At 70.1% G+C, this 47,958-nt stretch carries 38 protein-coding genes and 5 pseudogenes; 23 read left to right on the top strand and 20 right to left on the bottom strand.

Annotation, left to right across the window (positions count from 1 at the left end):
• Window positions 1–176: 176 nt before the first annotated feature.
• Window positions 177–2,387, bottom strand: a complete 2,211-nt coding sequence (locus AC5P09_RS39220; RefSeq protein WP_493878471.1) for an MMPL family transporter — start codon at window positions 2,385–2,387, stop codon at window positions 177–179.
• 124 nt (window positions 2,388–2,511) lie between these two features.
• Between AC5P09_RS39220 and AC5P09_RS39215 the strand changes: the two genes are divergently transcribed.
• Together AC5P09_RS39215 and AC5P09_RS39210 are read left to right on the top strand one after the other, a co-directional pair.
• Window positions 2,512–3,204 carry a TetR/AcrR family transcriptional regulator gene (locus AC5P09_RS39215; protein WP_493878470.1) on the top strand — a complete coding sequence of 231 codons (693 nt, stop codon included), beginning with the start codon at window positions 2,512–2,514 and terminating at the stop codon, window positions 3,202–3,204.
• Between the two features lie 110 nt (window positions 3,205–3,314).
• The gene (locus AC5P09_RS39210; protein WP_266439334.1) at window positions 3,315–3,554 is read left to right on the top strand and encodes a heavy-metal-associated domain-containing protein; all 240 of its coding nucleotides are present in this window, start codon (window positions 3,315–3,317) and stop codon (window positions 3,552–3,554) included.
• A gap of 987 nt (window positions 3,555–4,541) precedes the next feature.
• Here the strand turns inward: AC5P09_RS39210 and AC5P09_RS39205 are convergent.
• The 3 genes from AC5P09_RS39205 to AC5P09_RS39195 all read right to left on the bottom strand — a co-directional run bounded on the left by AC5P09_RS39205 (window position 4,542) and on the right by AC5P09_RS39195 (window position 8,711).
• Window positions 4,542–5,840, bottom strand: a complete 1,299-nt coding sequence (locus AC5P09_RS39205; RefSeq protein WP_493878469.1) for a citrate synthase — start codon at window positions 5,838–5,840, stop codon at window positions 4,542–4,544.
• Window positions 5,841–6,052: 212 nt separating this feature from the next.
• Window positions 6,053–8,296: an SF1B family DNA helicase RecD2 gene (gene recD2, locus AC5P09_RS39200; RefSeq protein WP_493878468.1), complete on the bottom strand. Its 2,244-nt coding sequence runs from the start codon at window positions 8,294–8,296 to the stop codon at window positions 6,053–6,055.
• Between the two features lie 49 nt (window positions 8,297–8,345).
• On the bottom strand, window positions 8,346–8,711 hold the full coding sequence (locus tag AC5P09_RS39195; RefSeq protein WP_493878467.1) for a cupin domain-containing protein: 366 nt from the start codon (window positions 8,709–8,711) through the stop codon (window positions 8,346–8,348).
• Window positions 8,712–8,910: 199 nt separating this feature from the next.
• Between AC5P09_RS39195 and AC5P09_RS39190 the strand changes: the two genes are divergently transcribed.
• The 13 genes and pseudogenes from AC5P09_RS39190 (at window position 8,911) to AC5P09_RS39130 (ending at window position 21,153) form a co-directional block, all read left to right on the top strand.
• Window positions 8,911–9,981 carry a LacI family DNA-binding transcriptional regulator gene (locus tag AC5P09_RS39190; protein ID WP_493878466.1) on the top strand — a complete coding sequence of 357 codons (1,071 nt, stop codon included), beginning with the start codon at window positions 8,911–8,913 and terminating at the stop codon, window positions 9,979–9,981.
• A pseudogene (locus AC5P09_RS39185) lies at window positions 9,978–11,249 on the top strand (sugar ABC transporter ATP-binding protein); the annotation flags it as partial. The gene AC5P09_RS39190 and the pseudogene AC5P09_RS39185, both read left to right, overlap by 4 nt.
• A pseudogene (locus tag AC5P09_RS39180) lies at window positions 11,171–11,539 on the top strand (substrate-binding domain-containing protein); the annotation flags it as partial. The pseudogenes AC5P09_RS39185 and AC5P09_RS39180, both read left to right, overlap by 79 nt.
• 77 nt (window positions 11,540–11,616) lie before the next feature.
• On the top strand, window positions 11,617–12,519 hold the full coding sequence (locus tag AC5P09_RS39175; protein WP_493878465.1) for a ribokinase: 903 nt from the start codon (window positions 11,617–11,619) through the stop codon (window positions 12,517–12,519).
• Window positions 12,516–12,905: a D-ribose pyranase gene (gene rbsD, locus AC5P09_RS39170; RefSeq protein WP_493878464.1), complete on the top strand. Its 390-nt coding sequence runs from the start codon at window positions 12,516–12,518 to the stop codon at window positions 12,903–12,905. The genes AC5P09_RS39175 and rbsD overlap by 4 nt, the downstream gene beginning before the upstream one ends.
• Before the next feature lie 685 nt (window positions 12,906–13,590).
• A complete protein-coding gene (locus tag AC5P09_RS39165) occupies window positions 13,591–13,716 on the top strand; it encodes a hypothetical protein (RefSeq protein WP_493878463.1) in 126 nt (41 codons plus the stop codon).
• A gap of 624 nt (window positions 13,717–14,340) precedes the next feature.
• The gene (gene cas5, locus AC5P09_RS39160) at window positions 14,341–14,412 is read left to right on the top strand and encodes a CRISPR-associated protein Cas5 (RefSeq protein ID WP_493878473.1); all 72 of its coding nucleotides are present in this window, start codon (window positions 14,341–14,343) and stop codon (window positions 14,410–14,412) included.
• Between the two features lie 389 nt (window positions 14,413–14,801).
• Entirely contained in the window at window positions 14,802–15,626 is an 825-nt protein-coding gene (locus tag AC5P09_RS39155; protein WP_493878462.1) for a helix-turn-helix domain-containing protein, read from the top strand.
• Window positions 15,613–15,837, top strand: a complete 225-nt coding sequence (locus AC5P09_RS39150) for a DUF397 domain-containing protein (RefSeq protein WP_493878461.1) — start codon at window positions 15,613–15,615, stop codon at window positions 15,835–15,837. The genes AC5P09_RS39155 and AC5P09_RS39150 overlap by 14 nt, the downstream gene beginning before the upstream one ends.
• A gap of 108 nt (window positions 15,838–15,945) precedes the next feature.
• On the top strand, window positions 15,946–16,341 hold the full coding sequence (locus AC5P09_RS39145; RefSeq protein ID WP_493878460.1) for a DUF6507 family protein: 396 nt from the start codon (window positions 15,946–15,948) through the stop codon (window positions 16,339–16,341).
• Window positions 16,338–18,863, top strand: a complete 2,526-nt coding sequence (locus AC5P09_RS39140; protein WP_493878459.1) for a hypothetical protein — start codon at window positions 16,338–16,340, stop codon at window positions 18,861–18,863. The genes AC5P09_RS39145 and AC5P09_RS39140 overlap by 4 nt, the downstream gene beginning before the upstream one ends.
• A gap of 11 nt (window positions 18,864–18,874) precedes the next feature.
• Window positions 18,875–19,744, top strand: coding sequence for an immunity 49 family protein (locus tag AC5P09_RS39135; RefSeq protein ID WP_493878458.1), 870 nt, complete (start codon window positions 18,875–18,877; stop codon window positions 19,742–19,744).
• Entirely contained in the window at window positions 19,741–21,153 is a 1,413-nt protein-coding gene (locus AC5P09_RS39130; RefSeq protein ID WP_493878457.1) for a DUF6177 family protein, read from the top strand. The genes AC5P09_RS39135 and AC5P09_RS39130 overlap by 4 nt, the downstream gene beginning before the upstream one ends.
• A 107-nt stretch (window positions 21,154–21,260) precedes the next feature.
• On the opposite strand, the gene AC5P09_RS39125 is transcribed toward AC5P09_RS39130, so the two are convergent.
• From AC5P09_RS39125 to AC5P09_RS39110, 4 genes are all read right to left on the bottom strand, one after another.
• The gene (locus AC5P09_RS39125; protein ID WP_493878456.1) at window positions 21,261–22,343 is read right to left on the bottom strand and encodes a hypothetical protein; all 1,083 of its coding nucleotides are present in this window, start codon (window positions 22,341–22,343) and stop codon (window positions 21,261–21,263) included.
• Window positions 22,344–22,520: 177 nt separating this feature from the next.
• Complete coding sequence (locus tag AC5P09_RS39120) at window positions 22,521–23,321, bottom strand: sugar phosphate isomerase/epimerase family protein (RefSeq protein ID WP_493878472.1); 801 nt, start codon at window positions 23,319–23,321, stop codon at window positions 22,521–22,523.
• A gap of 35 nt (window positions 23,322–23,356) precedes the next feature.
• Window positions 23,357–24,508 carry a dihydrodipicolinate synthase family protein gene (locus tag AC5P09_RS39115; RefSeq protein WP_493878455.1) on the bottom strand — a complete coding sequence of 384 codons (1,152 nt, stop codon included), beginning with the start codon at window positions 24,506–24,508 and terminating at the stop codon, window positions 23,357–23,359.
• Window positions 24,505–25,656, bottom strand: coding sequence for a Gfo/Idh/MocA family protein (locus AC5P09_RS39110; protein ID WP_493878454.1), 1,152 nt, complete (start codon window positions 25,654–25,656; stop codon window positions 24,505–24,507). Before AC5P09_RS39110 ends, AC5P09_RS39115 begins: the two co-directional genes overlap by 4 nt.
• A 337-nt stretch (window positions 25,657–25,993) precedes the next feature.
• Here AC5P09_RS39110 and AC5P09_RS39105 point away from each other — a divergent pair, with 337 nt between their 5' ends.
• The 4 genes and pseudogenes from AC5P09_RS39105 to AC5P09_RS39090 all read left to right on the top strand — a co-directional run bounded on the left by AC5P09_RS39105 (window position 25,994) and on the right by AC5P09_RS39090 (window position 29,373).
• Entirely contained in the window at window positions 25,994–27,040 is a 1,047-nt protein-coding gene (locus tag AC5P09_RS39105) for a LacI family DNA-binding transcriptional regulator (protein ID WP_493878453.1), read from the top strand.
• A gap of 130 nt (window positions 27,041–27,170) precedes the next feature.
• A pseudogene (locus tag AC5P09_RS39100) lies at window positions 27,171–27,422 on the top strand (dihydrofolate reductase family protein); the annotation flags it as partial.
• A 200-nt stretch (window positions 27,423–27,622) separates the two neighbouring features.
• Window positions 27,623–28,561 (top strand): bifunctional helix-turn-helix transcriptional regulator/GNAT family N-acetyltransferase, encoded by a 939-nt coding sequence (locus AC5P09_RS39095; RefSeq protein WP_493878452.1) that lies wholly within the window; start codon window positions 27,623–27,625, stop codon window positions 28,559–28,561.
• Between the two features lie 11 nt (window positions 28,562–28,572).
• Window positions 28,573–29,373, top strand: a complete 801-nt coding sequence (locus AC5P09_RS39090; protein WP_493878451.1) for a sugar phosphate isomerase/epimerase family protein — start codon at window positions 28,573–28,575, stop codon at window positions 29,371–29,373.
• A 1-nt stretch (window position 29,374) separates the two neighbouring features.
• On the opposite strand, the gene AC5P09_RS39085 is transcribed toward AC5P09_RS39090, so the two are convergent.
• Entirely contained in the window at window positions 29,375–29,980 is a 606-nt protein-coding gene (locus AC5P09_RS39085) for an RBBP9/YdeN family alpha/beta hydrolase (protein ID WP_493878450.1), read from the bottom strand.
• 50 nt (window positions 29,981–30,030) lie between these two features.
• Between AC5P09_RS39085 and AC5P09_RS39080 the strand changes: the two genes are divergently transcribed.
• Complete coding sequence (locus AC5P09_RS39080) at window positions 30,031–30,966, top strand: LysR family transcriptional regulator (RefSeq protein ID WP_493878449.1); 936 nt, start codon at window positions 30,031–30,033, stop codon at window positions 30,964–30,966.
• A gap of 31 nt (window positions 30,967–30,997) precedes the next feature.
• Here the strand turns inward: AC5P09_RS39080 and AC5P09_RS39075 are convergent, their stop codons facing one another.
• The 4 genes from AC5P09_RS39075 to AC5P09_RS39060 form a co-directional block, all read right to left on the bottom strand.
• Entirely contained in the window at window positions 30,998–31,393 is a 396-nt protein-coding gene (locus tag AC5P09_RS39075) for a hypothetical protein (protein ID WP_493878448.1), read from the bottom strand.
• A gap of 462 nt (window positions 31,394–31,855) precedes the next feature.
• A complete protein-coding gene (locus tag AC5P09_RS39070; protein ID WP_493878447.1) occupies window positions 31,856–32,485 on the bottom strand; it encodes a GNAT family N-acetyltransferase in 630 nt (209 codons plus the stop codon).
• A 12-nt stretch (window positions 32,486–32,497) separates the two neighbouring features.
• Window positions 32,498–33,739: a 3-phosphoshikimate 1-carboxyvinyltransferase gene (aroA, locus tag AC5P09_RS39065; RefSeq protein ID WP_493878446.1), complete on the bottom strand. Its 1,242-nt coding sequence runs from the start codon at window positions 33,737–33,739 to the stop codon at window positions 32,498–32,500.
• 93 nt (window positions 33,740–33,832) lie between these two features.
• Entirely contained in the window at window positions 33,833–34,768 is a 936-nt protein-coding gene (locus tag AC5P09_RS39060) for a peptidoglycan-binding protein (RefSeq protein WP_493878445.1), read from the bottom strand.
• A gap of 466 nt (window positions 34,769–35,234) precedes the next feature.
• On the opposite strand from AC5P09_RS39060, the gene AC5P09_RS39055 reads away from it, so the two are divergent.
• Both AC5P09_RS39055 and AC5P09_RS39050 read left to right on the top strand, forming a co-directional pair.
• The gene (locus tag AC5P09_RS39055; RefSeq protein ID WP_493878444.1) at window positions 35,235–37,142 is read left to right on the top strand and encodes a glycoside hydrolase family 3 protein; all 1,908 of its coding nucleotides are present in this window, start codon (window positions 35,235–35,237) and stop codon (window positions 37,140–37,142) included.
• A 160-nt stretch (window positions 37,143–37,302) separates the two neighbouring features.
• Window positions 37,303–37,947, top strand: coding sequence for a hypothetical protein (locus AC5P09_RS39050; protein ID WP_493878443.1), 645 nt, complete (start codon window positions 37,303–37,305; stop codon window positions 37,945–37,947).
• Window positions 37,948–37,984: 37 nt separating this feature from the next.
• Here AC5P09_RS39050 and AC5P09_RS39045 read toward each other — a convergent pair whose 3' ends face one another.
• From AC5P09_RS39045 to AC5P09_RS39015, 7 genes and pseudogenes are all read right to left on the bottom strand, one after another.
• A complete protein-coding gene (locus AC5P09_RS39045; protein WP_493878442.1) occupies window positions 37,985–39,445 on the bottom strand; it encodes a S28 family serine protease in 1,461 nt (486 codons plus the stop codon).
• A gap of 110 nt (window positions 39,446–39,555) precedes the next feature.
• The gene (locus AC5P09_RS39040) at window positions 39,556–39,930 is read right to left on the bottom strand and encodes a hypothetical protein (RefSeq protein WP_493878441.1); all 375 of its coding nucleotides are present in this window, start codon (window positions 39,928–39,930) and stop codon (window positions 39,556–39,558) included.
• Between the two features lie 119 nt (window positions 39,931–40,049).
• Window positions 40,050–43,766, bottom strand: a complete 3,717-nt coding sequence (locus AC5P09_RS39035) for an ABC transporter ATP-binding protein (protein ID WP_493878440.1) — start codon at window positions 43,764–43,766, stop codon at window positions 40,050–40,052.
• A gap of 119 nt (window positions 43,767–43,885) precedes the next feature.
• Window positions 43,886–44,575 (bottom strand): annotated as a pseudogene (locus AC5P09_RS39030) (esterase-like activity of phytase family protein); the annotation flags it as partial.
• 91 nt (window positions 44,576–44,666) lie between these two features.
• Window positions 44,667–45,524, bottom strand: a complete 858-nt coding sequence (locus AC5P09_RS39025; RefSeq protein ID WP_493878439.1) for a serine hydrolase — start codon at window positions 45,522–45,524, stop codon at window positions 44,667–44,669.
• Window positions 45,525–45,802: 278 nt separating this feature from the next.
• Window positions 45,803–46,219, bottom strand: coding sequence for a hypothetical protein (locus AC5P09_RS39020; RefSeq protein WP_493878438.1), 417 nt, complete (start codon window positions 46,217–46,219; stop codon window positions 45,803–45,805).
• A gap of 164 nt (window positions 46,220–46,383) precedes the next feature.
• Window positions 46,384–46,633, bottom strand: a pseudogene (locus tag AC5P09_RS39015) (transposase); the annotation flags it as partial.
• 208 nt (window positions 46,634–46,841) lie between these two features.
• On the opposite strand from AC5P09_RS39015, the gene AC5P09_RS39010 reads away from it, so the two are divergent.
• Window positions 46,842–47,678: an SDR family oxidoreductase gene (locus AC5P09_RS39010; RefSeq protein WP_493878437.1), complete on the top strand. Its 837-nt coding sequence runs from the start codon at window positions 46,842–46,844 to the stop codon at window positions 47,676–47,678.
• Window positions 47,679–47,958 lie beyond the last annotated feature (280 nt).

Below are 47,958 nucleotides of genomic sequence, written 5' to 3'. Positions count from 1 at the left end.
CCGATCTGCGGCGTTGTCGTCGGTTGCCGATTCCCCCACTCTCGACTTCGCTCGAGCGGGGGGACCCCCATCGCATCAACGCCCTCCTCCGCCTTGCAGCTCGACGCACCAAGCCCCGCTCACCCGCGTCAATGAGGCGCCGTCGATTTCCTGCGTCCTGATCCGCCGGACAGACCCTAGCCGCGCGCCGCCACCTTGTCCCGGTCCTGTTCCATGGCCGACGCGGATCCCGCGCCAGCCTCGCTCAGTCCGAACCGCTCGTGGAACCGCCTGAGCGGCCTCGGGGCCCACCAGGTCGCCCGGCCGGTGAGGCGCATGACCGCCGGGACCAGAAGGCTGCGGACGATCATCGCGTCCATCAGGACCGCCAGGGCGATGCCCAGGCCGAGCATCTTGGTGTTGGTCACCCTGGACGTGCCGATCGCGACCATCACCACGGCGAGGATGACCGCGGCCGCCGTGATCAGCCCGCCCGTGCGCTGCAGCCCGTGCCGGACCGCCTCGTCGTGGTCGCCCGTCTTGTCGTACTCCTCCTTGATGCGGGAGAGCAGGAAGACGCCGTAGTCCATCGACAGTCCGAAGGCCACGCAGAACATCAGGACCGGCAGGGTCGTCTCTATGGAGCCAGGGCTGGTGAAGCCGAGCAGGCCGGACAGATGGCCGTCCTGGAAGACCCAGACCACCGCGCCGAACATCGCCGTCAGGCTGAGCGCGTTGAGCACGACCGCCTGGATCGGTATCAGCACGCTGCCTGTCAGCAGGAACACCAGGAGCAGGGTGACGATCACGATGAAGGCGCCCGCGAGGGGCAGTTGCTCGGCTATCGCGTCCTTGGAGTCGACCAGGACGGCGGCCGTGCCGGTCACCTCGGTGTCGAAGGGGGCGCCCGTGGCCCGCAGTTCGTCCACCAGGCGCTGGGCCGGGTCGTCGACCGCCTCGCCCTTCGGCAGCACCGTGAAGTACGCCGAGTCGCCCTTGACGAGCGGGCCGTCGACCCGCTGCACCTCGGACAGGTCGGCGATCCGCTCCTTGTACGCGGCGTACTGCGCCTCGGTCGCCCGCCCTTCGGCGAGGACTTCGAGGCCGCCGCCGGGGCTGCCGGGGAAGCCGTCCCTGATGTGCTGCTGCACGACGTGGGACTCGGCGCTGGAGGGCAGTTGGCGGTCGTCGGCGGTGCCGAACTTCACGCCCAGGAAGGGCTGTCCGAGCAGGACGAGCACGGCCGTGGTGCCCAGGGCGAAGAAGGGGGCGCGGCGCATGACGAGGCTCGCGGTACGCGCCCAGGCGCCGCTCCCCTCCGCGGCCGCTCGCGGCTGCCTGCCGCGCCGGAACACGCGCCTCAGGTCCAGCGAGTTGACCCGGTGGCCCAGCAGGACCAGGGCCGCCGGCAGCAGGATCAGCGCGGCCGCCGCGGCCAGCAGGACGACCGCGATACCGGCGTACGCGAAGGACCGCAGGAAGTACTGCGGGAAGAGCATCATCGCCGCCAGTGAGACGGCGACCGTGAGCGCGGAGAAGAGCACGGTGCGGCCGGCCGTGCGCAGGGTTGTGCCGACCGCTGTCAACGGCTCGGCGCCGGCGGACAGTTCCTCGCGGAAGCGGCGGACGATGAAGAGGGCGTAGTCGATGGCGAGGCCGAGGCCCAGGGCCGTGGTGAGGTTCAGTGCGAAGACGGAGACGTCGGTGACCTCGGTGAGGCCGCGCAGCACCGCGTTCGTGCCGAGGATCGCGACGATGCCGATGCCGAGGGGCAGCAGGGCGGCGACCGCGCTGCCGAAGACCATCACCAGCAGTACCAGCGTGACCGGCAGGGCGATCATCTCGGCGCGGGTCAGGTCCTCCTGGATGATCGTCTGCATCTCGTGCCGCACGGCGACCGGGCCGCCGACCTTCACCTCCACCGGGCCGTGCGCCCCCCGGTAGGAGGGGGCGATGCGGTCCAGGGTCTCGCCCATCTCCTTCTCGTCGCCCGTGATCCGGGCGGCGATCAGCGCCTCGCGGCCGTCCTTCGCGCGCAGGGCGGGTGCGGCGCCGGCCTGCCAGTAGGAGCTGACGCCTATGACGCCCTGCTCCCCGGCCAGTCGCTCGGCGAGCCGCTCGGCCTCGGCGGCGACCGCCGGGTCGTCGACCGAGGATGCGCCCGAGTCCACCAGGAGCAGGAAGTTGGGCTGGGAGTCGGGGAACTCGCGCTCCAGGGCCTTGGTCGCATACGTCGACTCGGCGTCCGGGTCCTCCCAGCCGCCGGCGCCCAGGCGGTCGGCGACCCCGCTGCCCGCCAGCACGGCGAGCACGGTGAGCACCAGGGCCGCGAGCAGCGACAACCGGGGGCGGGCGGTCACGAATCGGGTCCAGCCTCCGACGCGCGGCGGGCCGTTGACTTCGGTCATCGTGCGGTGTCCCCTTCACCGTGGAACGCATAAACTGGCAAACACGAGAGATCGCTCGCGTTCCATCAGAATGCGAGCGACCGCTCGCGTTTGTCAACCACGTGCGGAGAGTTGGGGAAAACCCGTGCCCGACAGCCCGGAGAAGCAGGCGCCCGAAAGCCAGGGACAGGATGAACAGCAGGAGCAGCCGCCCCGCCGCCAGGCCCGCGGCGAGCGCCGCATCACCCAGCTCCTCGAAGCCGCCGCCACCGTCTTCAGTACCACCGGTTACACGGCTGCCAGCACCAACGCCATCGCCCGCGAGGCGGGCGTCTCGCCGGGCACGCTGTACCAGTTCTTCCCGAACAAGGAAGCGATCGCGATCGAGCTGGGCGACCGGCTCATGCACGAGATGCGGGACACCTACGGCGAGGCGCTCGCACCGATCGACCCCGTGACCCCGCTGGAGGAGGCCGTCGGCGCGGCCGTCGAGCGGTTCATCGACTTCAACTGCCAGCACCCGGTGTTCTTCGCACTGATGCACGGCCCCGACGTCCCCGGCCGGATCACCGAGGCGCACGACGCGCTGCACGCCACCCTGCACTCCCGCATCGAGGGCCTGCTCTCCTCGTTCCTGCCGGATGCGTCCCCGGCCGACCTCACGCGTACCGCGCACATGTGCCTGGGCATGTACAAGGCCGGCCTCGAACTGGTCCTCGCCCACGAGGGCGCCGAGCGCGAGGCCTACGTCCAGGAACTGAAGAACGCCCTGGTCCGCTACCTCGACCCGCTGGTCGGGGAGAGACTCGGCCGGCCCGACGCCACCACGACCGCCTGACCGCCTGACCGCGGCGAAGGCACGGGGCACGCATCTTTGATGGATACCCCCTGGGGGTATAGTGTGGCTGTGGAAAGCAGAATTCCACTCGCCCCGACGAGGAGAACGACATGAGCGCCCAGACCGACACCCCGGGTTCCGTCACCGCCGTCTACAAGGTGACCGGCATGAGCTGCGGACACTGCGAGGGCTCCGTCTCGAGCGAGATCTCCGAGCTCCCCGGCGTCAGCTCGGTGAAGGCCGTCGCCTCGACCGGTGAGGTCACCGTCGTGTCCGCGACGCCGCTCGACGAGGAGTCGGTACGCGCCGCCGTCGACGAGGCCGGCTTCGAGCTCACCGGCAAGGCCTGAGACCGGCCGCCCGCCCCGGACCGTACCGACCGACCGTCCGATACCGGTCGCGTACGGTCGCGTACGGTCCGGGGTGCCCTGTGGGGTACGGACACGTCCGGCACGCACGTTTCTCGCGGGGGCCACGCGGGCCCGTGGAGGGCCCCGAGGTGACCTCAGGACGCCTCTCCCTGGACCTGCCGCACAAGTTGGCCCGCGCCGGCGACGAGGGCGGCCATGACGCTCGTACAGCCGTCGCGGTCCGCCGGGACGGATGTGCACGCGCCGTATCGGCCGTCGGACGCGATCAAGGGACCAGCGCCGAGGCCGTGCGCGGCGCGCGACCCACGCCGGTGCGCGGGAGCCTGCGGGTGGCCGCTGACGCGATCCAGATGCCACGCAGAACGCCGTCCCGTCCGCGTTCGCTGTGACGAACAGCCTTCGACCGCGGGCATTCGGATGCCGGACCCCCCTGGAGTCCGGCGCCAGCCTCACATAAGCTCTTCACAAGGCTCGCGCATCATCCTTACGCTTGGGTCCCGTTCGCAGTACCCGGCTCTTGCGTACCTAACGGACATATGCAAGAGACGCAGATCACAGTGATGCGAACGTAACCATCGAAGGGGTTCGAAGGTCTAAGTTGACGATGTCAGAAAGCGTCTTGGGGGGCGCTGACTGGCATCTGGGGATGTCTTGGGGGACTTCCTCAGAGATGCGTTGCCGGGGCACGCACACCGGGGAGCTTTGAGCGGCCCTCCCGTCCGTGCGCTGTCCCGGCAGATCGCACACAGCAGTAGTACGACGAGTTCTGCTCGTTTTGCTCAACCGAGCTTCGGCTCACAGCGATTCAGGCGCTGTTTTCTCACAGACGCCCGGCCGGATCCCGTGGGGGGAATCCGCACCGGGACATGGGAAGGCGCCCTGTACGCCGGCCCGTGGGGGGACCGGCGGCAGGGCGCCTTCCGTCATTTCGCTAGGCGGAGTCTCCGCGCTGGGCGCCTGCGGCGATCAGCGCTCCTCGACGGGAACGAAGTCGCGCTCGACGACGCCCGTGTAGATCTGGCGCGGGCGGCCGATGCGGGATCCCGGCTCCTTGATCATCTCGTGCCACTGGGCGATCCAGCCCGGGAGGCGGCCGAGGGCGAACAGGACCGTGAACATCTCGGTCGGGAAGCCCATGGCGCGGTAGATCAGGCCGGTGTAGAAGTCGACGTTCGGGTAGAGGTTGCGCGAGACGAAGTAGTCGTCGGAGAGCGCGTGCTCCTCCAGCTTGAGCGCGATGTCCAGCAGCTCGTCGGACTTGCCGAGGGCGGACAGCACGTCGTGCGCGGCGGCCTTGATGATCTTCGCGCGCGGGTCGAAGGACTTGTACACCCGGTGGCCGAAGCCCATCAGGCGGACGCCGTCCTCCTTGTTCTTCACCTTGCGGATGAAGGAGTCGACATCGCCGCCGTTGGCCTGGATGCCCTCCAGCATCTCCAGGACGGACTGGTTGGCGCCGCCGTGCAGCGGGCCCCACAGGGCGTTGATGCCGGCCGAGATCGACGCGAACATGTTCGCCTGCGAGGAGCCGACCAGGCGGACCGTGGACGTCGAACAGTTCTGCTCGTGGTCCGCGTGCAGGATCAGCAGCTTGTCGAGCGCGGAGACGACGACCGGGTCGAGGTCGTACTCCTGGGCCGGCACCGAGAAGGTCATGCGCAGGAAGTTCTCGACGTAGCCGAGGTCGTTGCGCGGGTAGACGAACGGGTGGCCGATCGACTTCTTGTACGCGTACGCCGCGATCGTCGGAAGCTTGGCGAGCAGCCGGATCGTCGAGAGGTTGCGCTGCTTCTCGTCGAACGGGTTGTGGCTGTCCTGGTAGAACGTCGACAGCGCGGAGACGACCGACGACAGCATGGCCATCGGGTGGGCGTCGCGCGGGAAGCCGCGGTAGAAGTTCTTGACGTCCTCGTGCAGCAGGGTGTGCTGCGTGATGTCGTTCCGGAAGACGGTGAGCTCGTCGACGGTGGGCAGCTCACCGTTGATCAGCAGGTAGGCGACCTCCAGGAAGGAGGAGCGCTCGGCCAGCTGCTCGATCGGGTAGCCGCGGTACCGGAGGATGCCCTGTTCACCGTCGAGGTAGGTGATGGCGGATTTATAGGCGGCGGTGTTGCCGTAACCGCTGTCCAGAGTCACCAGACCGGTCTGGGCGCGGAGCTTGCCGATGTCGAAGCCCTTGTCGCCGACGGTGCTGTCGATCACCGGGTAGGTGTACTCGCCGTCGCCGTACCGCAGTACTACAGCGTTGTTGGTGTGCTCGCTCACGTCATCCCTCACCGACGTTGTGCCTCTTCTTCGAGGTTGCCCTGACTGTCTCTACCATCCCCCATTTGGCGCATGAGAGTGCACTCGGGGTCGACCATTAGGCTTGTCGGCGGCACTGAGTGCCGCCAACTCGCCCATCCTGCCCCTCCTCAACCCGCTTCCGGAAGAGCTCTGTGACCCACATGACTCATTTGATCGATCATTTTTTGCGGTCACAGTCCCGAGAGCCGGAAGTCGAGTGCCGTGCAGCGGCGTCCCGCGGACACCGTGCGCACCGCCTGGCCGATCGCTTTGCGTGAACCGACGAGGACGACCAGCTTCTTGGCCCGGGTGACCGCCGTGTACAGCAGGTTCCGCTGGAGCATCATCCAGGCACTGGTGGTGACCGGGATCACCACGGCCGGATACTCGCTCCCCTGGGAACGGTGGATGGTCACCGCGTACGCGTGGGCCAGTTCGTCCAGTTCGTCGAATTCGTACGGCACCTCCTCGTCCTCGTCGGTCAGCACCGTGAGGCGCTGGTCGACCGGGTCGAGCGAGGTGACCACGCCCACGGTGCCGTTGAAGACACCGTTGGTGCCCTTCTCGTAATTGTTGCGAATCTGGGTGACCTTGTCGCCGACCCGGAAGACCCTGCCGCCGAACCTCTTCTCCGGCAGTTCGGGGCGGCCCGGGGTGATGGCCTGCTGGAGCAGGCCGTTGAGGTTGCCCGCGCCGGCGGGTCCCCGGTGCATGGGCGCGAGGACCTGGATGTCCCGGCGGGGGTCGAGGCCGAACTTGGCCGGAATCCGCCGTGCCGCCACGTCCACGGTGAGCCGGCCGACCTGCTCCGTGTCGTCCTCGACGAACAGGAAGAAGTCCTTCATGCCGTCGGTGACGGGGTGCTGCCCGGAGTTGATCCGGTGCGCGTTGGTCACCACGCCGGACTGCTGGGCCTGGCGGAACACCCGCGTGAGGCGCACGGCCGGGATCGGGCCGCCCTCGGCGAGCAGGTCGCGCAGCACCTCGCCGGCGCCGACGCTGGGCAGCTGGTCGACGTCCCCGACGAAGAGGAGATGGGCGCCCGGGGGCACCGCCTTCACCAGTTTGTTCGCGAGCAGCAGGTCGAGCATCGAGGCCTCGTCGACCACCACCAGGTCCGCGTCCAGCGGGCGGTCCTTGTCGTAGGCCGCGTCGCCGCCGGGCTTCAGCTCCAGCAGGCGGTGGACGGTGGAGGCGTCGGCGCCGGTGAGCTCCGCGAGGCGCTTGGCGGCGCGGCCGGTGGGGGCGGCGAGCACGACCTTGGCCTTCTTGGCGCGGGCCAGCTCCACGATCGAGCGGACCGTGAAGGACTTGCCGCAGCCGGGGCCGCCGGTGAGGACGGCGACCTTCTTGCTGAGCGCCAGCCTGACGGCGGCCTCCTGCTCGGGGGCGAGCTCGGTCCCGGTGCGCGAGGCGAGCCAGCCCATCGCCTTGTCCCAGGCCACGTCCTGGAAGCCGGGCATCCGGTCCTGGTCGGTACGCAGGAGGCGCAACAGCTGGGCGGAGAGGGAGAGTTCGGCGCGGTGGAAGGGGACGAGGTAGATCGCGGTGACGGGGGCGCCGTCCGGACCGGGCACCTTCTCCCGTACGACTCCTGGATCCTCGCCCTCCTCCGGGGGCGCCGCGAGCTCGGCGAGGCACTCGATGACCAGGCCGGTGTCGACCTGGAGGAGCTTGACCGCGTCGGCTATCAGCTGTTCCTCGGGGAGGAAGCAGTGGCCCTGGTCGGTGGACTGCGAAAGGGCGTACTGGAGGCCCGCCTTGACGCGCTCCGGGCTGTCGTGCGGGATGCCGACGGACTGGGCGATCTTGTCGGCCGTGAGGAAACCGATGCCCCAGACGTCGGAGGCCAGCCGGTAGGGCTGGTTCTTCACCACGGAGATGGAGGCGTCGCCGTACTTCTTGTAGATGCGGACCGCGATGGACGTGGACACCTCGACGGTCTGGAGGAAGAGCATGACCTCCTTGATCGCCTTCTGCTCCTCCCAGGCGTCGGCGATCTTCTTGGTGCGCTTGGGGCCCAGGCCCGGGACCTCGATGAGCCGCTTTGGCTCCTCCTCGATGACCTGGAGGGTGTCCAGGCCGAAGTGCTGGGTGATGCGGTCGGCGAAGACCGGGCCGATGCCCTTGACCAGACCCGAGCCGAGGTAGCGGCGGATGCCCTGGACGGTGGCCGGGAGGACGGTCGTGTAGTTCTCGACGGTGAACTGCTTGCCGTACTGCGGATGCGAGCCCCAACGCCCCTCCATCCGCAGGGACTCGCCGACCTGGGCACCGAGCAGCGCACCGACGACCGTCAGGAGGTCGCCGGCGCCTTTGCCGGTGTCGACCCGCGCGACCGTGTAGCCGTTCTCCTCGTTGGCGTACGTGATGCGCTCCAGTACGCCTTCGAGCACGGCAAGCCGCCGCTCCCCGCTCCCCGTTTCCTGAGCCATGATCCGACGGTACCGCCCGGCACCGACAAGACCGTCCGGCACCGACAAGTCACCCGGCCTGCGCGACCACGTGGTCGATGACCTTCTGGAAGTCCTCGGTCGGGGAGAACTCCACGAACTCGCAGTCCTCCAGGGCCACCGGGACATGGCCGGGGCCCCAGTAGTACGCCTGACCCGCCTCGTACTCCTCCTCGCCGGCGGCCGTGAGCATCTTCAGCCGCCCCTTCAACAGGTAGCCCCAGTGGGGGCACTGGCACGCGTCGCCGGGCATGCCCTTGAGGGCCGGACCCATGTCCGTGCCCTGCGGAAGGCTGACGTAGCCGACCGACATGCCGCCCCCGATCGGCTTGATGCGCAGTTCCACTCCGTCGCCTTCGAGCGCGAGGGGAACGTCGTTCCGAGTCGCCGACGTCATGGGTCCTCCGTTCCGGCCCACCGGGGCCCTTGAGGAAACGACTCCGCACCTCCAGCCTGAACCGCCCCGGAACACCCCGCGACATCACGATCCGATCTCGGGGTCTTGTTTCCTCCCGTGTAATCGATTCCAATCCTTTCTACGCAGGGATGTAATCGATTCCATGCGCCCATGAGGTCCACAAGGAGGTGGAGCCGCGATGGCGAGCATCAAGGACGTCGCCGGCCAGGCCGACGTGTCCGTCGCCACGGTGTCGCGTGTCCTGAACGACCATCCGTCGGTCAGCGCGGACGCACGCGCACGCGTGCTGGCCGCCGTCGAGCTGCTGGGCTACCGCCGCAACGCCGTCGCCCGGTCGCTGCGCACCGACCAGACCCACACCCTCGGCCTGGTCATCAGCGACGTGATGAACCCGTACTTCACCGAGCTGGCCCGCTCCGTGGAGGAGGAGGCCCGCGCGCTGGGCTACAGCGTCATCATCGGCAACGCCGACGAGCGGCCGGACCTCCAGGACCACCACGTACGGAACCTGCTGGACCGCCGTATCGACGGCCTCCTCGTGTCCCCCACCGACGGCGGCTCGCCGCTGATGCTCGGCGCCGCGCGCGGGGGGACGCCGATGGTCTTCGTGGACCGGTGGATTCCGGGTGTGGACGTGCCGGTCGTCCGTGCGGACGGGCTGGAGGCCGTGCGCGACCTCGTCGCCCATCTGCACGGCCTCGGTCACCGGCGGCTCGCGATCATCGCGGGGCCGGCGGCGACCACGACCGGCCAGGAGCGTGTGACGGCCTTCAGGGAGGCGCTGCACGCGTACGGTCTCGATCTCCCCGAGGTCTACATCGGCCAGGGCGACTTCCAGGCCGCCAGCGGGCGGCGGGTCACCGAGGGCTTCCTCGACCTGCCCGAGCCGCCCGAGGCCGTCTTCGCCGCGGACAACCTGATGGCCCTGGGCGCGCTGGACGCGATCCGCGCGCGCGGGCTGCGGGTTCCCGAGGACATCGCGCTGGCCGCGTTCGACGACATCCCCTGGTTCGTGCACACCGATCCGCCGATCACCGCGATCGCCCAGCCCACGGGCGAGCTGGGGCGAGCCGCCGTGCGCGCGCTGGTCGACCGCATCGAGGGGCGGACCCCCGAGTCCGTCACCCTCCCCGCCCGTCTCGTCGTACGCCGCTCCTGCGGCGAACCGGCAGAGCCGCCGGCTTCCCCGGAGCCGCACCCCGCACAGTCCCCCGCTGTGCGGTCCCCCGTAAGAAGGAGCCAGCCGTGAGCAACCAGGACGAGTTGCTGCGCATCGAGGGCATACGGAAGACCTTCCCCGGCGTGGTCGCGCTCGACGGCGTCGACTTCGACCTGCGCCGGGGCGAGGTGCACGTACTCCTCGGTGAGAACGGCGCGGGCAAGAGCACGCTCATCAAGATGCTCTCCGGCGCCTACACGCCCGATGGCGGGCGGATCCTGGCCGGCGGCGAGGAGGTGCGCATCCACGGTGCGCAGGACTCCGAGCGCCTCGGGATCGCCACCATCTACCAGGAGTTCAACCTCGTACCCGATCTGACGGTCGCCGAGAACATCTTCCTGGGGCGGCAGCCGCGCCGCCTGGGGATGATCGACCGGAAGAGGATGGAGGCGGATGCCGCCGTCCTCCTGGAGCGCGTCGGTGTGAACGTGTCCCCCCGCGCGCGGGTGCGTGAACTCGGTATCGCGCGCCTTCAGATGGTCGAGATCGCGAAGGCGCTGAGCCTGAACGCCCGCGTGCTCATCATGGACGAGCCGACCGCCGTCCTCACCTCCGAGGAGGTGGAGAAGCTCTTCTCCATCGTGCGCGCGCTGCGCGAGGACGGGGTCGGGATCGTCTTCATCACGCACCACCTGGAGGAGATCGCCGCCCTGGGAGACCGGGTGACGGTCATCCGTGACGGCAGGAGTGTCGGGCAGGTCCCCGCCGACACGCCCGAGGACGAGCTCGTACGCCTCATGGTGGGGCGTTCGATCGAGCAGCAGTACCCGCGCGAACGGGCCGACACGGGGAGCGCGTTGCTCACCGTCGAGGGGCTGACCCGGGACGGTGCCTTCCACGACGTCACCTTCGAGGTGCACGCCGGCGAGGTCGTCGGCATCGCGGGGCTGGTCGGGGCCGGTCGTACCGAGGTCGTACGGGCCGTGTTCGGCGCGGACCCCTACGACAAGGGGGCCGTGAAGGTCTCCGGTGCCGCGGTCCCCAAGTACGACGTCAACGCGGCGATGACCGCGGGGATCGGGCTGATCCCCGAGGACCGCAAGGGCCAGGGGCTGGTGCTGGACGCGTCCGTCGAGGAGAACCTCGGGCTGGTGACCATGCGGTCGGCGACCCGTGCCGGGCTCGTCGACCTCAAGGGGCAGCGCGCGTCGGCCGCGCGGATCGCCGGGCAGCTCGGCGTGCGGATGGCGGGGCTCGGACAGCATGTGAGGACGCTGTCCGGCGGCAACCAGCAGAAGGTCGTCATCGGCAAGTGGCTGCTCGCCGACACCAAGGTGCTGATCCTCGACGAGCAGACGTCCAGGGCGTCATCGCCGCCAACGACGAGATGGCCCTCGGCGCGATCAAGGCGCTGGGCTCCAAGGCCGGCACATCCGTCCAGGTCGTCGGCTTCGACGGCACCCCGGACGGCCTGAAGGCGGTCGAGGCGGGCACGCTGTACGCGTCCGTGGCGCAGCAGCCGACCCAGCTCGGCAGGATCGCCGTGGACAACGCGCTCAGGGCGCTCGAGGGCAAGAAGGTCGAGGAGACGGTGAAGGTGCCGGTGAAGGTGGTCACGAAGGAGAACGTGGCCGGGTTCAGCGGCTGACATCGACGAGCGGGCGGGCGGCCGTACCCCTGGGGTGACGGCCGCCCGCCCCGAATCACTCACTAGGGGAGCCATTCATGTACGACTACGACCTACTGGTCGTAGGGTCGGCCAACGCCGACCTGGTGATCGGCGTCGAACGACGGCCGGGGGCCGGAGAGACCGTCCTCGGCTCCGACCTGGCCGTCCATCCCGGCGGCAAGGGCGCGAACCAGGCGGTCGCCGCCGCCCGCCTGGGCGCCCGTACGGCCCTGCTGGCCCGGGTCGGCGACGACGCGCACGGCCGGCTGCTGCTCGACTCCCAGCGCGCGGCCGGCGTCGACACGGTGGGCGTGCTGGTGGGCGGCGCGCCGACCGGCGTCGCACTGATCACGGTGGACCCGTCCGGCGACAACAGCATCGTGGTCTCGCCGGGCGCGAACGGCCGGCTGACGCCGGGGGACGTACGGGCGGCCGGAAGCCTCTTCCACGCCTCCCGCGTGGTGTCGACGCAGCTGGAGATCCCGCTGGAGACGGTCGTGGAGGTCGTACGGAACCTGGCGCCGGACAGCCGCTTCGTACTGAACCCGTCACCGCCGCGGCCGCTTCCCCCGGAGCTGCTGGCGGCCTGCGACCCGCTGATCGTCAACGAGCACGAGGCGAAGGTGATCCTGGGCGAGGCCTGCGTGAGCGACGTACCGGAGGACTGGGCGCGGATTCTGCTCTCGAAGGGCCCGCGGTCGGTGGTGGTGACGCTGGGCGCGGAGGGTTCGCTGGTGGCGTCCTCGGAGGGTGTCGTGCGGGTCCCGTCCGTGAAGGTGGCCGCCGTGGACACGACCGGCGCGGGCGACGCGTTCACCGCGGCACTGGCGTGGCGGCTGGGCGCGGGCTCCTCGCTCGCGGAGGCGGCGGCCTACGCGTCCCGGGTGGGGGCGGCCGCGGTGACGAAGCGGGGCGCCCAGGAGTCGTTCCCCACGGCGGCGGAGGTGGCCTCGCTGTGAAGAAGGCCGGAATCCTCAACCGCCATCTCTCCGGCGCCCTCGCCGAACTGGGCCACGGGGACGGCGTGCTGGTGTGCGACGCCGGGATGCCGATACCCGACGGGCCGCGGGTCGTCGACCTCGCCTTCCGCGCCGGGGTGCCGTCCTTCGCCGAGGTGCTGGAGGGGCTGCTGGCCGAGCTGGTGGTGGAGGGCGCGACGGCGGCGACGGAGGTGCGGGAGGCGAACGCGGCGGCTTCGGGGCTGCTGGACGGGCACTTTCCGGAGCTTGCCCTGGTCTCGCACGAGAAGCTCAAGGAGCTGTCGGGGGACGCGCGTCTGGTCGTACGGACCGGGGAGGCACGGCCGTACGCGAACGTGCTGCTGCGGTGCGGGGTCTTCTTCTGAGCCACCGGTCATCGCCCTGGGGTCACGGCAACCGATCATGGCCGCGAAAACCTTCGAGGGGGCTCGGTCCGCAGACCGCGCCCCCTCGGGTTTTCCCCTCCACATCAGAACCCCCGCGATCCCCCCAGATCCCCCTCCGAGAAGTCCTGATGCCAAGTACGACCCGCGTGGTGGGGAGAGGGTTGTACGGGTCCTCAGAGTTTTTCGCTTCGGCGAGTCGTCCTCTGGGAGAGCGAGCGCACGCTGCCCGCCAGGGGCGGCTACTGGCGACTACAGGCCGGCAGGGGAACGGAGTTGACCGAAGCATGGCCACGGACCCGCCGATTCGCGCCCGAATGAGCGGCTTTCACGACAGGCCACTACGGTTTTGAGCGCAGAGCAGACGCCTCACGGGATGTGATTTACACAACTTGCCCTACGGGAACTGGCACGCCGTCCCCACGCGAACTTCGGTAACGTCCCTGGCAGTTGACTTGATCGCCACACCTGTGGCAAGCCGACCAGCCGGTCGGGTCACGCCGTGCCACCGAGTGCGATTGCGGTACCCCACAGGGGTGAGGTGCACGCACCGTTGTTGCCGGTGGCTCCCGGTACTCTGTTGCGCTATCACCGCTCCCTGAGGGTCCACGGCCCGTCGTGAGCCCCCGCGGGGTTCACGACCGTGGACCAGAAAGGGGGCGGCCCAATGGCTGCACAGCCATCGGGGCACCAGAACGTGAACGACAAGGCAGACCGGGTCTACGCCAAGGTCCGCTGGCTCGGACCGATCTACACGATCTACAAGATCGTGCGTGAGTTCCTGAGCCCGTAAGGAAAGAACCCCGACCTGACGGTCGGGGCTCGTACCCGTTCTGGTGGTGCCAGAGGGCCTCGTCTCTACAGCTTCCCGGCATCGGAGACGGGGCTCTCTCTTTGTGCGCACCATGAACAACGTCGCCCGGATCAACTGCGCAGTGATTGCAGCAGCGGTGCGTGGCGACGAACCCATCTTGCCTTGCGCGCAAGGGAGATCGCGACACCTGAAGCCATGTTGTGACGGAACCGGAGCATCCAATTCCGGGTCGGATTCACCCGTTCCACCAGCTCAGGAAGTCGCGCACTTATGGGAAGTGACGCAAATCACTTCGCGACCGGCGATGCGGCGCACACCTGACCGGATACCGAGATGTCTGGATCATCCCGATCTACTGGGACGTAACCACAAAGACCGACAGGGCGGCGGGAATCGTACAGGATGCCACTGACAACCCAGGCTCTCGCTTGACGGCGATCATGGCATGTGCCTCACTCTGCGAGACGCGCTCCCCGACTCTCGGCGACCCGGCTGACGTCCCGCAGGGACTCGGCAAGGCAATGGGCGAGGTAGCGCAGCTCGCCATGGGACACATCCCGCTCGGCCAGGAGTTCCGCGGCATGGCCGAGGAGGTCACCGGCCATGGCGAGTTGGACACGTTCGGTCTCGTCGGCAAGGCGTGAGACATACCCCGTGCCGTCACCTACGACGTAGCAGGGCTTGCCCTCCGAACCCCGCCAGGGCAACAGGCGTGGGGCCAACCCCTCGCATCCCGTGCCGCTCACCGGCCGCTCCCCACGCGAGGAAAGAACATCGAACCGACCCCTACCCCACGAACCTCGGGCGCCTTGTCGGCGGCTCGGCCGACGTGCGGGCACGAGTACGGGCAGACAGGCGACGCGGGCCTCGTGCGGCGGCGCCCGCGCGCCGAGGGGAGGAACCTCAGCAGCTGCTTGAAGAGTCGGGGGATGGCAGCGGCCACGTCGACCTACTTTCTCTAGACTGCGCTCTGTGGTGAATCACTCACAGAGTGGAGTCGACGGTGGCTACGCTTCCAGTACCTGAGAGTTGACAAAGCGCACGTCAAGTTGGGAGCCGGCAGCATGACGAAGCCTCGTACACCGCGGACGCAACGGGAGAAGTACGGAGAGGAACTGAGGCTGCGGCGGACAGCCGCCGACCTCACGCAGGAGGAACTGGGCGACCAGGTCGTGTGCTCGCCGACTCTGATCAGCCACTTCGAGGCGGGGAGGCGGCTGCCGAAGCCGGATGACGCGCAGCGGATCGACCGGGCGCTCGGTACCGACGGGTTCTTTCTCCGCTGGCTGGAGGACCTGGAGTCGAAGTACACCGATCACTTCGCGGCAGTGGCCGAGCTGGAGCAACAGGCCACGCTGATCCAGCAGTTCGCGTTCTCGCTGGTGCCAGGTGTGTTCCAGACCGACGGCTACGCACGTGCCGTATTCCGTGCGTACCGGCCGAACCACACGGCGGAGGAACTTGACGAAGCGGTTGTCATTCGAACAAAGCGTGCCCGAATTCTCGACGGGCCGTTGCAACCGGTCATCTGGACACTGCTCGACGAGGCCGTACTACGGCGCCGTGTCGGTGGCCCCCAGGTCATGGCCGAGCAGTTGCACAAGATCGCGGACCTGGCCGAGGCGGGACGAGTGCGGCTGCATGTGCTGCCGTGCGGCGTCGGGGCTCACGCACTCCAGCAGAGTTACCTCACGCTCATGAGCTTCGACGACTCCGCCCCGGTGGCCTACGTCGAAGCCTTCCTCACCGGCCACTTGATGGACGACCCGGCGCTGGTGACTGCCAGCCAGACGGCCTACGCTCTAGCGCTGAGCGACGCCTTGTCGCGACAGGAGTCACTGGCCCTCGTCAGGTCGGCAGCAGAGGAGCACGCGCATGGTCAGCCGTGAGCACACGGTCTCCGACTCGTCCATCCTCACCGGGTGGTTCAAGTCCAGCTACAGCGGCGGCGACCAAGGCGACTGCCTTGAGGTCGCCCGTGGCCACGCCGGCGTGCCCGTCCGCGACAGCAAGGCCGTCCCCGGTCCGGCGCTGGTCTTCTCGGTGGACGGCTGGGCGATGTTCGTGGCCTCGGTCAAGGAGGGCTACCTGAGGGCCTGAGGACGACCGTTGTCCGGATCGTGCCGCATCCCGGCCAACCGCGTTGCGCATGCAACCCCTTGTGGGAGAACCTGATCAAACACACTTTTGATCTCACGGGGGTTCCACATGACGAGGTGGGACATCTCCCCCTCCGGCGTGCAGCACGTCCTCAACGACACCGCCAAGGCCGCGGAAGGGATCTCGAACGCCGGCAAGGCGATGGAGAAGACCGCGACCAGCGCCGCCGAGTCCGCGGGCACGATCGTGGAGGGCGGCGTGGAGAAGAGCGGCGTCCAGGGGCCGGTCGCGGCGGCGTTGGGTGAGTTCTTCGAGGCGTACCAGAAGGACTTGATGTACGTGGCGGTCCGCGCGTCGAACTCCATCAACGGGGCGGTCGCCGCGACCAGCGCGTATGTCAAGGGCGATCTGGAGATGGCCGCGCACGTGCAGCACGAGGCGATGAAGGAGCCCAGGGTCGACCTCCCGCCCCGCAGCGTGCGCGGAATGATGGGCGGCCGATGAGCGGGCCGGACCTCATAGAGCCGGAGAAGATCCCGCAGTTCACCGGTGACCTGGAGCAGTTGGGGTCGGACGCGGTCATGCTGGGCGCTGAGGCGTCCGGCTTCCGGTTCGCCGGAGCGGACGTACACGCCAAGTTCCAGGGCCTGTCGGCGTGTTACTCGGCGCCCGAGGCGGACCAGCTGTTCGCCACGACCGCTCCAGTGGCCACCAAGTCGGACAGGTTCGCCGACGACCTGGAGAAGGTGGGTGCGGCACTCAGTGCCTACGAGGCGGAGATACAGCCGCTGGTCGCCAAGCTGAAAAGCCTCAAGCGGCGTGCCGAGGCCTTCCGTACGGAGATCGCGGGCGACGACCACTGGCGCGAGGACGACGACAACGTCCAGCTCAACAACGACCTGGTGCACGACGTCAACGCCACCGCCGCCGCGTTCTGGCAGGCCGAGATCGACTGCCACAACAAGATCACCGCACTCGTGCACGGGACCACGCTGGTCCTGGACGACGGCGGCGAGCAGAAACCCAGCGAGTCCGGCGCACAGTCCTACCGCTTCACCGCCGACCTCCTCGACCAGGCCGAGGACCTGCCCTGGGGCAGGACGGTCGAGAAGGAGCGGCATGGGCTGGACTGGCTGAACCACCAGATCGTCGAGGTCGGCAAGGGCTTCTTCGTCGACGGCGTGTGGGGCACCGTCAAGGGGCTCGGCACACTGGTCGGTTTCGACGGCCTGGACGCGATGTTCGACGCGTGGGACGGGCTCGGGAAGCTCGCGACCGGCGTCGCCCTCACCGTCGCGGCTCCGCACGCGTTCTGGCTGGCGCCCGAGGACAAGCTCCCCGCCTACCTCCGGGAGTCCCGGCAGGCGGTGGTCGCGACAGGCAAGGCGCTCGTCGCCTACGACGAGTGGGGCACGAGTCCGGCGAGAGCCGGCGGCGCGGTGACCTTCAACGTGCTGACGACCGTATTCACCGGCGGTGCGGGTGCCGCGGCCAAGAGCGGTGCCGTCGCCAAGACCGTGGCCGCGCTGGGCAAGGCCAGTCGCGTGGTCGACCCGATGACGTACCTCGGCAAGGCCGCCAGGTTCGGCACGGTCAAGGTCGCCGATCTCTTCAGCAGCCTGAAGGGCGTGCACTCCGGCACGTACAGCGACGTCCTGTCGGGCGCGGGTCGGATCGAGCCGGACGGCAGCGTCGCGGGCATCGCCGACGAGGTGCCGGTCGTACACGGAAGTTACGTGGAGTGGCCGGACGGCACGCGCCTCAACCTGGACGACGGGTCGGTCGTCAGGGCGGACGGCACCCACGCCCCCGCCAAGGTGGAGCTGTCGGCCGGGGACCGGGCGATGCTCGAACAGAACCTGCCGCACCGGGACGCTGCGCTGGTGAGCGCCGGGGACAACGCGACCGCGCACGTCGGGGAGCACGCAGGAGGCCACGGCGCCGACACATTGCCGGCACGCGAGACGGGTGGTCATGCGACGGGCGGCGACCACGGATCCGGTGCCGGCTCCGGGGGCGGCACCGAGGGTGGGCCCGTCCCTGTGCAGCACGGCGGCTCCGGGGGCGGCCATGGAGGCGGTGGCGGCAGTGGCGGCAGTGGTGGTCACGACGGGCAGGCGTCCGGCGGAAACGATCCTCTGGCGCGTGAGCGCGAGATCATGCGCGAGCAGGTGGAGCGGGCCAACAATGACCCGCAGTGGTTCAAGGATCACTACCGATCCAACGGATATCGGCGTTCCACAGCGGTCGACGGCGGTTACGGCCAGGCCATACCCCAATTGGTGCCAGATCCCTTCCATCCGGGAAGGTGGATAACTCCCAGTGACATGCCGCCGGCGATCAGGGAGCACTACCTCCATAACGATCCCGTGGTCGGTCACCGGGCCGGGGTGGGCGAGGACACCCTGCACAATCTGGACGAACAGGCCGCCAAGCGCGACCACTCCATCGCGGTGGACAAGACCGCCGAAAAGCAACTCAAGGCGGCGGAGAAGGCGTACGCGGCCAATCCCACGCAAGAGTTGGCCGACGCCATGGACCAGGCAGACGCGACGCACTCCCCGCTGCACGGAGACGCCAATCGGCAGAGCGAGCTGTTCGGCGAAACCGTCGCCGAACACCACGCGGTTCCCGAGCACTATCCCGATGCGGTGCGGGTGGACGACGGGGCGTTCGGAAACAACCGGTTCGATCAGGTGTATCGGACTTCGGACGGGCGTTATGTGGTCGTTGAGGCGAAGGGGTCACTGAAGGCCAAGCTCGGGGTACGTAAGGGACTCAGCGGGCGGTTGGTGACGCAGGGGACGCGGGAATACTTCGACACCATTCTCAAGGAGATGCGAGAGAGGGCCGACAAATACGAGGACCAAGGCCTGACCGGGCAGGCCGACGCAGAGCGTGCCCTTGCACAGGAGCTCAAGGGTGCCCTCAACAAGGGCAAAGTGGACTATGTCCTGGTCAAAGCAAAGGCTGACGGCGCTCAGTACGCTGGCTACGAGATGAAGCAGTTCAACATCACGAAATGAGGAAGTTTCGCATGGCGACGAGGATTTCCCGGCCTCCGATGGAAAGCCGCCACCCTGATCCTGACAGGCTCCGGGAAGTACGCAACGAGCGCACCCTCAAGGACATCGAGGAGCTGGAGGAGTACCCAGGTAGCTTCGGCCTGACCTTCAGCGGTGCGCTGGGCATCGCCAAACTCCAGTGCCTCAGCGACCCCACCGCCGAAAAGCTCGAAACGTGGGAATCCTGGGTCATGGCCATGCAGATCGGCTCCGCCCTCTTCGCCTCGGCGACCGTTCCCGAAGGCTCCACGGTCGAGTGCATGATCGCCCACAAGGTCCGTACGATCCCCGCCGTCGGGATCACGCACTTCGTGGACGCCGGCACCTGGCTGGAAGCGTTCTGGCTCGCGATCATCTGCCGTGACCAGGCCCGCATGACCCAGCTGTGCCACGTACCGATCGAGACGTTGCGCGCCTCGGGCGCCGTCTTCGAGGAGTACATCTACGACTGGGTGGACGCCCTCCAGACGTACTGGCTGGAGCGACCGGGCCTCGGCGAGAAGCTGACCGCCGCGTTCGACGGCACCGACCCCGACCGGCTCCGCTTCATGGACCGGGAGACGATGCTCAAGTTCCTGTATCCGCCGATCAACCTCTTCTTCCGCTTCATCAGCCGGGATCCGGCCAAGTTCAATGAGGCCCTCACACAGGCCGTCCAGCTCCACAAGGAGTACTGGACCGCGAACGAGGAGCGTCAGGAGACGAGCGACGGCGATGTCGCCCTCGCCCCCCTGGCCCTCGCCTGCCTCGCCCACGACGCCGGGCGCCCCATCGAGGTCGAGTCCGAGTACCTGCCGCTGCACCTGCTGAAGCGCAGTTGGGTCGGCGAGTTCCCGACGTGACCAAGGACGTCATCGCCCTCACCCGCAAAATGCCCGACACCTGGGCCGTGCTCGCCGGGCTCCACGCCGGCGGCCCTGGCCTGGACGTGAGCTCCGAGGCCGACGGCGCGGTCATCCAGCTACGCGGTCCCGACGGCCGCCCGCTCGTCTCCGTAGAGGCACCGATCCTGGTCCAGGTGCCCGGTGAAGCGGAACGGCTCCTCGGTCAGGATCTGTCCGTGCCGTTCTGGTGGACCGAGGCCCGTGCCTCAAGCGTGATCCCCGAGGCCGAGCGCCTGGCAGGCTCGCTCTGCGGACGGCTCGCCCTGCTGCTCGACGGCCGGGTCTGGCCCGAGGCGGCCGCGACGACGGACGTGGTCGACCTGGCGGCCGTCGCCTCGCCGGACGACGGGCAGCCGGTGGTGGACGTACTCACCGACAGCACGGCTGTCGTCCTGGCCGACCGGCCCCTGCTGGCCCTGACGCCCTGGCTGTCCGACGTGTTCCGCAATGCCGCGGCCACGGGCCGCTCCCTGCAGATCGTCACGCCACCGCACGTCCACGTCACCGCCCCCGCCCGTACGACCCTGCTCCAGGTGCCCAACCGCTGGGTCGTCCAGGACCCGGAGCACGGCTATTACGACGGCCTGTCCGGGGCGGTGCTGCGCTGGCAGGACGGCACGTTCTCCCCCGCGCTCGCCGCTGACGGCACGGGCACGGTGGCCGAGGCGTTCACCAGGACAGTGGCGACGGCCGAACGGCAGCTCGTCGTCGCGTTCCGCACGGTGCGTCCGGCGCGCAGGGACCTTGTCCTGGGCGCCTCGCTGGAGACCGCGTCGCGGATGCTGACCGGTGCCGCTCCGGCGGGCTGGGGGACAGCGGAGCCCGTCAACATCCCTTGGTCACCACGGCGGTTGACCGACCTGGCCCGCGACCGAGCCCCCGCCCCCACCCACCTGATCGCCGTCGGACAGCCCGACCGCCCGGCGTTGGCCTCGCTGCGGGTCACGCGCACGGAGAGCGGCGTCGAGGAGGACGTCACGCTCACCCTCGGCTACGGAGAGGACGAGTTCCCTCCCACGGACGTCGTCGAGTCACTGGCCGAAATCCTCGTCACGAACCATGGCCTCGCCACCATGCTCACGTCCGTGCGCCAGGCTCCTTGCGACCTGACCACTGCCCCTCGGCTGGAAGCCCCGCCCACTCCGCTGGCCTTCACCTTGGGAGCCCGGGACGTGCGCGGCATCGGCCTCGCCCACGCCCGCCGACCGCCCGTCGAGGTCCGCCCCGTTCAGCTCGGCCCCGCTTCCGGCCCGGCCCTCCACTATCCGCTGGGTGAGGGCTCGGACGCCGACGCCTGGACGAAGCTGCGCCGTCTGGCCGCGCACCTCAGGTCGGGTGTGCCGGCAGGGGCGTCGTCGGTGGTCTGACAGCGGCGGGCCGACGTCGGCTCCCGGTCCATGTCGGAAGCGGCGGCTCGACTTCGCGGGCCTGCGGCCTCGGCGCTGCTGGACGACCACTCGCGTCCTGGCAGACGCTAGCTCGCCCGCCACCTGAGCGGCTTCACGCCCGTGCCCTCGCCCGTGAACGACACCATCGCCGGGCGGTCGCCCTTCGGGAGCAGGTAGATCGTGCACAGGGTGAGCGTGGCGTTCGGCTGCAGGCGGGTGTTCGAGACGCTGCCACGGCACTGGTCGATGCCCTCTCCCTCCTTGGAGGCGGAGATGGACAGGTCGAGCAGGGGCTGCAGGTCTCGGCCCCCGGCGCTGCGCAGGGCCACGCCGTCGTCCATGACCGGGAGGAGCTTCTCCTTGCCGACGTTGCGGTACTCGATCGACACGTACCACGGCACGGTGTTCTTGGACGTGTCGCTCAGGTCGTAGTCGCGCAGGTCGGCGAGGCTTCCGGCGCGCACGCTCTTCGGCGTGACGCGGATCGGGACGGCAGCGCCCTTCGTCGTGACGTCCTCCCAGGACGAGTCGGCGGTCGTGCCCGCGGCCAGCAGTCCGTCGTCGTCACCCTTGCCGTCGCCGACCTTCCACAGCAGGGTGCCGCCGGTCTCGTCGGAGTAGGCGACGGTCGCGGGCTCAGGTCCCTTGGGCATCATGACCAGTTGGCACACCGTGGCGGTGCCGCCCGGCGGGACGGAGGCGGGGCCGGCCTTGTCGCAGTCGTCCGGCAGGCTCGTACTCGACCCGGTGGCAAGCGAGTTGGCGTTCCACAGGGAGACCGGCGTGCCCGGTGTCCCGTCGGCGAGGGTGACCGTGAAGTTGGCCTCGGGTCCCGGGCCGGTCACCGCGTCCGAGCCGGTGTTGGTGTATCCGACGGTCAGGTAGTACGGGACCATGCCCTTGAGGTCCTCGTCCATGGTCACGTCTTCGAGGTCGGCGGCCGTGCCGCGCGTGAGCCGCTTGGGGGCGATCTTCACCTGCTGCGTCGCACTCGCACCGGTCCACGTCCCTGCCCGTACGGTCGACTCGACCGCCAGCGCCACGGGTTTGCTGCTTCCCTTGCCGGAATCGGCGCCCGCCCCGTCACCGGAACCGCCCGAGTCGGAGCTGTCCGCCCCACAGGCCGTCACCACCAGCGCGAGCACACCGGCCCCCGCAATTCCCGCCATCGTCCTGCGCGTACGCATCCGCACCCCGTGTTTGCTCTCCGCTGTTCTGTTCAGACCGCGAACAGCCTATACACAGGGGATCTTGTGCGATCCGGCCGCCGGGGGTCTCCCCACCCGGCGGCCGTCGATCGCTTCCGGCGAGACCGGTGACGCGTTCGCCCCCGCTCGCTCACCCACTCAGCGGATCACGTGCTCCACGAACCGTGCCGCGGTCTCCGCGAGCACCTCGCGACCGTCCCGTGCCCACAACGCGTCGTTGAACAGCTCGACTTCGATCGGCCCGGTGTAGCCGGCCGTCTCCACGTGGCCCTTCCACTCCCGCATGTCGATCGAGCCGTCCCCGATCTGGCCGCGGCCGTTGAGGACGCCCTCCGGCAGCGGGGTGGTCCAGTCGGCGAGCTGGAAGGTGTGGATGCGGCCGCCCGCACCCGCGCGGGCGATCTGCGCGGGTGCCGTGTCGTCCCACCAGATGTGGTACGTGTCCACCGTGACGCCGACCTGGTGGGCCGGGAAGCGTTCCGCGAGGTCGAGGGCCTGGGTGAGGGTCGAGACCACGCAGCGGTCGGCGGCGTACATGGGGTGCAGCGGCTCGATGGCCAGTTTCACGCCGTGCTGCTCCGCGTACGGGCCCAGCTCGGCCAGCGCGTCGGCGATCCGCTCCCGGGCGCCGTGCAGGTCCTTGGAGCCGGCCGGCAGGCCGCCGGAGACCAGGACCAGGACCTCGGTGCCGAGGGTGGCGGCCTCGTCGACCGCGCGGCGGTTGTCGTCCAGCGCCTTGGCGCGCTCGTCCGGGTCGATCGCCGTGAGGAAGCCGCCGCGGCAGAGGGTGGTGACGGCCAGACCGGCGTCGCGAACCAGCTTCGCCGTCGCCTCCACACCGTACGACTGGACCGGTTCGCGCCAGAGGCCCATCCCGGGGATGCCCAATTCCAGGCAGGCGTCGACCAGTTCGGGCATCGACAGCTGCTTGACCGTCATCTGGTTGATGGAGAAGCGGGAGAGGTCCGCGGTGCTCACTGGGTCACTCCGTACAGGCTCAGCAGGTTCTTCATGCGCTCCTCCGCCAGCTTCGGGTCGGGGAAGAGGCCCAGGCCGTCGGCGAGTTCGTAGGCGCGGGCGAAGTGCGGGAGGGAGCGGGCCGACTGGAGGCCGCCGACCATGGTGAAGTGGCTCTGATGGCCCGCGAGCCACGCCAGGAACACCACGCCGGTCTTGTAGAAGCGGGTCGGCTTCTGGAAGAGGTGGCGGGACAGCTCGACGGTGGGGTCGAGGAGTTCGCGGAAGGCGGCCACGTTCCCGGTGTCGAGGATGCGGACCGCCTCCGCCGCCAGCGGGCCCAGCGGGTCGAAGATGCCGAGCAGCGCGTGGCTGAAGCCCTTCTCGTCGCCCGCGATCAGTTCGGGGTAGTTGAAGTCGTCGCCCGTGTAGCAGCGCACGCCCTTCGGGAGCCGGCGGCGCAGGTCGACCTCGCGTCGGGCGTCCAGGAGGGAGACCTTGATGCCGTCCACCTTGTCCGGGTGCGCGGCGATGACCTCGAGGAACGTGTCCGTCGCCGCGTCCAGGTCGGACGAGCCCCAGTAGCCCTCCAGCGCCGGGTCGAACATCGGGCCGAGCCAGTGCAGGATCACCGGCTCGGCGGACTGGCGGAGCAGGTGGCCGTAGACGTCGAGGTAGTCCTCGGGGCCCTTGGCGGCCGCCGCGAGGGCGCGGGAGGCCATGAGGATCGCCTGGGCGCCCGACTCCTCCACGAGGGCCAGCTGCTCCTCGTAGGCCGCGCGGACCTCTTCCAGTGTCCCGGCGGCGATCTGGTCGGTGCCGACGCCGCACGCGATGAGACCGCCGACCGCCTTGGCCTCGGCGGCGCTGCGGCGGATCAGCTCGGCCGCGCCCGCCCAGTCCAGGCCCATGCCGCGCTGGGCGGTGTCCATGGCCTCGGCGACGCCGAGCCCGTGGGACCACAAGTGGCGGCGGAAGGCGAGGGTGGCGTCCCAGTCGACGGCGGCGGGCGAGTCCGGCGACACGTCCGCGTACGGGTCGGCCACCACGTGGGCCGCCGAGAAGACCGTACGGGAGGTGAAGGCGGCGCCGGAGGTGACGGCGAGGGGTTCGGGGCGGGGCTCGTAGGTCCGCAACCCGCCCTTGAAGTCGGGGAGTCGGATGGTCACAGCGAGACCTCCGGCACGTCGAGGCGACGGCCCTCGGCCGAGGACTTCAGGCCCAGCTCGGCGAGCTGGACGCCGCGGGCGCCGGCGAGGAGGTCCCAGTGGTAGGGGGCGTCGGCGTAGACATGCTTGAGGAAGAGCTCCCACTGGGCCTTGAAGCCGTTGTCGAACTCGGCGTTGTCGGGGACCTCCTGCCACTGGTCGCGGAAGGACTCGGTGGCGGGGATGTCCGGGTTCCAGACCGGCTTGGGGGTGGCGCTGCGGTGCTGGACACGGCAGTTGCGCAGACCGGCGACGGCGGATCCCTCGGTGCCGTCGACCTGGAACTCCACCAGCTCGTCGCGGTTGACGCGGACCGCCCACGAGGAGTTGATCTGGGCGATCGCGCCGCCGTCGAGCTCGAAGATGCCGTAGGCGGCGTCGTCGGCCGTCGCGTCGTAGGGCTTGTCGTTCTCGTCCCAGCGCTGCGGGATGTGGGTGGTGGCGATGGCCTGGACGGACTTCACGCGGCCGAACAGCTCGTGGAGCACGTACTCCCAGTGCGGGAACATGTCGACAACGATGCCACCGCCGTCCTCGGCACGGTAGTTCCACGACGGGCGCTGGGCCGCCTGCCAGTCGCCCTCGAAGACCCAGTAGCCGAACTCGCCGCGGACGGAGAGGATCCGGCCGAAGAAGCCGCCGTCGATGAGGCGCTTGAGCTTGAGCAGGCCGGGGAGGAAGAGCTTGTCCTGGACGACGCCGTGCTTGATGCCCTTCGCGTTGGCCAGGCGGGCGAGCTCCAGAGCGCCTTCGAGGCCGGTGGCCGTCGGCTTCTCCGTGTAGATGTGCTTGCCCGCGGCGATCGCCTTCTTGATCGCCTCCTCGCGGGCGGAGGTGACCTGGGCGTCGAAGTAGATGTCGACGGTCGGGTCGGCGAGGACCGCGTCCACGTCCGTCGAGATGTGCTCCAGGCCGTGCCGCTCGGCGAGCGCCCGCAGGGCGTGCTCACGGCGGCCGACCAGGATCGGCTCCGGCCACAGCACAGTGCCGTCGCCGAGGTCGAGGCCGCCCTGCTCGCGGAGGGCCAGGATGGAGCGGACCAGGTGCTGGCGGTAGCCCATGCGCCCGGTCACGCCGTTCATGGCGATACGCACCGTCTTGCGTGTCACGTCATTCCCTTCGTAGGCGTCGTACGCGTTTCGTACGCGGTTGTGCGCGCCGCGTACGCCTCTACTGATGAGCGTTACAGCAAGCGCTTTCTATCTGATGAGAAGCTAGCCTCTGAGCAGCGGTCCAGACAAGACCGTGACGGGGTTGAGTTGTTCGAGGGGGCGAACAACTGGGGGTGGGGGCTTTAGGGTCTGGTCGACACCATTGGCTTACCCATGGCTCGTCCATGGCTTACCCCTGGCTTGCCCACAGCTGTGGGAACCGGTGGGGGCCGTTGGCCCGTGTACGACGAGGTACGACGAGGTACGACGAGATGCGCGACCGGAGGACGACGAGATGACGGTGACCCTGGCGGACGTGGCGGCCCGCGCCCAGGTCTCCCCCGCGACGGTGTCGCGCGTGCTCAACGGGAACTACCCCGTCGCCGCCTCCACCCGTGAGCGGGTGCTGCGGGCGGTGGACGAGCTGGACTACGTACTGAACGGCCCGGCGAGCTCGCTGGCGGCGGCGACGTCCGACCTGGTCGGGATCCTGGTGAACGACATCGCCGACCCGTTCTTCGGGATCATGGCGGGCGCGATCCAGTCCGAGATGGGCGGGCCCGGCGGGCGTGCCGGCGGCGAGCGGCTGGCGGTCGTGTGCAACACCGGGGGCTCACCGGAGCGCGAGCTGACCTACCTCACGCTGCTGCAGCGGCAGCGGGCGGCGGCCGTCGTGCTGACCGGCGGTGCGATGGAGAACGTGCCGCACGCGGCGGCCATGACGTCGAAGCTGCGGAAGATGGCGGACGCGGGGACGCGGGTGGTGCTGTGCGGGAGACCGCCGGCGCCGGACACCCGGGCGATCGCGCTGACCTTCGACAACCGCGGGGGCGGGCGGGAGCTCACCGAGCACCTCATCGGGCTCGGGCACCGGCGGCTGGGCTACATCGCGGGTCCCGAGGAACGGACGACGACCCGGCACCGGCTGGAGGGCCACCGGGAGGCCCTGAAGGCCCACGGCATCGACGAGGACCCGCGCTGGACCGTCCACGGGCGGTACGACCGGCGCTCGGGCTACGAGGCCACGCTGGAGCTGCTCCGTCGGGATCCCTCGCTCACGGCGGTGGTGGCGGCGAACGACTCCGTCGCGCTGGGGGCGTGCGCGGCGCTGCGGGACTCCGGGCTGCGGATTCCGGACGACGTGTCGGTGGCCGGGTTCGACGACCTTCCCTTCAGCATCGACGCGGTGCCCGCTCTGACGACGGTTCGGCTGCCCTTGGCCGAGGCGGGGGCGCGGGCGGGGCGGATCGCGATGGGGCGCGAGGAGCCGCCGCCGGGAGGGATCGCGACGGTGCGGGGGGAGTTGATGGTGCGGGGGTCCTCCGGGGTGCCGCGGGGTTGAGCTCGCCGGTGCTTGTTCGGTGACCCGGCGTTGGTTCTTCTGGGGGCTCCGCCCCCAGACCCCCGGCCCTTGCCCACCCACCACCCGACTCGGTCGGTCGAGAAGTGGGCCTTGATGGTGACCGATGAGTTTCGACCCGGAGGTCGTGGGCGGGGCCTTCGACGCGGCGCTTCAGGAGGCCGACGCGCTGCTGTTCGGGCGGCGTACGTGGCAGATGATGGCGAAGTACGTGGTGTCCCGGACGGCTCGCCGATGAGCAGCTGACCTGGAACAACACCACCCGTATCGCCAGCGGGAGGCCGTCGCGCACCTGGGCAAGCTGCGCGAGAGCGACGGGGGCAGCCTCTTGATCATGGGCAGCCCCTCGCTCGCCCGCACCCTGCCGGCAAGTCGATCTTCCCTCAGGACGGGGACACAGGTGTGCGTGTACCGGGCCGCCAAGGACGCTTGACACACCGGCGGAGCGGGCGCCGCACGGCCATGGACGGACGGCGCCCTCGCGTCCTACGCTCGACCCAGCGATATCTCTGACTGAGTCAACCATCGCTGAGTCAACCATCGGAGCATCGGGGGTGGGTCGACATGACCGTCCAGGACATCCGCGCCTTCAACCGCTTCTACACGAACGTCATCGGTGCCCTCGACTACAGCCGTCAGCTCTACGCCCCCTACACCCTCACCGAGTCCCGGGTGCTGTACGAGCTCGCGCACTCCACGCGTACGGACGCGGCCGACCTGCGTGGCGAGCTCTCCCTGGACGCGGGGTACTTGAGCCGGATCCTGAACAAGTTCGAGCAGGACGGCCTGATCGAGCGCGCGCCCTCCCGGCAGGACCCGCGCCGACGCCGTATCACGCTCACCGCACGCGGCCGCGAGACCGCCGCTCTGCTCGCGGAGCGCGCGAACGAGAGCGTGGGCGCGCTGCTGTCCACCGTTCCCGCCGACGACCGGCCCCGTCTCGCCGAGGCGATGCGCACGGTCCGCACGATCCTCGCCGACGGGCACCGGCCCCGGCCCCGGCCCGAGGACGTTGTCCTGCGCGAGCCCGGCCCCGGCGACCTCGGCTGGATCGTGCAGCGCAACGCCGCGCTGTACGCGGCCGAGTACGGCTGGAACGCCGACTACGAGGGGCTGGTCGCGAGGATCGTCGCCGACTTCGCGGAGGACCACGATCCGCACCTGGAGCGGGTGTGGATCGCCGAGCTGGACGGACGGCCGGTGGGCTGCGTGATGTGCGTACGGGACGAGGCGCCCGCCACCGCCCGGCTGCGGCTGCTGCTGGTCGAGCCGGACACGCGGGGGCTCGGCATCGGTGACCGGCTGGTCCGGGCGGTCGTCGACTTCGCGCGCGGTGTCGGTTACCGCGATCTGGTCCTGTGGACCAACGACGTCCTCACCTCCGCCCGCCACATCTACCAGCGCCACGGTTTCGCCCTCGTCGCCGAGAAACCCCACCGCTCGTTCGGAAAGGACCTGATCGGCCAGGACTGGCGCCTGGACCTCAGCGGCACCGGCGAGTGACAGTAGGGACCATGAAACTGGCGTTCTCCACCCTCGGTGTCCCCGGCCTGCCCCTCCCCGAAGTGCTGCGGCTCGCGACGACGTACGGCTACCACGGTGTCGAACTGCGCGCGGATCCGGAGGAGCCGGTCCATCCCGGCCTCGACCTGGCCCGACGCGCGGACGTGGCCGCCGAGTTCAAGGCGGCGGGCGTGGAGGTCCTGGGGATCGCGGGGTACGCGCGGGTGGCCGCGCCGGGCGACGACGCTCCCGTGATCGAGGAGATGCGCCGCCTGCTCGACCTCGCCCGCGACCTGGGCGCCCCCTTCATCCGGGTGTTCCCCGGCGGCGGCGCCGAGCAGAGCCGGGAGGAGGCCGACGCCACGGCCGCGCGTCGCCTCGGCACGGCCGCCGAGTACGCCGGGGACCTCGGCGTCCGCATCCTCCTCGAGACCCACGACTCGCACCGCACCGGCGCCGACGCGATCCGTGTCCTCGGCCGGGTCGGCCACCGCCAGGTCGGCGCCCTCTGGGACGTCATGCACACCTGGCTGGGCGGCGAACAGCCCTCGGAGACCTATGCGGCCCTCTCCCCCTACCTCGGATACGTCCAGGTCAAGGACATCGCCTCCCCCGACGACACGACCCCGCTCCGCCTCGGCGCCGGCGTCCTCCCCCTCACCGAGTGCGTCGACGTCCTCTCCCGCCACGGCTGGGACGGCTGGCTGTGCTGGGAGTACGAGAAGCGGTGGTACGAGGCGGCCGCCCCGCTCCCCGACCTGCTGCGCGCGGGCCACGACCACCTGGCCCGGCTGCTCAACGACAGCGCCTGAATCACTCCCGGGACCAGGCCGCCGGACGCGCCGTGATCTTCGCTTCCGGGTCCAGGCACCAGTCCAGTACGGCGGGCCAGGCCCCGTACCCGGCGTCCAGGTCGAGGTGGGCGGCGCCGGGGAGGATCTCGGTCGGGATGCCGAGCGGGTCGCCGAAGAGAGTGCGCGCGCCCTCCGGGCAGTACGGGTCGTCGTCGCCGGCGACGAGGAGGGTGGGCGTGGGGAGGGCGAAGTCGAGGGGCGGCGCGGCGAACGCGGCGACCTCCGGGTGCCGTACGAGTACGGAGGCCGAGGGCGGGGCGACGAGGAGCACCCGGTCGACGTCCCCGGCACCCGGCACGGCACGGGCGACGGCGTGCAGCCACAGCAGGGCGGAGGCGCTGTGCGCGACGACGACCCGCTCGCCGGCCCCGCGGAGCGCGCCGAGGTGCCGGGCCAGCTCGTCCAGCCAGACGTCCAGGTCGGGGTCGTCGGCGTCGGGCAGCTGCGGGTAGGTGACGTGGTGACCGAGGGCGGTGAGCCGGTCGGCAAGCCAGTGCTGCCAGTGGTCCGTGGGCCGGTGGTTCTGCCAGCCGTGGAGGATGAGGTAAGAGGCGTCGGCGGTCATGACTCGATGCTTTCCGATCCCCGTCACTCAGGTCCAGTTAATCTTTTGTGGTGGAACAGGTAAGCGAGACCTTCACAGTTGACCTGCGTCGTCTGAACGTCCTGCGCGAGCTGCAGCGCCGGGGCAGTCTGGCGCGTACGGCGGCGGCCCTGCATCTGACGCCTTCGGCGGTCTCCCAGCAGCTCGCGACGCTGGCCCGCGAGGCGGGCGTACCGCTGACGGAACGGGACGGGCGGGGCGTACGGCTGACCGGGCAGGCCCGGGTCCTGCTCGCCCACGCCGATCTGATCGCCGCCCAACTGGAGCGGGCGCGGGCCGACTTGGCGGCGTACGGGGAGGGCGGCCGGGGTGCGGTGACGGTCGGTTGCTTCTCCAGCGGCATCCTGGGCCTGCTGCCGGCCGCGTTGCGCGCCCTCGGCGATCGCCTCCCCCACGTCCGTATCGACGTCGTGGAGGCCGAACCGCCGGACCTGTTCACCGCGCTCGACGGGGGCCAGGTGGACGTGGCCGTGGCGGTGGACTTCGCGGCGGCGCCGCCCCACACGGACCGGCGGTACAGCCGGGTGGACCTGTTCACCGATGTCCTGGACGTGGCGCTGCCGACCGGGCATCGCCTCGCCGGCCGCGAGCGAGTGGCGTTGCGGGAGCTGGCCACCGAGGCGTGGATCGTCGGGGACGCCCGGAGCTGCTGCGGTGCGGTGGCCCGGTCGGTGTGCGCGGCGGCCGGCTTCACGCCGGACGTCCGGCACGCGGTGAACGACTGGGGGGCGCTGGCGGCGCTGGTGGAGGCGGGTCAGGGGGTGGCGCTGGTGCCGCGTCTGGTGCGGCCGTTGTACGCCCACCGGGACCTGGCCGTGCGCCCGGCCGAGGGCGAGCCGCCCTCGCGGAACGTCTTCGTGGCCGTTCGGGCGGGGGCGGAGGGGGATCCGGTGCTGGCGGCGGTGCGGGAGGAACTGCGTACGGCGGCGGCCGTCGTAGGCGCGTGAGCGCCGGTCATCGGCAGGCCTCCGGGGGACGTCAGGTGACGACCGCGACGACGACCAGGGCCGCCCATACCGCGACCAGCGCGCCCACTCGGACCAGGGGCACCCCGTCGAGGATCCTGCCCAGCCGTCCGGCCTCTCCGGCCTCTCCGACCTCTCCTGTCTCTCCTGTCTCTCCGACCTCTCCGGCCCGTCCGGCAGGGAGGCGGCGCAGGGCCCACGTGAGCAGCAGCGATGCCCCGGCCGTGTAGGCGAGCAGGAAGAAGGGGCGGGCGCTGGGGTAGTCCGGGTCCCAGGGCTCGTGGGCCTCGTTCTCCATATAGAGGAGCGCGGCGATGGCGTACCACAGGAGTGCGCTGCCGGCCGTGACGACGGTGTCCAACTCGGTGGACAGCACCGGCCTGCGGATGGTGGATCGGTCCGGCGTCATGGGGAGTTCCTCGGGTTCACGGCCAACGCCTCTCTCAGTCCCACCAGTTGAACAGCAGGTCGCTCAGCGTATCCGGCTGCCAGTAGCGCAGCTGCTCCAGCTCGCACGCCGCCAGTTCCCTGCCGCCCCGAAGGCCTCGGCCCAGGCCGGTCCACGAACCCCGACAGCGGGCGTCCCGGCTCCGGCGGGGTGTCCGTGAAGGCGACGAGCGGCAGGTGGGCGTGGCACAGGACGGTGCGCGACTCCCCACGTCCGGCGATCGTCACGGCCTCGAAGCTCGGCATTCCGGGGATCGTCAGCACGTCGACGCGAGGCCCGCCGCCTTTCCTGGCGGCCTCGAAGCACGCGGCGCGGAACAGCCTCACGTCCGTCGTCGGCAGGGGCTCGCCGCCCCGGTCCCAGAAACCCGTCGCACCCCGCGCGGGTCGTATCGGTGCCTCCCCGGCCCCGGACGGCCCTCCGCTACCCACGCGCCGCCAACCCCGCCACCCGCTCCTCCAGCCGCCCCCGGCACTGGGGCCACTCCGCCGCCGTGATCGAGAAGATCGCGGAGTCGCGCAGCCGGCCGTCCTCGCCCGGCGCCCAGGAGCGGGACCAGTTGCGCAGGACGCCCTCGAAGCGGGCGCCGGCCTTCTGGATGGCCGCGCGGGAGCGGTCGTTGCGGGCGTCCGTCTTGAGGTCGACCCGGGCGACGCCCCACTTCTCGAAGGCGTGCCGGAAGAGCAGGAGCTTGGCCTCGGTGTTGATGCCGGTGCCCTGGGCGGAGGCGGCGAGCCAGGTGAAGCCGACCTCGACGGCGTCCAGTTGATCGTCGGTCAGCCAGCAGCGGGGCTCCCAGAAGGACGTGGCGCCGACGACCCGGCTCGTGCGCGCGGAGATCTGGACGTACGGCGCGAGTCGTCCCGTGGCCGCGCGGGCGAGCTGTGCGTCGATGTACGCGGGGACCTCGTCGGCCCGGGGGACCCAGGTGAACGCGTAGGTGTCCCGGTTCTCCTCCGCCGCCTGCGCCAGCCCGGCCGCGTGCCGGTGCTCCAGTGGTTCCAGGCGGACCAACGCGCCCTCCAGGACTGGCCCCTCCAGCTTGAAGCTCACCCTCGCCGTCCCTCACAACCGTGCGCGCAGCGCCCCGAACTCCTCATGGAAACCGGGGAAAGTCTTGCGTACGCAGCCCGGGTCGTCGAACGAGATTCCCGGCGTGCGCAGCCCCGTCACCGCGAAGGACATCACGATGCGGTGGTCGCCGTACGACGTGATCTCGGCACCCACCAGGCCGTCGGCCGCTCCACCCGGCCGGATCTCGATCCAGTCCGGGCCCGTCTGCACCGTCGCCCCCAGCCGTCGCAGGTTCTCCGCGCAGGCCTCCAGACGGTCGCACTCCTTCACCCGGGTGTTCGCCACGTCCTCGATCCGTACCGGGCCGGAGGCGAAGGGAGCGATCGCGGCCAGGGTCGGCATGGTGTCCGAGATGTCCCGCATGGCGACCGTAAGGCCGTTCAGGCGGCCGGTTCCCCTGACCGTCGTGGCGTCCGCACCGATCGTCACCTCGGCGCCCATCCGCCGCAGTACGTCGACGAAGCCGAGGTCGCCCTGGAGCGCCCCCGTGCCGAGGCCGGGGACCGTGACCTCGCCGCCGGTCAGGGCCGCCGCCGCGAAGAAGTAACTGGCGGTGGAGGCGTCGGGCTCGATCGCGTACGTCGTGGCCCGGTAGCCGCCCGGCGGGACGTCGAAGACGTTCCCGTCCCGCCGCACCTCGACCCCGAACTCCCGCATCATCGCGAGTGTGATCTCCACGTACGGCGCCGAGACGAGGTCCGTCACCGCGATCCGCAGACCGGTCCGCGTCAGCGGGCCCAGCAGCAGCAACGCCGTCAGGTACTGCGAGGACTGGCCCGCGTCCAGCGTGACCTCGCCGCCCTCGACGCCCGCCGCCACCACCGTCAGCGGGTGGTGACCCTCGGCCTCCTCGTGCCGCAGCTCCACGCCCAGGTCGCGCAGGGCCCGGGTCAGCGGGAGCAGGGGGCGCCGGCGCATCTGGGGCGAGGCGTCGAAGCGGTACGTGCCGTGGCCGGCCGCCGCCAGGGTCGGCAGGAAGCGGGCGGTGGTGGCGCCGTCGCGGCAGTACACGTCCGCCTCGGTCACCGCCGGGCCCTGCGGGCGGCCGTCGACCTGCCAGGCGTCCGGGGTCCGGCCGACCCGATAGCCGAGCCGTACCAGGCCCTCGGCGAAGCCCTCCGTGTCGTCCGAGCGGAGCGGGCGCAGAAGGGTGGTGACGCCGTCGGCCGCGGCCGCCAGGAAGAGGGCGCGGGCGGTGACGGACTTGGAACCGGGGATCTGTACGACGGCCATGGGGCCATGCTGACCCGACCCCCGCCCCACGTGCCGGAACGTCCGCGGAGTGGACCTTGGAGGGGACCTTGAACGGTCCGCGGTCCCGGGCGGTCAGGAGAAGAGCAGCCGCCAGGTCAGCGGGCCCGGACGGCCGTCCGCGTCGCCGCGCAGTTCCTTGCGGGACTTCTGGAAGTCCCGCACGTTGAGCCGGTCCGCCTCGCCCCAGCTCCGGCTCGGGCCCACCTTGTAGTGGTCGCCGAAGCCGCGCTTCACCAGCTGCTTGCCGAGCTGGAGGACGTACGCGTTCGAGGCCCCGTCCGTGAAGTACTTGCGGCCGGGGAACGCCGGCACCTTGGGCTTCGACGGCTTCGACGGCTTGGACGGCGTGGTCTGCGGCGGGGTCTCGTCGCCGAGGTCGAGATCGTCCTTGGCGTACTTGACCACCCGGGCGAAGTCGATCGCGCCGGGGTCGCCGTGGCTGTTCTCCGGCACGTGCATGTGGCCGCAGACGCCCTTGAACCCCTTCCACTCGGCGAACGACATCCGCTGGTCGCCGCTGTTCGCGTACGACGTGGGGTACGCCGGCCACGCCTTCGGGCCGGACAGCGCCACGCCGTGCTCCTCGTGCATCCACGCCAGGAACCGCGCGACCTCCCGCAGGGCCCAGTCGGGGGCGTCCGGCCAGTAGATGTGGGCCTGGCCGGCGGCCTTCCACTTGGCGTGGGTCTTGGGGTCGCAGGTGCCGACCAGCTCCACCTGGCAGACGTTCAGGGTGTTCGTCTCGACACCTTGGGCCTTGTTGACGAGGGCCCTGGACGAGCTCTCGATGTCGAAGTGCTGATACCACTTCAGCTTCTTGGCGGCGAGGTCCGGCACCGCCGTCAGGTTCGGCGCCGAGGAACCACCGCCGTAGCCGGGCAGGCTGCGGCCCTCGGTGGTGTGCAGGACGACGACGTTGACCTCCATCGCCGAACCGGGATAGTCGTCCTGGTACCAGTTCGCGCGGCTGGCGCCGGGGTATCTCTGAGGGCCGGTCTTCGTACTCACGTGCTGCCTCCTGATGTCGGCCCGTTTCGGGCTCCCTGGGGCAGATCATGATGCCAACCACCCCGGAATGCAGGGGGGTTGGAGAAATTCGGCGCGCCGGGCGGGCTGGCGGCCCTCCTGTCCCTCCCGCCCCCCCTGCGCGCGCCCGCACCAACTTCCGGAAACCGGGAACCCCGCCCCGATCCCGCTCGTCCAACCCGCAAGCTGCCGGAGAGTCACCGTGGTCCGGTGTCGGCCTCGCTGCTGGCTGCGAACGCTGACTTACCCTCTCCGCCGAACCGCGGCCGGCAGCATGCCGCCATCGGCGCGCCCCCCTCCAACTGCGCCGATGGCGGCCCCTCTCCCGACAGTGCCGCCTGCCCGGTCCAGGCCCCTGCCCGCGTTACTGTGCGCTCCCTTGACTGGCAGAAACTTCCCGGATATTGCTGACAGCTCGGAAGTTTCCTTCACGAGGGAAGGAGCGCACGTGCGCGACTCCAGCACCGCAGGCACGGGAAACACCGCAGGCACGGGAAGCACCGGCAGCACGGGAAACACCGCACGCCCCTCCAGACGTACCGTGCTCGCCGCCTCCGCCGGCGCCACCGCCGCACTGACGGTCGGCGGGACGTCGTACGCCGCCCCCGACGACCGGCATCTGAGCACCCTCGTCTCCCGCATGACGCTGGAGGAGAAGGTCGGCCAGCTCTTCGTGACGCGGGTCTACGGCCACTCCGCCACCGCCCCCGACCAGGCCGACATCGACGCCAACCTCGCGGAGCTCGGCGTGCGCACGGCCGCCGAGGTGGTCGCCAAGTACCGGGTCGGCGGGATCATCTACTTCGCCTGGGCGCACAACACCCGCGCGCCCCATCAGATCGCGGACCTGTCGAACGGGATCCAGCGGGCCTCCCTGGAGCAGCCGCGCGGGCTGCCCATGCTGATCTCCACCGACCAGGAGCACGGCATCGTCTGCCGGGTCGGGAAGCCCGCCACCCTCTTCCCGGGCGCGATGGCCATGGGCGCCGGGCGCTCCCGCACCGACGCCCGCACCCTCGGCCTCGTGGCGGGCCGGGAGCTGCGGGCGATGGGCATCCGGCAGAACTACTCCCCCGTCGCCGACGTGAACGTCAACCCGGCGAACCCGGTGATCGGCGTACGGTCCTTCGGCGCCGAACCGGGCGCGGTGGCCGGGCTGGTCGCCGCCGAGGTCGCCGGCTACCAGCGCTCCAGGGTCGCCGCGACCGCCAAGCACTTCCCGGGGCACGGCGACACCGCCGTCGACAGCCACTACGGCTTCCCGGTCATCAACCACACGCGCGCACAGTGGGACGAGCTCGACGCGCCGCCCTTCCGGGCCGCCGTCCGCGCCGGCATCGACTCGATCATGACCGCGCACATCATGGTCCCGGCCCTCGACATCCCCCACTCTCGACTTCGCTCGAGCGGGGGGACCCCCACCGGCGACCCGGCCACCCTCTCCCACCCGATCCTCACCGGCATCCTGCGCGAGAAGCTCGGCTACGACGGGGTGGTGGTGACGGACGACCTCGGCATGCAGGGCGTACGGGAGAAGTACGGCGACGACCGCGTGCCGGTGCTCGCGCTGAAGGCAGGAGCGGACCAGCTCCTCGACCCGCCCTCCCTGGCCGTCGCGTGGAACGCCGTCCTGAAGGCCGTACAGGACGGGGAGCTCACCGAGGCGCGGCTCGACGAGTCGGTCCTGCGGGTGCTGCGGCTGAAGGGGAAGCTTGGGCTGTTCGAGGAGCCCTACGTCACTCAGGCAGGGGTCACCGACACCGTCGGGGCCAAGGGCCATCTGGCGGCGGCCGACCTGATCGCCGAGCGGACGACGACCTTGCTGGTGAACGAGGGGCGGCTGTTGCCGCTGTCCCGGCGTACGCATCCCAAGGTGCTCGTCGTCGGCGCCGATCCCGCCTCACCGTCCGGGACGACCGGGCCGCCCACCGGGGTGCTGGCCGGCGCGCTCACCGAACTCGGCTTCACGGCCACCGCGTTGTCGACGGGCACGGCCCCCTCGGCCGCCACCATCGCCCGGGCCGTCGCGGCGGCCCGGGACGCGGACGCGGTGGTGGTCGGGACGTACAACGTCGGCGCGACCAGTGCGCAGAAGACGCTCGTCGAGCAGCTGGTGGCGACCGGGAAGCCGGTGGTGGCGGTCGCGATCCGGAATCCGTACGACGTGGCCCACCTGCCCTCCGTGCCCGCCTGCCTGGCGGCGTACTCCTGGACCGACGTCGAACTGCGGGCCGCCGCCCGGGTGATCGCGGGGCGGGTGGCGCCGCGCGGGAAGCTGCCGGTGCCGGTGCAGCGGGCGGACGATCCGGCGCGGGTGCTGTATCCGGTCGGGCACGGGTTGTCGTACCGGACGTAGACCAGAGGGAGCCGTCCGGGCACCAGAGGTAGCCGCCGGACGTAGCGCCCGTACGTCACACAACCGGCGCACGCCCCCCAAAAGGCTCAAAGCACCCTGGATGTCTGGCGTGCGCCCGCCGTGGCGGGTCACGCTGGGCGGGGGACCCGGGGGGATGGCGATGCGCGAGAGATGTTCCGTGGGGGCGGTGTGCGCACTGCTGGCGGTGCTGGCCGTCCTGTTGTCGGGATGTTCGGGGCCGGCGTCCGGTGCGGGCGCCGGCGAGGAGGACGGGCGGCTGGGCACGGCGGTGACGCCCTCGCCGTCCCGGACCTCGGGGTACGGCGCGGTGTTCCTCGCCGTCGACGAGTGCAGCTCCTTCGGCACGACCAGCTTCACCGAGGTGCCGTGCGACGGCGAGCGCGCGGCGGCCCGGGTCGTGGCCCGGCACGACGGCACGGTCGCCGACGGGCCCCAGTGCCCGGGGACCACGGACTTCGTGCTCCACATCAGCGAACAGAGCCAGGCGTCCGACGAGGACGGCGACGGGGCGATCCCGCAGGGCTACGCCTGTATGCGCAACCTGGGCCCGCCGCATCCCGGCGACCCGGGCGGCGGAGGCGGGCCGCGCACCATCGTCGGCGACTGCGTCTACGGCCTGGGCGACGGCCAGGTCCGCGAGACCGCGTGCGACGGCAAGGGCGGCAAGAAGCCGGAGCACAAGGTGACCAAGGCGGTCGACAAACGCAGCCAGTGCCCGCTGTCGACGGCCCTGTACGTCCAGCTGGGCGGCGAGCACCCGGTGGGCTGCGCCCGGCCGGTGTGACCCGCGAGGGGACCGACGGCCGGGCGCAGCACGGTGGTTACGGACGCAGGGTGGGCTCCCGCTCCACGTCCCGCTTGTCCAGCTTGGCGTCGAACTTCGCCAGCGGCTTCGCCGTCGACGGGTCCGCCTGGACGGTGGCGGACGCGACGCCGGCCCACTGAAGGATCCGGGCGGTGGCGAAGGCCTTCTGGTCGGGGACCAGACCGGCCACGTTCGCGCCGTGGTTGAGGCCGGGGGCGGTGAAGACGTACGAGTCCTTCGCGCCCTTGCCGAGGCGGAACGGCTCCGCGCCCCACGGGTCGTTCTCGCCGTAGACGTAGAGCATGTGGCGGGCGTTGTGCTTCACCCAGGTGTCCACGTCACGCATCGCGTACGGCTGGAACTTCATCGAGATGTCGCGCGGGACGAAGTACCGGGGCGGCAGGTAGCCGTAGCGGATGTACTTCTTCTCGATGTGCGGGAACACGATCGTCGGCGCACCGAGCTGGGTGCCCGCCTGGTAGTAGTACGGCGTGTACGGAGCCAGGCCCTGGTCGGTGTAGAAGGAGAACCCGGCGATGGTGTCGATCGAGGTCCAGATGTCGTCGTCGGTCGCGTTCTTCGCGTCCGCCGGGATCGAGTCGCAGTCGGAGAGCAGGCTGTACTGCCAGAAGCCCCAGACGTAGTCCAGCACCGTCGCCTCGTACGCCTTGTCCAGGCTGCCGACGGTGTCGAAGGTGAAGCCGTTCTCGGCCGCGTACGCCGCGTACCTCTTCTCCAGCGGCTCCCGGCGCACCAGCGCCTCGCGCTGCACCCCGTTCAGCCGGTCGCGGCACTCCTTGGTGCCGACGGTGGCGAAGAAGCGGTCGTACGCCGAGTCCTCCTTGTTGACCACGTCGTTGGGGGCGACGTACGCGACGACGCCGTCCATGTCCTTCGGGTAGAAGCGCTCGTAGTAGGTGGCGGTCATGCCGCCCTTGGAGCCGCCGGTCGAGATCCACTTCTTGGTGTAAAGGGGCTTCAGGGCCTTGAAGATGCGGTGCTGGTCGCCGGCCGCCTGCCAGATGTCCAGCTTGGTCCAGTCGGCCGGGTCGGGCCGGGACGGGGTGAAGAAGCGGTACTCCATGGAGACCTGGTTGCCGTCCACGATCTGGGTGGGCTCGCGGCGGCCCGGGTTCGTGGAGACGTTGTAGCCGCCGGTGTAGAAGACCGTCGGGCGGGAGACGTCCTTGTGCAGCACGGTGATCCGCTGCTGGAACGTGCCCTTGGACGGGTTCCGGTGGTCGACCGGCTGGGTGTAGTTGAGGACGAAGAAGCGGTAGCCGGTGTAGGGCTTCTCCTCGATCAGGCTCATCCCCGGTATGGAGAGGAGTTGTTCCTTGATGTCCGCGGCCGCGGTGGTGCCGTTGGTGCCGGTGGTGCCGGTGGCCTCCGGCTCGGCGGCGGTGGCCGCGCTCGCCGTGCTCAACGTGCCTATGAGCACCGTGAGCGCCAGCAGCCATCTGAGCGCCTTGCGCATGCACCCTCCCCAGTAATGACAGATGTGCGCCGGAAGCTAGCGGAGCAAGTCGCCTCAGCACCAGGGGAGATGGGCTCTTGATGGGGAAAACCCTGTACGAAGGCTGTGATTCAGAACCGAATCCAGCCGGAGCTGACCGACCCCCCGCCCACCGCGCCCTTCACCCGCACCTTCCGTTGACCGGCGTGCGTCTTCCTCGGCCCGGCGAGGCGCGAGTACAGGCCCTCGTCCACCACGGGGCGGAGTCCACGCGCCTGCACGCTGACCATCATGTACCGCTCGACACCGGGCCTCTTGGCGAGGGTGACCGCGCAGATCCAGCCATTTCGCTCGTAGATCTGCACGGACCCGGTGGAGAACGACAACGTCCTGACCTTGCGTCCCGCGCAGGACGTCTCGGCGGCCTGCGCACTGCCCGGCGCGGCGAGCGCGAGCAGCACGGACGCGGTCAGCACAGCCAGACCGAGCGCCGGCCGCCGACGCATCAGAGCACCCCTGTCCACAGCGTCCCTCCCCTGTCGCGCGATGAGCGTACTGGTGTACGGACGCGGGACGTATGTCGGATGGTTGCGCGGTCGTCACCGAAGCGCGTGACCGGGTTCGGTCAGGCCGCCGCGGGTGCGTCCTCCCCCACGAACGTCCGCCACAGCTCGGCATAGCGGCCGTCCCGCGCGAGCAGTTCCTCGTGCGTGCCGTCCTCGGCGACCTGGCCGCGGTCCATGACGACCACGCGGTCCGCGCGGGCCGCCGTGGTCAGCCGGTGGGCGACCACGAGTGTGGTACGGCGGCCCGCGATGCGGTCGGTGGCCTGGTTGACCTGGGCTTCCGTGGCCAGGTCCAGGGCCGCGGTCGCCTCGTCGAGGAGGAGGACGTCCGGGTCGACCAGCTCGGCGCGGGCCAGCGCGATCAGCTGGCGTTGGCCCGCGGAGAGGTTGCGGCCGCGTTCGGCGACCTTGTGGAGGTAGCCGCCGTCCAGCGTGGCGATCATCTCGTGGGCGCCGACCGCGCGGGCCGCCGCCTCCACCTCGGCGTCGGTGGCGTCGGGGCGGCCGTAGGCGATGGCGTCGCGGACGGTGCCCTGGAAGAGGTACGCCTCCTGCGGGACGACTCCGAGGCGGTGCCGGTAGGAGGTGAGGTCCAGGGTCTTCAGGTCGGTGCCGTCGACGGTCACCCGGCCGCCCGTCGGGTCGTAGAAGCGGGCGACCAGCTTGACCAGGGTCGACTTGCCCGCGCCCGTCTCACCGACGAAGGCGACCGTCTGGCCGGCGGTGATGCGCAGGTCGATGCCCGTGAGGGCCTCCTCCTCATCGCCGTACTTGAAGTGCACGTCCTCGAAGGCGATCTCGCCCCGCAGGGAGAGGACTTGGAGCGGCTCGTCGGCGTTCTCGGTCGACGTCGGCTCCTGGAGCAGCTCCTGGATGCGGCCCAGCGACACCGTCGCCTGCTGGTAGCCGTCGAAGACCTGGGAGAGCTGCTGGACGGGCGCGAAGAACAGGTCGATGTAGAGGAGGTACGCGACCAGGGCGCCGGTCGTGAGGGTCGCCGCGTCGACCCGTCCCGCGCCCGCGATCAGTACGGCGGCGGCGGCCACCGACGACAGGAACTGCACGAACGGGAAGTAGATCGAGATCAGCCACTGGCCCCGGATGCGCGCCTGGCGGTAGCTGTCGCTGCGCTCCGCGAACCGCCGGCTGCCGTCGTGCTCGCGGCGGAATGCCTGCACGATCCGGAGCCCGGACACCGACTCCTGAAGGTCGGCGTTGACCAACGACACCCGCTCACGGGCCAGTTCGTACGCCTTCACGCTCGCCCGGCGGAAGAAGAACGTGGCGACGATCAGCGGAGGCAGGGTCGCGAAGACGACGAGCGCGAGCTCCACGTCGATCACCAGCAGGGCGACCATGATGCCGAAGAAGGTGACGACCGAGACGAACGCGGTGACCAGGCCGGTCTGCAGGAAGGTCGAGAGGGCGTCGACGTCCGTCGTCATCCTCGTCATGATCCGGCCCGTCAACTCCCGCTCGTAGTAGTCGAGTCCGAGCCGCTGGAGCTGGGAGAAGATCTTCAGGCGCAGGGAGTACAGAACCCGTTCGCCGGTCCGCCCGGTCATCCGGATCTCGCCGACCTGCGCGCCCCACTGGACGAACACGCTGAGCAGGGCGAGCAGGGAGGCGGCCCAGACCGCGCCCAGGGCCATCTGGGTGACGCCGTCGTCGATGCCGTGCCGGATCATCACCGGGAGCAGCAGGCCCATGCCGGCGTCCACGGCGACGAGGCCGAGGCTCACCAGCAGGGGCAGGCCGAAGCCCCGCAGCAGCCTGCGCAGGCCGTACGACTCCTCGGCGGCGACCGCCCGTGCCTCGTCGATGCCCGGGGTGTCGGTCGCCGGGGGCAGCGCGTCGACCTCGGCGAGGAGTTCGGGGGTGGCCGGGGTGCCGTCCATGGCGATGTCCCGGCGCTCGCGCTCGCCCGCCCAGAGCCTGGGCGTGATGCCGCTCTCGGCGTCGAACTCGGCGTCCAGCTCGTCCCGTACGGAGGTGTCCTCGGCCGGCTCGGCGGGCCGGGCGTGGCCGGGTGAGACGCCGCCGAGTTCGTCCGGGTCAGTGAGGAGGCGGCGGTAGAGGGCGGACCGCTGCTGGAGTTCCTCGTGGGTGCCGAGGTCGGCGAGCCGGCCGCCGTCGAGGACGGCGATGCGGTCGGCGAGGTTGAGCGTGGAGCGGCGGTGGGCGATGAGCAGGGTCGTCCGGCCCTGCATGACCTGCCGCAGGGCCTCGTGGATCTCGTGCTCGACGCGGGCGTCCACGGCGGAGGTGGCGTCGTCGAGGACCAGCAGGCGCGGGTCGGTGAGGATCGCGCGGGCGAGCGCGACGCGCTGGCGCTGGCCGCCGGAGAGGGTGAGGCCGTGCTCGCCGACCGTGGTGTCGTAGCCCTCGGGGAGCTCCCTGATGAAACGGTCCGCCTGAGCGGCGCGGGCGGCGGCCTCGATCTCCTCCTGGGTCGCCTCCGGACGGCCGTACGCGATGTTGTTGCGGACGGTGTCCGAGAAGAGGAAGGAGTCCTCGGGGACCAGGCCGATCGCGGCCCGCAGCGAGTCGAGGGTGAGCTCGCGGACGTCGTGGCCGCCGATGAGGACGGCGCCGCGGGTCACGTCGTAGAAGCGGGGCATCAGCAGCGACACGGTCGACTTGCCGGAGCCGGAGGAGCCGACGACGGCGAGGGTCTCGCCGGGGCGGATCTCGAAGCTCAGCCCGTCGAGAACCGGGCGCTCATGGTCGTAGCCGAAGGAGACGTCGTCGAACTCGACGGTCGCGGGCGCGTCGGCGGGAAGCTTCTTCGTGCCGTCCCGCATCGAAGGCTCGGTGTCGATGAGCTCCAGGACGCGTTCCGTGCCCGCACGGGCCTGCTGGCCGACCGTGAGGACCATGGCGAGCATGCGGACCGGGCCGACGAGCTGGGCGAGGTAGGTGGAGAAGGCGACGAACGTGCCGAGCGTGATGTGGCCGCGGACCGCGAGCCAGCCGCCGACCGCGAGCATCGCGACCTGGCCGAGGGCGGGGACGGCCTGCAGGGCCGGGGTGTACCGGGAGTTGAAGCGGATGGTGCGCAGGCGCCCGGCGAAGAGCCGGCGGCCGACCTCCCGGAGCTTCCCGGTCTCCTGGTCCTCCTGCCCGAAGCCCTTCACCACGCGTACGCCGCTGACGGCGCCGTCGACCACTCCCGCGACGGCGGCGGCCTGGGCCTGCGCGTACCAGGTGGCGGGGTGGAGCTTGCTGCGGCTGCGCCTGGCGATCCACCACAGGGCCGGGGCGACGGCCAGGGCGACCAGGGTGAGCGGCAGCGACAGCCACGCCATGATCACCAGGGAGATCAGGAAGAGCAGGATGTTCCCGATGGTCATCGGGAGCATGAAGAGCAGGCCCTGGATCAGCTGGAGGTCGCTGGTGGCACGGCCGACGACCTGGCCGGTGGACAGCTCGTCCTGCCGGCGGCCGTCGAGGCGGGTGATCGTCCCGTACATCTCGGTCCGCAGGTCGTGCTGGACGTCCAGGGCGAGGCGGCCGCCGTAGTAGCGGCGGATGTAGGTGAGGACGTAGACGGCGACGGCCGCGACGATCAGGGCGCCGGCCCAGGGGGCCATGTCCCGGCTCTGGTCGCCGATCACGTCGTCGATGATCACCTTGGTGACCAGGGGGACCAGCGCCATGACGGCCATGCCGCCGAGGGAGGAGCCGAGGGCGAGGACGACGTCCGTGCGGTGGCGCCAGGCGTAGCCGGCCAGTCTGCGGGCCCAGCCCTGTGTCTCGCCCTTTTGCGCTGCCACGCGGGTGCCTTCCGTTCGACCTGATCTTCCGGAAGACACCAACGCGAAAATAAGCGGATTTCATCCCTCCGTCACAGTCCTACGACCAAGGTCGGAGGGCGGCGGGGCGCAGGAAGGACTCAGATACGCACCCGGAGGTAGTAGAACCGTGTCGTCTGCACGGCGTTCTGGTTGTCGTCGCTGACCAGGAGCACCTTCAGGCGGCCCTTGCTCCAGCCCGTGATCGCCATCCCCTCGACGTTGTCCAGCAGCGGATTCGGCTGGGGCTGCTTCGCCGTGGCACCCAGGGTCGGGCAGGCGGCGATGTCCATGAGGAGCGTCTTCTTGATCAGCCGTACGCCGTCCTGGCCCGTCAGGTTCTCGATGCCGCTGGTGTCCGTCGCGCGGCGCGGGTCGGCCAGGTAGAGGCGGACCGTGTTGCCGACACCGGAGGTGAAGCCGCGCTCCAGGACGAGCAGCCGGCCGTCGGGGGTGGCCTGGACCTCGGAGACGCCGAGGCCGGTGTCCGTGCCGTAGGCGTACTGGGCGCCGAGCTCGAAGCCCTTGCGGTGCCGCTCCCAGGTCTGGAAGCGGACGATGCCCGCGCTGTCGCCGGAGAGGGCGTACTCCATCGACGCGAGCAGGGTACGGCCGGCGGGGAGCATGGTCAGCCCCTCGAAGGTGCCGTTGGAGACGGCGCGGCCGGCCGGGGCGACCTGGAGGGAGGGCGGGACGGGGAGGCGGTCGAGGATCTTGCCCTGGGGGCTGTAGCGACGCACCGACGGCTCGGTCTCTGAGCTGATCAGCCGCGTCCCGTCACGGTCGATCATCGCATGGGGTCACCGTAGGGCGGGTCGGTGACGCACGGGAGACCGGCTCATGAAGCGTCGAGGGGCCGGGGGGTGTCGCGGGGTCGAGGGCTCAACTCGCGGCCAGATCCCTGTGCACGACCTTGGCGACGCCCTGGATGGTCGTGATGCCGTAGTTCATGGTGCTGTTGCCGTGGGTGAGCACCGTGATCATGTAGTCGTGGCCGTTGCCCTTGAACGCGCCGACGCTGTGCACCCGCCAGCCGTTGGTGGCCCGCTGCAGCCAGCCGTTCTTGACGGCGACGGAGACTCCGGACGGCACTCCGTACGGCGTTCCCCAGCGCTGCGAGGAGATGACCTGGCCCATCAACTTGCGGATGTAGGCGCGGGAATTGTCGCTCAGGACCGTGTTGCTCGCGGTGACCAGCTTGAGCAGTTTCTGTTCGTCGGTGACGGTGATCTGGGTCAGGCCCCAGTAGCCGTTCGCGCCGGGTTTCGTCTGGGTCATGCCGGCGGCGGTGAGGAAGCCCTTGATCTTCGTCAGGCCGAGCTGCTTCCAGAGCGTGCTGGTCGCGGCGTTGTCCGACTTGGTGATCATGGCCTTGGCGAGGGTGGCCTCGCGGTCGGTGAGGTACCGGTTGTGCTTCTTGGCGTCCCACAGCAGCGTGGCGAGGACGGTGACCTTCACAACGCTGGCCGAGTCGAAGGCCGTTGAGGGGCGCAGGGTGCAGGTGGTCTTGGTGGAGCGGTCGTAGACGCCGACCGCGACCGTGCCCTTGCGGTTGGCGAGGGCGGCGGTGATGTCCTTCTTCAGCTTGGCGGCGAGGCCCGCCTTGGCGGACGTGCAGCTGACGGTCGGTGTGGCCGCGGCGGCGGGCGAGGCGGCGGCCAGGACAGGTATGAACGCGCCGACGGCCACGCCGGCCGCCAGGAGTCTCGTGCGGCGGGACCGGGATATCGCTGGAGTCATGCCCCAGTTGACTATCAGGCCCGGGGGAATGGTTGTACGAGCCGCTGACTATCTCCTTGGTCTTTTTGCTCTTTTCACAGGTGAGTCAGCCCCGGCACAGCTAGTGCCACATCAGGCAAAGCGACCGCGGTGGCCAGTACCTTGCCGCGCTGCCCCCACCAGCTGGAGGCGTCTCCCGCCACCGCGCGCCTGCCACTGTTCATCGGTGAGTTGTCTGCGCGTCACGGTCGTCTTCCTACCGGATCCGGTAGGAAGACGACCGTGACATCACACCGGCCCTAGCGGTCAAGCCAGCGTTGCAGCGCCTCGGGCACGTTCGTTGGATGTGAGCTGAAGCTCAACCGGATGTCGGGCTGGAGGTCGATGAGCACGTTGACGATCCGTTCGAACAGCACGGTGTACTCCGGGACGTTCTTGATGCCGCCGCCGACGAGCACCACCCCGAAGGAGCGCCCGTCGAACAGTCGGCGCAGCTCGGCCTCGGCCTCGTCGGGGTCCAGGCTGACATAGCCCGCCTCGCCGTCGATGCCTGTGGCCTGGAGCGCAGCCCAGCTGCGCTTCCTCATGGCGATCAGGTCCTCGAGCGTCGCAACCCCCGGCGGAAAATCGTCCGGCGAAAGCGCGTCAGGGGTGATGCCGAGGGTCAGCACGCGCTGATTGACCGGAGGCTTCACTTGAGAGTTCTTGTGGGACACGGGGTCTCCTCGGTTCCGTGGGGGAAGTTCAAAAGAAAGATGACATGTCAATCGTTGATGCGTCAAGCGCTTCGGCCTCCGTCGCCGTTCACCAGATGCGAGAGCAGCGTGACGCCACAAGGGGCGGAACGCTCACAGCCTTGTGAGCGCCCCGAGCGCGCTACAGCCCGACCCAAACCGCCGGATGCAACGCAGGCCGACGCGTCGCTGCCCTTGAGGAAGCCCGTGTCATCAATGATCAGCGCGGTTGGTTTGACCGCCGCGGTCATCTCCCATGCGAGCCGGGCCCGCACATGCACCGGATCCCACGGGCTGGTGGTCTGCCCGTGCGAACGGCTCGAACGCATCCGCGGCGAGGTCCTCCAGACCGCACCGGACTTCATCCAACTCCCCAGGTGTCGAGGTGTCACACACCGGTCGATGACACAGCCCCTCAACCGGACACGCCACCGACAGACGACCAAGCCCTACCTCCAGTGTGCCAAGCGTTGAACAAGCAGAGCATTGACGTGTCAATGGTTGATGTATCATCATCCTCTCGTACGGCACCCATCCCGCATGCGCCGCCCCGCACAGCGGAAGCTCCCACCACCAGAAAATGATCAGCCCAAGGAGGACAACCGTGATCGTGGTGACCGGCGCCACCGGCAACGTAGGCCGCGCCCTCGTCGAACGACTCGTCGCCGAGGACCAGCCCGTCCGCGCACTGACCCGCAACCCCGAACAGGCCGCGCTCCCTTCCGGCGCGGAAGTGACCAGGCTCGACCTCGACCGGCCGACCCACCTGTTGGAGGGCGCGACCAAGCTGTTCCTCCAGATACAGGCCACCGGGGAACGGACCGGCGACCTGCTCGACGCGGCCCGCGCGGCAGGCGTCCGGCACGTCGTGATGCTCTCCTCGGGGACGATCAACGAGGGCGCCGACGACGAAACCAACCCCATCCGCATCTGGCACGCGACCGCCGAACAGCAGGTTCGCGACAGCGGCCTGGAGTGGACCTTCCTGCGCTCCATGGACTTCGCCGTCAACTCCCTTCAGTGGGCCCCGCAGATCCGCGCGGGCAACACCGTCCACGGCCCCTTCGCCGACCTCACCAGGGCACCCATCCACGAGGACGACATCGCCGCCGTCGCAGCCCGCGCCCTCGTCGACGACGGACACGCCGGCGCCGTCCACCGCCTCACCGGCCCCGAGCCCGTCACGACCACCGAACAGATCACCGCCATCGGCCGGGCCCTCGACCGCGACCTGCACTTCGTCGAAATCCCCCCGGACCAGGTGGGCCCCGACATCTTCCCCCACGTCGATCCCTCGATGCTGCAGGACGTCCTCAAGAGGTTCGCGGCCATCGTCGGCGTACCACCGGAGATCACGACCACGGTCGAGACGATCACGGGCACTCCAGCCCGCACATTCGGCGAGTGGGCCAAGGACCACCGCGCAGACTTCCAATCCTGAGCCACTAGGGCGCCCCGCCAAGGGGCGTAGGGAACCTGCGCACCCAACCCCGTACGACCCGCGCCCGGCACTCCGGGCCTCAGCGGCGCCCCATAAGGGCCGCAGGGCTGGGCGCGCGGCGCCTCGGCGTCATCCCCGGCCAGCACCTCCCCCACACGTCCTGAACGTTCGTTCGGGAAAGCCAACCCTCCACGCTCTTCAGGGAATTCCATGACCAGGATCGGCATCATCCTCGGCAGTACCCGCCCCAACCGCAACGGCGAGCAGGTGGCCAAGTGGG

This window comes from Streptomyces sp. a15 (genome assembly GCF_059026085.1).
This window is presented reverse-complemented; position numbering and strand designations above follow the sequence as displayed.

Coding starts and splice junctions, on each gene's coding strand:
- AC5P09_RS39220 (WP_493878471.1), bottom strand. CDS start 2,387: ATGACCGAAGTCAACGGCCCGCCGCGCGTCGGAGGCTGGACCCGATTC.
- AC5P09_RS39210 (WP_266439334.1), top strand. CDS start 3,315: ATGAGCGCCCAGACCGACACCCCGGGTTCCGTCACCGCCGTCTACAAG.
- recD2 (WP_493878468.1), bottom strand. CDS start 8,296: ATGGCTCAGGAAACGGGGAGCGGGGAGCGGCGGCTTGCCGTGCTCGAA.
- AC5P09_RS39195 (WP_493878467.1), bottom strand. CDS start 8,711: ATGACGTCGGCGACTCGGAACGACGTTCCCCTCGCGCTCGAAGGCGAC.
- AC5P09_RS39190 (WP_493878466.1), top strand. CDS start 8,911: ATGGCGAGCATCAAGGACGTCGCCGGCCAGGCCGACGTGTCCGTCGCC.
- AC5P09_RS39175 (WP_493878465.1), top strand. CDS start 11,617: ATGTACGACTACGACCTACTGGTCGTAGGGTCGGCCAACGCCGACCTG.
- AC5P09_RS39165 (WP_493878463.1), top strand. CDS start 13,591: ATGGCTGCACAGCCATCGGGGCACCAGAACGTGAACGACAAGGCAGAC.
- AC5P09_RS39155 (WP_493878462.1), top strand. CDS start 14,802: ATGACGAAGCCTCGTACACCGCGGACGCAACGGGAGAAGTACGGAGAG.
- AC5P09_RS39150 (WP_493878461.1), top strand. CDS start 15,613: ATGGTCAGCCGTGAGCACACGGTCTCCGACTCGTCCATCCTCACCGGG.
- AC5P09_RS39145 (WP_493878460.1), top strand. CDS start 15,946: ATGACGAGGTGGGACATCTCCCCCTCCGGCGTGCAGCACGTCCTCAAC.
- AC5P09_RS39140 (WP_493878459.1), top strand. CDS start 16,338: ATGAGCGGGCCGGACCTCATAGAGCCGGAGAAGATCCCGCAGTTCACC.
- AC5P09_RS39135 (WP_493878458.1), top strand. CDS start 18,875: ATGGCGACGAGGATTTCCCGGCCTCCGATGGAAAGCCGCCACCCTGAT.
- AC5P09_RS39125 (WP_493878456.1), bottom strand. CDS start 22,343: ATGGCGGGAATTGCGGGGGCCGGTGTGCTCGCGCTGGTGGTGACGGCC.
- AC5P09_RS39120 (WP_493878472.1), bottom strand. CDS start 23,321: ATGACGGTCAAGCAGCTGTCGATGCCCGAACTGGTCGACGCCTGCCTG.
- AC5P09_RS39105 (WP_493878453.1), top strand. CDS start 25,994: ATGACGGTGACCCTGGCGGACGTGGCGGCCCGCGCCCAGGTCTCCCCC.
- AC5P09_RS39095 (WP_493878452.1), top strand. CDS start 27,623: ATGACCGTCCAGGACATCCGCGCCTTCAACCGCTTCTACACGAACGTC.
- AC5P09_RS39090 (WP_493878451.1), top strand. CDS start 28,573: ATGAAACTGGCGTTCTCCACCCTCGGTGTCCCCGGCCTGCCCCTCCCC.
- AC5P09_RS39085 (WP_493878450.1), bottom strand. CDS start 29,980: ATGACCGCCGACGCCTCTTACCTCATCCTCCACGGCTGGCAGAACCAC.
- AC5P09_RS39075 (WP_493878448.1), bottom strand. CDS start 31,393: ATGACGCCGGACCGATCCACCATCCGCAGGCCGGTGCTGTCCACCGAG.
- aroA (WP_493878446.1), bottom strand. CDS start 33,739: ATGGCCGTCGTACAGATCCCCGGTTCCAAGTCCGTCACCGCCCGCGCC.
- AC5P09_RS39050 (WP_493878443.1), top strand. CDS start 37,303: ATGCGCGAGAGATGTTCCGTGGGGGCGGTGTGCGCACTGCTGGCGGTG.
- AC5P09_RS39045 (WP_493878442.1), bottom strand. CDS start 39,445: ATGCGCAAGGCGCTCAGATGGCTGCTGGCGCTCACGGTGCTCATAGGC.
- AC5P09_RS39040 (WP_493878441.1), bottom strand. CDS start 39,930: ATGCGTCGGCGGCCGGCGCTCGGTCTGGCTGTGCTGACCGCGTCCGTG.
- AC5P09_RS39025 (WP_493878439.1), bottom strand. CDS start 45,524: ATGACTCCAGCGATATCCCGGTCCCGCCGCACGAGACTCCTGGCGGCC.